Origin of the sequence: Vibrio sp. 10N.222.55.A1, from assembly GCF_041473835.1 — a bacterium.
In the GTDB taxonomy this organism is placed as follows: domain Bacteria; phylum Pseudomonadota; class Gammaproteobacteria; order Enterobacterales; family Vibrionaceae; genus Vibrio; species Vibrio crassostreae_C.
Genome location: NZ_JBFRSX010000033.1, coordinates 82,102 through 138,213, shown reverse-complemented (window position 1 = coordinate 138,213; position 56,112 = coordinate 82,102). Strand labels below are relative to the sequence as shown.

General features: G+C 44.4%; 50 protein-coding genes. 28 read left to right on the top strand and 22 right to left on the bottom strand.

The window, feature by feature from the left end:
- Positions 1-160 precede the first annotated feature (160 nt).
- From AB4493_RS10570 to AB4493_RS10550, 5 genes are all read right to left on the bottom strand, one after another.
- Complete coding sequence (locus AB4493_RS10570) at positions 161-610, bottom strand: NfeD family protein (protein ID WP_017061926.1); 450 nt, start codon at positions 608-610, stop codon at positions 161-163.
- 3 nt (positions 611-613) lie between these two features.
- Positions 614-1,543 carry an SPFH domain-containing protein gene (locus tag AB4493_RS10565; protein ID WP_017063395.1) on the bottom strand — a complete coding sequence of 310 codons (930 nt, stop codon included), beginning with the start codon at positions 1,541-1,543 and terminating at the stop codon, positions 614-616.
- A gap of 197 nt (positions 1,544-1,740) precedes the next feature.
- The gene (locus tag AB4493_RS10560) at positions 1,741-2,595 is read right to left on the bottom strand and encodes a co-chaperone YbbN (RefSeq protein WP_372154959.1); all 855 of its coding nucleotides are present in this window, start codon (positions 2,593-2,595) and stop codon (positions 1,741-1,743) included.
- A gap of 396 nt (positions 2,596-2,991) precedes the next feature.
- Positions 2,992-3,819: an SDR family oxidoreductase gene (locus AB4493_RS10555; protein WP_372154958.1), complete on the bottom strand. Its 828-nt coding sequence runs from the start codon at positions 3,817-3,819 to the stop codon at positions 2,992-2,994.
- Between the two features lie 43 nt (positions 3,820-3,862).
- Positions 3,863-4,777, bottom strand: a complete 915-nt coding sequence (locus AB4493_RS10550) for a TIGR01777 family oxidoreductase (RefSeq protein WP_372056258.1) — start codon at positions 4,775-4,777, stop codon at positions 3,863-3,865.
- A 289-nt stretch (positions 4,778-5,066) separates the two neighbouring features.
- Here AB4493_RS10550 and AB4493_RS10545 point away from each other — a divergent pair, with 289 nt between their 5' ends.
- The 5 genes from AB4493_RS10545 to yfcE are packed head-to-tail and all read left to right on the top strand — an operon-like array spanning position 5,067 to position 7,929.
- Positions 5,067-5,801 carry a DUF1538 domain-containing protein gene (locus AB4493_RS10545; protein ID WP_017072437.1) on the top strand — a complete coding sequence of 245 codons (735 nt, stop codon included), beginning with the start codon at positions 5,067-5,069 and terminating at the stop codon, positions 5,799-5,801.
- Entirely contained in the window at positions 5,798-6,592 is a 795-nt protein-coding gene (locus AB4493_RS10540; protein WP_017062208.1) for a DUF1538 domain-containing protein, read from the top strand. Before AB4493_RS10545 ends, AB4493_RS10540 begins: the two co-directional genes overlap by 4 nt.
- Complete coding sequence (locus AB4493_RS10535) at positions 6,582-6,932, top strand: P-II family nitrogen regulator (protein WP_017062207.1); 351 nt, start codon at positions 6,582-6,584, stop codon at positions 6,930-6,932. The genes AB4493_RS10540 and AB4493_RS10535 overlap by 11 nt, the downstream gene beginning before the upstream one ends.
- The gene (locus AB4493_RS10530; RefSeq protein ID WP_017062206.1) at positions 6,929-7,336 is read left to right on the top strand and encodes a CBS domain-containing protein; all 408 of its coding nucleotides are present in this window, start codon (positions 6,929-6,931) and stop codon (positions 7,334-7,336) included. Before AB4493_RS10535 ends, AB4493_RS10530 begins: the two co-directional genes overlap by 4 nt.
- Before the next feature lie 47 nt (positions 7,337-7,383).
- Positions 7,384-7,929, top strand: coding sequence for a phosphodiesterase (yfcE, locus tag AB4493_RS10525; RefSeq protein ID WP_017068995.1), 546 nt, complete (start codon positions 7,384-7,386; stop codon positions 7,927-7,929).
- Positions 7,930-7,953: 24 nt separating this feature from the next.
- Here the strand turns inward: yfcE and AB4493_RS10520 are convergent, their stop codons facing one another.
- The 3 genes from AB4493_RS10520 to AB4493_RS10510 all read right to left on the bottom strand — a co-directional run bounded on the left by AB4493_RS10520 (position 7,954) and on the right by AB4493_RS10510 (position 9,838).
- Complete coding sequence (locus AB4493_RS10520; RefSeq protein WP_017062204.1) at positions 7,954-8,274, bottom strand: SelT/SelW/SelH family protein; 321 nt, start codon at positions 8,272-8,274, stop codon at positions 7,954-7,956.
- Between the two features lie 135 nt (positions 8,275-8,409).
- Positions 8,410-8,925, bottom strand: a complete 516-nt coding sequence (locus AB4493_RS10515) for a regulatory protein ToxS (protein WP_017063402.1) — start codon at positions 8,923-8,925, stop codon at positions 8,410-8,412.
- Position 8,926: 1 nt separating this feature from the next.
- Positions 8,927-9,838: a transcriptional regulator gene (locus tag AB4493_RS10510; RefSeq protein ID WP_017063403.1), complete on the bottom strand. Its 912-nt coding sequence runs from the start codon at positions 9,836-9,838 to the stop codon at positions 8,927-8,929.
- A gap of 270 nt (positions 9,839-10,108) precedes the next feature.
- On the opposite strand from AB4493_RS10510, the gene htpG reads away from it, so the two are divergent.
- From htpG to hemH, 3 genes are all read left to right on the top strand, one after another.
- Positions 10,109-12,013, top strand: a complete 1,905-nt coding sequence (gene htpG / locus AB4493_RS10505) for a molecular chaperone HtpG (RefSeq protein ID WP_017062201.1) — start codon at positions 10,109-10,111, stop codon at positions 12,011-12,013.
- A 389-nt stretch (positions 12,014-12,402) separates the two neighbouring features.
- Positions 12,403-13,047: an adenylate kinase gene (gene adk / locus AB4493_RS10500; RefSeq protein WP_017062200.1), complete on the top strand. Its 645-nt coding sequence runs from the start codon at positions 12,403-12,405 to the stop codon at positions 13,045-13,047.
- Positions 13,048-13,324: 277 nt separating this feature from the next.
- Entirely contained in the window at positions 13,325-14,287 is a 963-nt protein-coding gene (gene hemH, locus AB4493_RS10495) for a ferrochelatase (RefSeq protein ID WP_017068992.1), read from the top strand.
- Positions 14,288-14,377: 90 nt separating this feature from the next.
- Here hemH and AB4493_RS10490 read toward each other — a convergent pair whose 3' ends face one another.
- On the bottom strand, positions 14,378-15,763 hold the full coding sequence (locus AB4493_RS10490; protein ID WP_372154957.1) for a peptide MFS transporter: 1,386 nt from the start codon (positions 15,761-15,763) through the stop codon (positions 14,378-14,380).
- Positions 15,764-16,264: 501 nt separating this feature from the next.
- Here AB4493_RS10490 and rfaH point away from each other — a divergent pair.
- Positions 16,265-16,771: a transcription/translation regulatory transformer protein RfaH gene (rfaH, locus tag AB4493_RS10485; protein ID WP_017068990.1), complete on the top strand. Its 507-nt coding sequence runs from the start codon at positions 16,265-16,267 to the stop codon at positions 16,769-16,771.
- Positions 16,772-16,849: 78 nt separating this feature from the next.
- On the opposite strand, the gene asnB is transcribed toward rfaH, so the two are convergent.
- The 4 genes from asnB to nagA form a co-directional block, all read right to left on the bottom strand.
- Positions 16,850-18,520 carry an asparagine synthase B gene (gene asnB / locus AB4493_RS10480; RefSeq protein WP_102320162.1) on the bottom strand — a complete coding sequence of 557 codons (1,671 nt, stop codon included), beginning with the start codon at positions 18,518-18,520 and terminating at the stop codon, positions 16,850-16,852.
- Positions 18,521-18,755: 235 nt separating this feature from the next.
- Positions 18,756-20,342 (bottom strand): cation:proton antiporter, encoded by a 1,587-nt coding sequence (locus tag AB4493_RS10475; RefSeq protein WP_372074675.1) that lies wholly within the window; start codon positions 20,340-20,342, stop codon positions 18,756-18,758.
- An 83-nt stretch (positions 20,343-20,425) separates the two neighbouring features.
- Positions 20,426-21,640, bottom strand: a complete 1,215-nt coding sequence (locus tag AB4493_RS10470; protein WP_017062194.1) for an ROK family protein — start codon at positions 21,638-21,640, stop codon at positions 20,426-20,428.
- Between the two features lie 2 nt (positions 21,641-21,642).
- The gene (nagA, locus tag AB4493_RS10465) at positions 21,643-22,779 is read right to left on the bottom strand and encodes an N-acetylglucosamine-6-phosphate deacetylase (RefSeq protein WP_017062193.1); all 1,137 of its coding nucleotides are present in this window, start codon (positions 22,777-22,779) and stop codon (positions 21,643-21,645) included.
- A gap of 475 nt (positions 22,780-23,254) precedes the next feature.
- Between nagA and nagE the strand changes: the two genes are divergently transcribed.
- Positions 23,255-24,805 (top strand): N-acetylglucosamine-specific PTS transporter subunit IIBC, encoded by a 1,551-nt coding sequence (gene nagE, locus AB4493_RS10460; protein ID WP_032545860.1) that lies wholly within the window; start codon positions 23,255-23,257, stop codon positions 24,803-24,805.
- A gap of 299 nt (positions 24,806-25,104) precedes the next feature.
- Positions 25,105-26,772 carry a glutamine--tRNA ligase gene (gene glnS / locus AB4493_RS10455; protein ID WP_372154956.1) on the top strand — a complete coding sequence of 556 codons (1,668 nt, stop codon included), beginning with the start codon at positions 25,105-25,107 and terminating at the stop codon, positions 26,770-26,772.
- Between the two features lie 162 nt (positions 26,773-26,934).
- Here glnS and fcrX read toward each other — a convergent pair whose 3' ends face one another.
- Positions 26,935-27,381 (bottom strand): ferric iron uptake transcriptional regulator FcrX, encoded by a 447-nt coding sequence (gene fcrX, locus AB4493_RS10450; RefSeq protein ID WP_372154954.1) that lies wholly within the window; start codon positions 27,379-27,381, stop codon positions 26,935-26,937.
- 207 nt (positions 27,382-27,588) lie between these two features.
- Between fcrX and AB4493_RS10445 the strand changes: the two genes are divergently transcribed.
- The gene (locus AB4493_RS10445) at positions 27,589-28,095 is read left to right on the top strand and encodes a DUF4442 domain-containing protein (protein ID WP_017061955.1); all 507 of its coding nucleotides are present in this window, start codon (positions 27,589-27,591) and stop codon (positions 28,093-28,095) included.
- Positions 28,096-28,191: 96 nt separating this feature from the next.
- On the opposite strand, the gene fldA is transcribed toward AB4493_RS10445, so the two are convergent.
- From fldA to AB4493_RS10430, 3 genes are all read right to left on the bottom strand, one after another.
- Positions 28,192-28,725 (bottom strand): flavodoxin FldA, encoded by a 534-nt coding sequence (gene fldA / locus AB4493_RS10440; RefSeq protein ID WP_010436745.1) that lies wholly within the window; start codon positions 28,723-28,725, stop codon positions 28,192-28,194.
- Positions 28,726-28,783: 58 nt separating this feature from the next.
- Positions 28,784-29,002 (bottom strand): DUF2788 domain-containing protein, encoded by a 219-nt coding sequence (locus AB4493_RS10435; RefSeq protein ID WP_004737900.1) that lies wholly within the window; start codon positions 29,000-29,002, stop codon positions 28,784-28,786.
- A 108-nt stretch (positions 29,003-29,110) separates the two neighbouring features.
- Positions 29,111-29,872: an alpha/beta fold hydrolase gene (locus AB4493_RS10430; RefSeq protein ID WP_017061954.1), complete on the bottom strand. Its 762-nt coding sequence runs from the start codon at positions 29,870-29,872 to the stop codon at positions 29,111-29,113.
- Between the two features lie 93 nt (positions 29,873-29,965).
- Between AB4493_RS10430 and seqA the strand changes: the two genes are divergently transcribed.
- On the top strand, positions 29,966-30,505 hold the full coding sequence (seqA, locus tag AB4493_RS10425; protein ID WP_017061953.1) for a replication initiation negative regulator SeqA: 540 nt from the start codon (positions 29,966-29,968) through the stop codon (positions 30,503-30,505).
- Positions 30,506-30,597: 92 nt separating this feature from the next.
- The gene (pgm, locus tag AB4493_RS10420) at positions 30,598-32,244 is read left to right on the top strand and encodes a phosphoglucomutase (alpha-D-glucose-1,6-bisphosphate-dependent) (RefSeq protein WP_017061952.1); all 1,647 of its coding nucleotides are present in this window, start codon (positions 30,598-30,600) and stop codon (positions 32,242-32,244) included.
- Positions 32,245-32,366: 122 nt separating this feature from the next.
- Here the strand turns inward: pgm and AB4493_RS10415 are convergent, their stop codons facing one another.
- The gene (locus tag AB4493_RS10415; RefSeq protein WP_017061951.1) at positions 32,367-33,125 is read right to left on the bottom strand and encodes a DUF1853 family protein; all 759 of its coding nucleotides are present in this window, start codon (positions 33,123-33,125) and stop codon (positions 32,367-32,369) included.
- 90 nt (positions 33,126-33,215) lie between these two features.
- On the opposite strand from AB4493_RS10415, the gene AB4493_RS10410 reads away from it, so the two are divergent.
- Positions 33,216-33,974 carry a Nif3-like dinuclear metal center hexameric protein gene (locus AB4493_RS10410; protein ID WP_371724297.1) on the top strand — a complete coding sequence of 253 codons (759 nt, stop codon included), beginning with the start codon at positions 33,216-33,218 and terminating at the stop codon, positions 33,972-33,974.
- A 248-nt stretch (positions 33,975-34,222) separates the two neighbouring features.
- Here the strand turns inward: AB4493_RS10410 and AB4493_RS10405 are convergent, their stop codons facing one another.
- Positions 34,223-35,512 (bottom strand): citrate synthase, encoded by a 1,290-nt coding sequence (locus tag AB4493_RS10405; protein WP_017061949.1) that lies wholly within the window; start codon positions 35,510-35,512, stop codon positions 34,223-34,225.
- Positions 35,513-35,929: 417 nt separating this feature from the next.
- Here AB4493_RS10405 and sdhC point away from each other — a divergent pair, with 417 nt between their 5' ends.
- The 8 genes from sdhC (at position 35,930) to sucD (ending at position 45,545) form a co-directional block, all read left to right on the top strand.
- Entirely contained in the window at positions 35,930-36,322 is a 393-nt protein-coding gene (gene sdhC, locus AB4493_RS10400; protein ID WP_017061948.1) for a succinate dehydrogenase cytochrome b556 subunit, read from the top strand.
- Positions 36,316-36,663, top strand: coding sequence for a succinate dehydrogenase, hydrophobic membrane anchor protein (gene sdhD, locus AB4493_RS10395; protein ID WP_010436768.1), 348 nt, complete (start codon positions 36,316-36,318; stop codon positions 36,661-36,663). Before sdhC ends, sdhD begins: the two co-directional genes overlap by 7 nt.
- Positions 36,664-38,430, top strand: a complete 1,767-nt coding sequence (gene sdhA, locus AB4493_RS10390; RefSeq protein WP_017061947.1) for a succinate dehydrogenase flavoprotein subunit — start codon at positions 36,664-36,666, stop codon at positions 38,428-38,430.
- A 12-nt stretch (positions 38,431-38,442) separates the two neighbouring features.
- Positions 38,443-39,156, top strand: a complete 714-nt coding sequence (locus tag AB4493_RS10385) for a succinate dehydrogenase iron-sulfur subunit (protein ID WP_010436773.1) — start codon at positions 38,443-38,445, stop codon at positions 39,154-39,156.
- Positions 39,157-39,253: 97 nt separating this feature from the next.
- Positions 39,254-42,070, top strand: coding sequence for a 2-oxoglutarate dehydrogenase E1 component (sucA, locus tag AB4493_RS10380; protein ID WP_017061946.1), 2,817 nt, complete (start codon positions 39,254-39,256; stop codon positions 42,068-42,070).
- A gap of 21 nt (positions 42,071-42,091) precedes the next feature.
- A complete protein-coding gene (gene odhB / locus AB4493_RS10375; protein WP_017056410.1) occupies positions 42,092-43,300 on the top strand; it encodes a 2-oxoglutarate dehydrogenase complex dihydrolipoyllysine-residue succinyltransferase in 1,209 nt (402 codons plus the stop codon).
- Between the two features lie 206 nt (positions 43,301-43,506).
- A complete protein-coding gene (sucC, locus tag AB4493_RS10370) occupies positions 43,507-44,673 on the top strand; it encodes an ADP-forming succinate--CoA ligase subunit beta (RefSeq protein ID WP_019820479.1) in 1,167 nt (388 codons plus the stop codon).
- Positions 44,673-45,545: a succinate--CoA ligase subunit alpha gene (gene sucD / locus AB4493_RS10365; protein WP_017061945.1), complete on the top strand. Its 873-nt coding sequence runs from the start codon at positions 44,673-44,675 to the stop codon at positions 45,543-45,545. Before sucC ends, sucD begins: the two co-directional genes overlap by 1 nt.
- 119 nt (positions 45,546-45,664) lie before the next feature.
- Here the strand turns inward: sucD and znuB are convergent, their stop codons facing one another.
- Positions 45,665-46,450 (bottom strand): zinc ABC transporter permease subunit ZnuB, encoded by a 786-nt coding sequence (znuB, locus tag AB4493_RS10360; protein WP_372134102.1) that lies wholly within the window; start codon positions 46,448-46,450, stop codon positions 45,665-45,667.
- A complete protein-coding gene (gene znuC / locus AB4493_RS10355) occupies positions 46,450-47,229 on the bottom strand; it encodes a zinc ABC transporter ATP-binding protein ZnuC (protein WP_048617861.1) in 780 nt (259 codons plus the stop codon). The genes znuB and znuC overlap by 1 nt, the downstream gene beginning before the upstream one ends.
- 83 nt (positions 47,230-47,312) lie before the next feature.
- On the opposite strand from znuC, the gene znuA reads away from it, so the two are divergent.
- The 5 genes from znuA to AB4493_RS10330 all read left to right on the top strand — a co-directional run bounded on the left by znuA (position 47,313) and on the right by AB4493_RS10330 (position 55,201).
- Positions 47,313-48,203 carry a zinc ABC transporter substrate-binding protein ZnuA gene (gene znuA / locus AB4493_RS10350; RefSeq protein ID WP_372154952.1) on the top strand — a complete coding sequence of 297 codons (891 nt, stop codon included), beginning with the start codon at positions 47,313-47,315 and terminating at the stop codon, positions 48,201-48,203.
- A gap of 269 nt (positions 48,204-48,472) precedes the next feature.
- Complete coding sequence (locus AB4493_RS10345; RefSeq protein ID WP_372154962.1) at positions 48,473-51,835, top strand: helix-turn-helix domain-containing protein; 3,363 nt, start codon at positions 48,473-48,475, stop codon at positions 51,833-51,835.
- A 643-nt stretch (positions 51,836-52,478) separates the two neighbouring features.
- Entirely contained in the window at positions 52,479-52,700 is a 222-nt protein-coding gene (locus AB4493_RS10340) for a FeoA family protein (protein WP_004734203.1), read from the top strand.
- Positions 52,701-54,974: a Fe(2+) transporter permease subunit FeoB gene (feoB, locus tag AB4493_RS10335; protein WP_372056274.1), complete on the top strand. Its 2,274-nt coding sequence runs from the start codon at positions 52,701-52,703 to the stop codon at positions 54,972-54,974.
- Positions 54,971-55,201 carry a FeoC-like transcriptional regulator gene (locus tag AB4493_RS10330; protein ID WP_017061938.1) on the top strand — a complete coding sequence of 77 codons (231 nt, stop codon included), beginning with the start codon at positions 54,971-54,973 and terminating at the stop codon, positions 55,199-55,201. The genes feoB and AB4493_RS10330 overlap by 4 nt, the downstream gene beginning before the upstream one ends.
- A 132-nt stretch (positions 55,202-55,333) precedes the next feature.
- Here the strand turns inward: AB4493_RS10330 and AB4493_RS10325 are convergent, their stop codons facing one another.
- Positions 55,334-55,762, bottom strand: a complete 429-nt coding sequence (locus tag AB4493_RS10325) for an HIT domain-containing protein (protein WP_017061937.1) — start codon at positions 55,760-55,762, stop codon at positions 55,334-55,336.
- Positions 55,763-56,112 lie beyond the last annotated feature (350 nt).

Here is a 56,112-nt window from a genome sequence, read left to right as displayed (position 1 = left end):
CTTATACCTTTTTAGCTCAATCAAACTTTTTAGCTTTACGAAATAAGAACTTATTTTTTTTTCAATTCAATCTATCGCAATGATAATTCGAATATTATTAAGGTTCAAAAATAGAAAAAGCCTGCATTTATTGAAAATGCAGGCTTCATATAGCTCTTGTTTATAAAGGTTCTATTATTAGAACGATTCCGTCTAAAGCGACAATCTTAATTTCGGTTCCAGATGGAATATCTTGACTGGCCTTTGCTGACCAAGAAGAGTCACCGAACTTAATTCGACAGCTACCTTTCTTTACGTCTTCACTTAAAATAACGGTTTGACCTACCAATTGCTTTTCTCTTTGGTTTAACTCTCGCCCTGCATCCGATTGCTTGTCATTCGAGAGTTGTCTTCTCCACCACAACCAAGTGGTAATAAGAGAGAAGCTAGCAAAGGACAGCCATTGCATCTGCCAACCAATTGGTAATGCTCCTAATAGGGCACCGACCAGCATGGCAGATATGCCTATCCATAAAAAGTAACCAGCGGTTCCAATTAGCTCAAGCGCTAACAATGCTAGACCAAACGCTAACCAATGCCAGTGGTTTACTTGTTCTAGTAATTCGACCATAAGTTAGTCCTTACTACCTTTGTCATTCTTATGTGCAAACATCTCCGCGATACCCGCAACAGAACCCATAAGGCCAGTTGCTTCGAGTGGTAGCATGATGATCTTGCCGTTTTCAGCTTGGCCTATAGATTTCAATGCGTCGGTGTAACCTTGTGCAATGAAGTAATTGACCGCTTGCATGTCACCTTGAGCAATTGCCGTTGATACCATTTCTGTCGCTTTAGCTTCTGCTTCTGCGGCACGCTCACGGGCTTCTGCTTGCAATATTGCCGCTTGCTTCTCACCTTCTGCTTTCAGGATCTCTGATTGCTTGTGGCCTTCTGCTTTCAAGATCTCAGCTTGTCGTACACCTTCTGCTTCTAAGATATCAGCACGTTTATTACGCTCGGCTTTCATCTGGGCATTCATCGCAGCAGTAAGGTCTGCTGGTGGCTGTACGTCTTTAATTTCGATACGGGTGACTTTTACGCCCCAAGGGTTTGTCGCTTCATCAACGATGTTCAGTAGCTTGGTATTGATCATGTCACGCTGACTCAGCATCTCATCCAGTTCCATCGAGCCAAGCACAGTACGGATATTGGTGAGGGTTAAGTTACGGATCGCATGTTCAAGGTCATTCACTTCATAAGCTGCCTTAGGCGCGTCGATAACTTGAACAAAACAAACCGCATCGATAACCACATTTGCATTATCTTTGGAGATGACTTCTTGTGCTGGGATGTCGAGAACACGCTCCATCATGCTGATGCGCTGTCCAACTTTATCAATAAATGGAATGATTAAGTTAAGACCCGGTTTAAGGGTGTGTGTGTATCGCCCGAAGCGTTCAACGGTCCAGTTGTTGCCTTGTGGAACGGTTTTTACGCCAGCGAAGATAAATAACAGTGCGACGGCAGTAAAGACGCCGATAGTAATCAAGGTATCAATAGGCATACAAAATCCTTTGCAAGTTTGAGTTTTTGATAGTTCAGTATTGATACTGGCTCATATTTAAATTCTGAGCAAATTTATAAACGAGAAATGGGCCATAAATCATTGATTTTATGGCCCATTTTACATTCTATTATGCGATAAACTAATTGATTGAATTGTCAATTTTCGATGTTTAATCTACGGCTTTTTAGGTTTAACTAGTAAAGCAGAGAGTACAGTTGTCGACGGTACTTACTGGCAACTGGGTTACCTTGTCCAAGCGCACTCAAGATGTCCATGAACTCTTTCTTCATGTCACCATCGAGAGCATTAAGATCTTTGGCTAGGAAAGACCATAATAGATCCATAGCTTCTTCACTGCGGTTCACTTGGTGATATTGCAATGCTAATTCAGATGCTGTTTTAGCGTCGCTCGGATTTTGCTGAAGAGCTGCTTCTAATGCTTGTATTTCAGGGCTGTCTGCTGCTTGTTTATGAAGTTCAAGCTTTGCAACTAAGCCTTTGTAGTAGTTGTCTTGGTACTCAAGAGGGATAGTTGCTAGCTGAGTTTCAGCAAGGTCAAATTGTTGCGTTTCTAACAAACACTCTGCGATCGCCAGTTTTACTTCACCTTTATTCGTCAGCTCTGCTGGAAGTTGCTGCATTGCTGCTAGTGCCTGTGTGTGCTCGCCAGCTTGCATTTGCTCAAGAGCCTGACGCAAAGTAAGTTCATCTTGGCTAGGAAGGTGTTTGCTGAGCATATCGACAATAGCTTCTATGCTTTGAGGGCCACCGAGCCCATCGACTGGCTGACCATTAACAAACAGTGCAATAGTGGGCAGTGCTTGAACACCAAACTGGCTAGCAATAGCTTGCTCTTGTTCGCAATTGAGCAGGGCTAAGGTGAAGGCACCGTTGTATTGCTGAGTTAAAGTTTGCAGTTCAGGAATGACTTGGGCGCTCTCTTGGCTCATTGGTGCCCAAAAATGGATGAGTACAGGGGTCTGCATCGAACCTTCTAATACTTGACGAAAGTTCTGCTCATTAAGTTCAACAATATGCGGAGATTGCATTTACGTTCCTTGAGGTTTGTTTTGTGGATACGTTGCAAATATGGGGGGATTAGTCGGTAACTTCAAGATCTAACTCGGTTATCTCGGATAAAAAGAACCAAAAATAGAAAAACGCTATGCTTCGATGTTGATATAATTGTTATCTCAACATGGAAGGCATAGCGTTATCATCGAGGTAGTCAGTGAGGCGTTGCGTGAGATACTCAAAACAGAATAAACAACGTAATCGCCAGACCCACACCTACCCAATTAAGGCGGTTTAAAGTCATGAGATTTCCAGAGTAGAACCATCAATTGGGAATAACTGATGGGATAGGATAATCATGACATCTTATTGTTACGGAAAAATTACATCGTTACATTAAAGTTTGCGACTCTGCATTCAAAGTTAGTAATTTATGCAGCTTTTCTCAAAATAGGGTCTAGCAAGCGACTCGGTAGAATCCTTTTCAATACCGCGAACACTTTAGTCGGGGTCGTAACTCGGTATCTTAGCTTGGGTTTGTCGGCGGTGAGAGCATGGAATACCGGCTCAATACAACTTTCTGGAGGCAGGACAAAAGCGTTATTCGATGATTCTTTTTCGAGTCGATCTTTTTGTTGTTGGTAAGCGTCTTGGTGGGCGCTGCCAGAAATGTTGATCCATTTATTGAACGCTTTCAAGGCATTGGTTCTAAATTGAGTCTCAATTGGCCCTGGTTGCAGTAATGAGATCTGTATACCGCTGCCATGCAGTTCTAATCGTAAGGTATCTGTCCAACCCTCAATCGCGAATTTAGAAGAATTATAAGCACCACGATACTTCATGGCTGCAAAACCTAATACGGAACTGTTTTGTACGATTCGACCTTCGCCACGCTCGCGCATGTGCGGAAGGATCTGACAGACGAGATGATGCCAACCAAAGAAGTTGGTTTCGAATTGTTCTCTGAGTCCTTGGGTCGGTAAGTCTTCTAGTGCCCCTGCTTGACCGTAAGCACCGTTATTGAATAATCCATACAATCCATTAGGTGCGAGATCAATAGCAAGCTTGGCGCCATGCTCAATACTTTCTTGGTTGGAAAGATCTAATTGAATACAGGTGAGGCCTTCATCTTGAAGGCGTTGAACATCTTGTGGATCACGACAAGATGCAATGACATGAAAACCACGCTTTTGAAGTGCATGAGCACATGTATAGCCAATACCTGTTGAGCAACCGGTAATCAGAATCGACTTGTTCACACTTAATCCTTTATTAGAGTCTCTATCGCTCTAGGGTAAAGAATTAGTCTTGATGTTGTAACAAGTTTTTTAGTGCTGGCTCGATTCTTGAGTAACTAAAGATGAATCCCATCTCAGTGAGTTTCTTCGGCTTGGAGCGAATGCTGTCAAATAGCAAACAAGATGATTCCCCCATGAGAATCGACATTGCCCATTTCGGCGTGAATAAGAAATGCGGTCGGCCTAATTGTTTCGCTAACGTGCTGCTGAACAGTTTGTTGGTCACAGGGTGAGGGGCACACATATTGAATTCCCCTTGAGCGTGGGGGAGTGACAACAAGTGATTGATGGCTCTCACCATATCGAGAATGTGAATCCATGGCATGTACTGCTCACCTGAACCTATTGGACCACCGACGCCGAGTTTATAAGGCAATAGCATCTTCTTGAGTGCGCCGCCATTCTCGCCAAGTACAACCCCTGTTCGCAGTAGTATCACGCGTGTGCTTTCTGATTGTGCTCTCTTGGCTATCTCTTCCCAGTGGGCACAGACTTTATGAGGAAAGCTTTCATCTTCTACTTGCAGTGACTCGTCAAACGGGTGCTGCTGTTGATCGCCATAGTAACCCACGGCTGATCCGCTAATAAAAGCGTGTGGCGGGTTGCTACTGGCATGAATTAATTCGACCAGCTTTTCAGTGATGTGCCAGCGGCTGTTACAGATCCTCTCTTTTTGTTCTGTACTCCAACGCTTATCGGCAATCGGCTCACCCGCGAGGTTGACCACCACATCAAAGTCATTGAGATCACTGAGCTCATCAAGGGATTGAATGTAATGAAGGTTGTTCTGGTTGAGGTGATTTAGGTTTTGCTTGGCATTTTCAGGACTCCGCGTCAGCAATGTCACGTCGTCAGTGTTCCAACTCTTGACCAATTCAGAGCCAATAAATCCAGTACCACCCGTTAACAATATCTTCATACCAATCTCCCTATTAAACATAATTATAGACATGGCTTGTTTTTAGTCGCCAATCAATACGAAAAAATCACTATAACGATCATAAGGTTTCAATCGTGTGATGCCCAAATTACGCCTTTTTCAATTTACAAAGGAGTGAAATTAAATTCATCAAGTCAGGATGTGTACCGTCATCACACTTATGCACTTTACTCGGATATGTTACCAACTGCGTAATATTTGTCACATAAGCAATGATAAGGATTTGCCATGATTATTATTAATTCATAATCAGCGACAAGGAATTGCGATGACGGCGGTGCTTGCTTTGTTTCGATCCATGTTAGGTAGCCTGAGGGATCTATTGCCAATCGTGGCGGTAATCGCTTTCTTCCAGCTTGCTGTCTTACAAGAGCCACTTCCTCATCTTTTATCTATTCTGACTGGCTTAGTGCTCGTCGTTTTTGGACTCACTTTCTTTATCTTTGGCCTTGAAATGGGGTTGTTTCCAATTGGCGAATCGATGGCTCAAGCATTTGCCAGAAAGGGGAGTGTGTTCTGGTTATTGATCTTCGCTTTTTGTTTGGGTTTTGGTACCACCATAGCCGAGCCAGCGTTAACCGCAGTCGCTGCCGAAGCCGCAGAAGTGGCAGCTGAGGGAGGTGTAATCCCCAATACGTTAGATGAAATGGAGCAGTATGCCAATGGCCTGCGCTTTACTGTGGCACTGTCAGTCGGTATCGCTATTTTACTCGGTGTGCTGAGAATCTTAAAAGGTTGGCCAATCCAGTACATGATCATCGGTGGATATATTGGAGTGGTCGTGCTCACTGCATTTGCTCCGGAAAACATCATTGGAATTGCGTATGACTCTGGTGGAGTAACGACATCGACGATCACCGTCCCATTAGTAACTGCGTTAGGGGTGGGTTTAGCCTCGGCAATTAAAGGGCGTAATCCGATGATAGATGGTTTTGGGTTGATCGCGTTTGCTTCGTTGCTGCCGATGATGTTTGTCATGGTGTACGGGATGGTGGTGACATGATCAGTGTTCAACAATTTATCGACACCTTTCTCGGCACTGTGATGGATGTGATCCCGATTGCGATCATCATCTTCGGTTTTCAGTTGGCGGTATTACGAAAGCCAGTCAATAACCTAGCCAAAGTGCTGATCGGTTTCTTCTACGTCATTCTTGGCTTATCACTCTTTTTGATGGGATTGGAACTCGCGTTATTCCCTCTAGGGGAGACGATGGCAATGCAACTCACCGAGCCAAGTTTTTTGACTGAGTTTAAGATCAGTTCTGGTCTTGCTTTGGCTTGGTTTGATTATTACTGGGTCTATCTTTTCGCGTTTTGTATTGGTTTCAGCACCACGATAGCCGAGCCCTCTTTGATTGCTGTAGCGATTAAGGCGAACCAAGTTTCCGGTGGCAGTATCAGCGTCAATGGGCTGAGGATCGCCGTGGCATTGGGCGTTGCTATCGGTATCTCACTGGGCAGCTACCGTATCGTTGCGGGTGACCCGATCCACTACTACATCATTTTTGGTTATGTCGTCGTGGTCATTCAAACCTTTTACGCCCCAAAACTCATTATCCCATTAGCCTACGATTCGGGTGGCGTCACTACATCAACGGTGACAGTCCCTTTAGTAACGGCGCTCGGGCTTGGACTTGCTTCAACCGTACCAGGAAGAAATCCTGTCATTGATGGCTTTGGATTGATCGCCTTTGCCAGCTTATTTCCCATCATTTCAGTGATGGGCTATGCCCAAATAACACAATGGTTAAACCGTTTACATACCTCTAAGGAGAGCAAAGATGCGCTTTAAACTTATCCTAGCGTTTGTAGAAGAGAGCAAGACCGACACTGTGCTCGATGCCGCGCGTGATGCGGGCGCGACTGGAGCAACGGTGATTAATAACGCCAGAGGGCAAGGCTTAAACCAAAAAACCACCTTCTTCGGCTTAACGTTAGAGGTGCAAAAAGATGTGTTGCTGTTTGTGGTTGAGGAACACTTAGCGAGGCATATTCTTGAAACTATTGGCGAAGTCGGTGAGTTTGACCAGGAGTCAGGACAAGGTATAGCGGTGCAGATCGATATCGAAGACGCAGTCGGGGTTGCGCATCAAGTCGAGACGTTAACAAAGGTTGTGGAGGATGAGCTATGAGTACCAGTGAAAAGATCCGAGTAGGCGATGTCATGGCCAATACGTATGTGATTATCGATGGGCTAACCACGGTGTTAGAAGCGATAGAGATGGCTAAAAAGCACAAAGTGAAGGCAATCATTGTCGATAAACGCCACGAAGATGACGAATACGGCATCGTATTGATGAATGACATTGCCAAGAAAGTACTGGCTAAGAACCGATCTCCAAAGCGAACCAATGTTTATGAGATCATGACCAAGCCAGCGCTAAGCGTGTCTGCTGAGATGAACGTAAAGTATTGCGCTCGCCTGTTTGAACGCTTTGGTATCAGTCGTGCGCCAGTAGTTCGTGATAACAAGATAGTCGGTATGGTTAGTTACAATAATATCGTGATCAATGGTATGGCGAGAGATGACGTGTAGCATTTAGATACGTACAATAGGCTCATAAATTTTATGGAGAAGTACGTGTGAAATTATTTTTTGCTTCAGACCTACACGGTTCGCTGCCAGCAACAGAAAAGGTATTAGAACTCTACCAAGCATCTGGTGCGCAATATTTAGTTCTATTGGGTGACATTCTGAATCATGGACCAAGAAATCCGATTCCAGAAGGATACAACCCGCCGGCGGTTGCAGATAAGTTGAATGCGTTTTCTCAAGAGATCATTGCCGTTCGTGGTAACTGCGATAGCGAAGTGGATCAGATGTTGTTGTCTTTTCCAATGATGATGGATTACTCGTGGGTGCTATTAGAATCAGGCCAGCGTATCTTCCTAACGCATGGCCATTTGTACAACACCAATAAACGCCCTGCGTTGAAGGCGGGCGATATCATTGCACACGGTCATACCCATATTCCTGTCGCCGAATACCAAGATGACATCTTTATCTTTAACCCTAGCTCGGTGACATTCCCACGAGAGGGACACGCGGCAAGCTATGGCATCTATGAAAACAATACCTTCAAAGTCATTAGCCTTGAAGGTGATGTTCTCGTGAGTGGTCAGCTTTAAATCATTGGATCGGCTGTGAAAGGCTTATTTTGAGTCCACGTGGCCGAGATCTCTGTCTGGAGCAATGATGTTTCGTACTCTTTGCTTCAGAACTTTCGCCTCTGGAAAACCGTCATCTGCTTTTCTTTCCCAAATCTGCACACCATTACAAAAGATTTCGAACCTGCCTCCTGTGTCTGGGTGTAAGCTCACTTGTTCAATTTCTTCGCTGAAGGTATGCAGTAGCTCTTGGCATAACCAACTAGAGCGAAGCATCCAATTGCATTGACGGCAATAGTGTATCGCGATTGTGGCTTTTGTTGCTGTCTCTTTCGCTGGCGCCAGATTAGGTTGTTCCGTTTTCATGGTTAATCCTTAAAATGCTACATCCGTAATTTGATACCAACGGCTAACAAAAAAGGGGCTTCATGCCCCTTTTTTCTATTGGTTTACCGTTTCATGGTATTCAGCTATTCATAAACAGTAAATAGCGATCCAATCTTAGTTTGAAAACAATACGGTAGAACCATGATTTAAGCTAGTCAGTAGCAGTGCCTTCGGGTTAACAATATCTATGCGGCGGCTTTGCTCTGCGTCCATCTTAATGACTTGAGTGATCAGCTCTAGCTGTTCTTCTGAAAAGTCTTGGCGCTGAGCCGAGGTCACATCTTTAAACTCCGTTGGCGAAACCAGTAAGTAGTTATCGTTAATATCCCACTGACCCGTTTCAGAGATGTTGATGACATTCGCAGGCTCAGTTTGATTACCGTAAAGTCTAACCACTGACATTCTTAAATATGTACCATTTGGTAGGTATTTCGCATTCGATGATAGTTCAACTCTACGAAGTGGGCCGATTGAGTCAGCTTGCTTGTTATCGCTAATCAGCGTCACCATTCTCGACTGCCATTCATGCTGAGTGAGCAAGCGCTCTACTTTTGCATTGCTGCTCCAATATAGCCAACCACTCAAAAATGCCGATAGAACCAGTAAGATAATCGATACTTTTAATTTCATGTTACTTACCACCGTTACAAATGTCGTTTACATCCGACTGGTTTGCGTAAATTCTTAGGGTTACATTTTCGCTCGAGTAATCTTGCGGGTGAATGTAATTGAGGGCAAGGTTATTGGTTTGTCCTCCTGTAGCGATCACTTCAGCCGGCTTTAACACACCAGTGTGACTCGTGTTGTAACTTAATACACACTTTTCTATTGCTGGCAGCCAACTGCTGAGGTCTGGGTGGTTAACCGGTGATTGAACCTTTACACCATCCACTTCAGTCAAAACCGTGAACTCGGACTCCACCGGGGTAGTAAACGTTAAAACGAGAATCGGCATGATGAAAGCGGCAAGCAGTAACCAAAATGTTAACCATTTATTGGTGCTTTTAGCCGGAGCTACAACAGGAGCGGTTGCTGGTTCTACTGCCACTTTAGTTTGTTGAACTTTTGTAATTGGCTCAGGTTCAAATGTGTCAGTGATTGCTTGTTCAGTCGCTGCAGGCGTTGCAAACGTTAGGATAGGTTCAACGTCATTTTCTGCAATTTCAGCGGCTACTGGCTGATCATTTGATGACAGTGGCGCAGAGCGCTCAACGGTCGCAATAAATTGGTAACCGCGCTTCGGTACTGTCTTTACGAATTCAGGAGATTTAGTCGAGTCTTTGAGCATCTTTCTCAGAGTCGATACGGCTTGCGTTAAGCTTGAGTCATCCACCTCAAAGCCTTGGTCTCGCCAAACATACTCATGCAATTCATTACGAGTGATAACTTCATTAGGCCTTTCTGACAGCATCAAGAGAATGCGGCTTTCATTGCTACCAAGACGTACGACTTCACCGTCGCTCATTTGATCGACAAGTGAATTGCTGTTTGGGTCGAATACGAACCGTTGTGCGAGAATAAACTTTGTGCCGATATTACTCATTGAATTCTTCTATTTTGGATTGTTTTGGGGGCGAAATAGACAAATCTCAGGTGAAGTTCCGTTAATTCTTCACCAAATCATGGCTTATTTTATGTTCTTTTATATTTATCAGGCTCAAGGATAATAAAAACAGATAAAAAAAACAGTGTTTTTATGATTTTTGACCTTGAATTTACATTTGTCATCCTCATGTTAATGAACAGAAGAGTGGCATCAAGTGTTACGCCCCTATGATTATTCAACATAAAGTATAGATGTTTTGGAGTAAAAATGAGCGAAACGGCAACGCAAAATAAAGAGACTCGTGGCTTTCAATCTGAAGTAAAACAACTACTTCATCTAATGATTCACTCACTGTATTCAAATAAAGAAATCTTTCTACGTGAGCTGATCTCTAACGCATCTGACGCGGCTGATAAGCTTCGTTTTCAAGCTCTATCGAACGGTGACCTTTACCAAGGTGATGCAGATCTAGGTGTAAAACTTTCTTTCAACGCGGAAGCAAACACGTTAACCATTTCTGATAACGGTATCGGTATGAGCCGCGACAACGTTATTGAGCATTTAGGTACGATTGCTAAGTCAGGCACTGCAGATTTTTTCTCAAAGCTGTCTGAAGACCAAAGCAAAGACTCTCAACTGATTGGTCAATTTGGTGTGGGTTTCTATTCTGCATTCATCGTCGCAGACGCGGTAACGGTTCGCACACGTGCAGCTGGCCTGCCGAACAATGAAGCTGTTCAGTGGCACTCTGCAGGTGAAGGCGATTACACAATCGAAGACATCACTAAAGAGTCTCGTGGTACTGACATCGTTCTGCACATGCGTGAAGACGGTAAAGAGTTCTTAAATGAGTGGCGTCTGCGTGAAGTGATTGGTAAATATTCTGACCACATCGGTATTCCTGTTTCTATCTTCACAGCAGTGAAAGATGACGAAGGTAAAGACACCGAAGAGAAACATTGGGAACAGATCAATAAGGCGCAAGCGCTTTGGACTCGCAACAAATCTGATATCGAGAAAGAAGAGTACCAAGAGTTTTACAAGCACGTATCTCACGACTTTGCTGATCCACTAACCTGGAGCCACAACAAGGTTGAAGGTAAGAACGATTACACAAGCCTGCTTTACATCCCAGCGAAAGCACCTTGGGACATGATGAACCGTGACCACAAGAGTGGCTTGAAACTTTACGTGCAGCGTGTATTCATCATGGATGACGCAGAGCAGTTCATGCCATCTTACATGCGTTTCGTTCGTGGCTTGATTGACTCAAACGATCTGCCATTGAACGTGTCTCGTGAAATCCTGCAAGACAACAAGGTAACTCAGTCTCTTCGTGGCGCATGTACCAAGCGTGTACTGACTATGCTTGAGCGCATGGCGAAGAATGACAATGATAAGTACCTAGAGTTTTGGAAAGAGTTCGGCCTAGTATTGAAAGAAGGCCCGGCTGAAGATATGGCGAACAAAGAGAAGATCGCTGGTCTACTTCGTTTCTCGTCAACGGAAGTGGATTCTGCTGAACAAACCATCAGCCTAGAATCTTACGTTGAGCGCATGAAAGAAGGCCAAGATAAGATTTACTACCTGACAGCAGATAGCTACGCTGCCGCTAAGAACAGCCCACACTTGGAGCAGTTCAAAGCTAAAGGTATTGAAGTGGTTCTAATGTACGATCGTATTGATGAGTACGTAATGAACTACCTGACTGACTTCGACGGTAAACAGTTCCAATCGATCACTAAAGCAGGCTTAGACCTAAGCAAGTTTGAAGGTGAAGAAGAGAAAGAGAAGCAAAAAGAGACAGAAGAAGAGTTCAAATCTGTTGTTGAGCGTACTCAATCTTACCTAGGTGGTCGTGTTAAAGAAGTTCGTACGACCTTCAAGCTAGCAACGACACCTGCGGTTGTTGTGACTGACGACTTCGAAATGGGCACGCAAATGGCGAAGCTTCTTGAAGCTGCGGGTCAAGCGGCACCGGAAGTGAAGTACATCTTCGAGATTAACCCTGAGCACGCACTGGTTAAACAGATGGCTGACGAAGCAGACGAGCAAGCGTTTGGTCGTTGGGTTGAGTTGCTACTTGGTCAAGCGATGCTGGCTGAAAAGGGCTCAATGGAAGATCCGTCACAATTCTTGGGTGCAATCAACGAGCTACTAACAAAGCGTTAGTCTTTCGACTTTAGGTTAAGCCAACAATTACAATAAAAAGCTCGCAAATGCGGGCTTTTTTTTATGAACGTCGTTGAAAATTGACCTAACGTGGTCAACGTCACCGTTATCGTCACAACAAATGTTGTCGATGCATTCTTTAGTCGTAAATTCAGCCAAATTGAATATTAATGTGATAGAATGCTCGACCTAATCAGCTGGGGCTAAGAAGCGACTATCTCCAGTTGTATGATTTTTAAACGTTATACCGAAACTTACCGTTTTGCTTCTGTTCACAGTTTTGCTTAGCCTCAATGGTTACTTAACGCTTTCTGTTCATCCTAAAAATGAGCAAGAATGGAGGGATAGTGAGCTTCGGTATAAATCATAATTTTATAAGAGGATTAAACATGCGCATCATTCTTCTAGGTGCTCCTGGCGCGGGTAAAGGTACTCAAGCTAACTTCATCATGAACAAATTTGGTATCCCTCAAATTTCAACTGGTGACATGCTACGTGCTGCTATCAAAGCGGGTACTGAGCTTGGTAAGCAAGCAAAATCAGTAATCGACGCTGGTCAGCTAGTTTCTGATGAAATTATCCTTGGTCTTATCAAAGAGCGTATCGCTCAAGATGACTGTGAGAAAGGTTTCCTACTAGACGGTTTCCCACGCACAATCCCACAAGCTGATGGCCTAAAAGAAATGGGCATCGCTGTTGATTACGTTGTTGAATTTGACGTAGCTGACGATGTGATTGTTGAGCGTATGGCTGGTCGTCGTGCTCACCTTCCTTCTGGTCGTACATACCACACTGTGTACAATCCGCCTAAAGAAGAAGGTAAAGATGACGTAACGGGTGAAGACCTAGTGGTACGTGATGACGACAAAGAAGAAACAGTTCGTGCACGTCTAGGTGTATACCACGATCAAACAGCTCCGCTAATCTCTTACTACGGTAAAGAAGCTGAAGCAGGTAACACTCAGTACCTTAAGTTTGACGGTACTAAGCAAGTTGCTGAAGTTAGTGCAGAACTTGAGAAAGCACTAGCATAATTGGCTAACAGCCAGTTTTAGAATTTGATATATTGGAAGCGACCTTAAGGGTCGCTTTTTTTGTTTCAATTTTTAGTACGATACCAATCTATATAACTTGATTGCACATGATTCAGAACGGTTCAGACCCGACGGCAGTGGCTAGCAATTGAGAGTGGATTTTGTGTATCTCATATGAAGAATGATTATTCAGACTTTCATTGAGGCGCAATGATCTTAAACTTATGCAGATTAGTATATTACTTTCCAGAAAATCACATATTGGTCTCAGGTATCTATGGAAAATAATAAAAAGCAGGGCGTTTTACTGGTGAACTTAGGAACGCCAGATGCGGCGACCCCCGCTGGCGTTCGTCGATTTTTGAGTGAATTCTTACACGACAAGCGAGTTGTAAACCTAACGCGTTGGCTTTGGTGTCCTATATTACATGGCGTGATTTTACCGATTCGCTCGCCTAAAGTTGCTAAGCTGTATCAGTCTGTCTGGATGGATGAGGGCTCACCACTGCTTGTGTACTCTCAAAGACAAGCTGAAAAGCTCCAGAAAAAACTAGAGATGCCTGTTGCACTGGGTATGACCTATGGCAACCCAAGCCTAAAGACTGGTGTTGAGCAACTGATGGAGCAGGGCGTTGAGGACATCATCGTACTGCCTTTATATCCGCAGTACTCTGGCACAACCACAGCGGCGGTTTCTGATGGTTTAACCAAAGCCTTTAAGCAGATGCCAGTTATCCCGAGCTATCGCTTTATTCGCGACTACTACGCGCACCCAAGCTATGCAAAAGCATTGGCTGAAAGCGTCCGCAGTCATTGGGATAAAAATGGCAGAGCCGATCATTTAGTGTGTTCTTTCCACGGTATTCCGAAGCGACTGGCTGATGAAGGCGATATCTACCCTCAGCATTGTGAAGCGACAACAAAGCTGCTTGCGGCAGAGTTAGGTTTGTTAGCGGACGATATCACCATGACATACCAATCGCGATTTGGTCGAGAAGAGTGGTTGAAGCCATACACTGACGAGACACTTGAGTCACTGCCGAGTAAAGGCATCAAGAAGATCGACATCATGGCACCTGCCTTTTCGGTTGACTGTTTGGAAACGTTGGAAGAGATTTCAGACCAGTGTAAAGAGACGTTCATTGACGCTGGTGGTTCGGACTTTAGCTACATTATGTGTCTGAACGACAGAGACTCACACATCGACATGATGGCTGAACTAGTGGCGCTTCATCGCTAACTGATATGGCGATTGAATAGATAACAAAAGGGCTGCTCATTGAGCAGCCCTTTTTGATCTTGATGTTTCTTCTTGAAATCGATCTAGCTATTAAGCGACCGAAGTTTCTGCTTTTGGTTCTGCTTCAAGCGTCATGTTGGTTTCTACACCATGCATCCATGATACAAGCTTACCAGCACAAAGCAGCAGTAATATGGCACTCACCGTTGCTGTGATAGCAATACCACTGAAGATTGACATAGCACCAAGCTCACCAACGTGAGAACCGACCAGGCCTGCCACGTAGTTTGCCACCGCATTGAAGCCAAACCATGCACCCATCATCAATGATGCTAGGCGAAGCGGAGCTAACTTAGTGACCAACGACAGGCCAATAGGCGATAGACAAAGCTCACCAAGGGTATGGAAGAAGAAAGCACCGACTAGCCATAGCATTGATGTTTTCACGGTTAGGTCACCGCCTTGCTCCATTACCGCGCCCATCATGCACACAAAGCCCAGTGCTAAGAAGAACAATGCCATTGCAAACTTAACAGGAGAGTTGGGTTCACGCTTACCCAGTTTCACCCAGAACGCAGCAATGATTGGAGCAAGTGTAATGATGAAGAATGGGTTCAAAGATTGGAACCACGCAGCAGGAACTTCAAAGCCACCAATCATACGGTCAGTATATTGTTGAGTGTAGATGTTCATTAGGCCGCCAGCTTGTTCAAAGCCCGCCCAGAAAACAATCACGAACAGACCCATGATAAGAATCACTTTTAGTCTGTCGAACTCTTCTTTGGTCAGTGGCGCTTTTTCTTTAGATTTGTTTAGTGCTTTCGCTCTTGCAGCAGCAGGTACAGAACCGATGTTGCCCAACCAAGACTGAGCCATTGTCACTTGCATGATCAAGCTAATAACCATACCAATACCAGCGGCTAGGAAACCTGCTTTCCAACCGAATGAATCGACAGCAGCACCTGAAATTAAGCCACCAAGCAGCGCACCTAAGTTGATGCCCATGTAGAAAATGGTGAAAGCACCGTCACGGCGGTTATCGCCTTCTTGGTACAGATCGCCAACCATGGTTGAGATGTTCGGCTTAAACATACCGTTACCACTGATTAGCAGAGCTAAACCAAGGTACAGCGCGTTCACTTGGTCTAAACCGATGAAGCCGTTAGGTAGAGCCAGTGTAAATTGGCCAAGTGCCATCAATACACCGCCAATCATAATTGATTTACGCTGACCTAGGTAGTTATCGGCAATCCAGCCACCAATTAATGGTGTGATGTAGACTAAGCCGGTGTAAATACCGTAGAGATCGATTGCGTCTTTCGTTGACCAACCCAGTCCACCGTTGAGGGTAGTGTCAGTCAAAAATAAGACAAGGATGGCACGCATCGCATAGTAAGAGAAACGTTCCCATAGCTCTGTGCTAAAAAGTAGAAATAGGCCTCTAGGGTGGCCAAAGATGTTGTGGTTGCTTGGCATAAGTTTTACTAATTTTAGGTATTAAAAGATTTTATAGTCATTCATGTATACACAGTGGGATAAAAGTCTGCAATAGACTTATTTTATGGTCACGACAACTTGGTTTAACTAAGATGTTGATATTAAATATCTTTATTTTTAATGTTGCCCATTTTAGATGTGCTGCAAACTAATTTTCCAGATTTGAGTTGGTTGGTTAATAACCTTCATTAAAGTTGTGTTGAATTAAAATCTTTAGATATATTGCTCTGGTGTATCATTTTGAGTTTGAAGGGAGTGGCATGCGCATTAGGTGGGGTATACATATGCTTACAACAATGAGTCTTTTGATCTCTAAATGATCTCTGTACAATGCTTAACCACTCCGACACCTATAACTTTTTGTTGATAAATTGGTCTGCTACGCATTATTTTTCGTTAGCAACGATTCATTTTATTAATGGTGATTTAACCGTTTTAGGCATGTGGTAAAATATCTAAAAATATAAAATGGCTAGTCAAATGAAACGTTGGTATTTGCTTTACTGTAAGCGTGGTGATCAAAAACGCGCTCAGCAGCACTTAGAGAATCAGGGGGTAGAGTGCTTTTACCCTCAAATAGAAGTCGAAAAGGTGGTGAGAGGGAAAGAAAAGCAGGTCAAAGAACCGCTGTTTCCGTCTTACATCTTTGTTCGCTTCGACTATGAGCAAGGTCCTAGCTTCACGACCGTTCGTTCAACACGTGGCGTTGTGGACTTTATTAAGTTCGGTTCACTGCCGCACGAGGTCCAAGGAGACTTGGTGTTTGAACTTAAAGAGTTTGAGAAGTGCTGCAGTAACGAAGTGGAAGATTGTTGTGTTGAGTTTGAATCTGGACAGGTAGTTAAGATTCAGAGTGGCCAATTTGCTGGGGTTGAAGCTATTTTCGATCAGAAAGACGGTGAGGCTCGATCGATTATGCTGGTGAAAATGATCAGCCAAGTCGTTCCAATCAGTATTGAGAACGAAGCACTACAAGCTCGCGCATAACTGCAGTAATAAAAATAGGCTTAAAACAAAAGGCGCATAATGCGCCTTTTTTAGTCTTTAGGATTTGTTCAAAACGCTCTAAGCGTTGTAAGCATCGTTGTGAACGGCTTGTACTGCACGGCCTGATGGGTCGACACAGTTTTTGAATGACTCATCCCACTCAATCGCTTTCGCTGATGAACAAGCAACTGAAGGACCACCAGGTACACACTCTGCCGCAGATTCTAGAGGGAATAGCTCCTCAAAGATTTCACGGTAAGCATAACCTTCTTTGGTTGTTGGCGTGTTGTAAGGGAAACGGAACTTAGCAGCTTCCATTTGTTGATCCGTTACTTTTGCTTCAGCCGTTGCTTTCAATGTATCAATCCAATCGTAGCCAACACCATCAGAGAACTGCTCTTTTTGACGCCATGCGATTGAATCTGGTAGGTAGTCTTCAAAACACTCACGCAGGATGTGTTTCTCCATCTTACCGTTACCGCACATCTTATCTTCAGGGTTCAGACGCATTGCGACATCGATGAACTCTTTATCCAAGAATGGTACACGGCCTTCAACACCCCATGCCGCTAGCGATTTGTTTGCACGAGCACAGTCGAACATGCTTAGAGCAAGCAGTTTACGTACTGTCTCTTCGTGGAACTCTTTCGCGTTTGGCGCTTTATGGAAGTACAGGTAACCACCAAAGATTTCATCAGCACCTTCACCTGAAAGTACCATCTTGATGCCCATCGCTTTGATCTTACGAGCCAGCAAGTACATTGGCGTTGATGCACGAATCGTCGTTACATCGTAAGTTTCGATATGGTAGATAACGTCACGGATTGCGTCTAGGCCTTCCTGAATAGTGTAAGTCATCTCATGGTGCACAGTTCCGATCTTGTCCGCAACTTCACGAGCAGCGATAAGGTCTGGTGCGCCTTCAAGACCAACAGCGAACGAGTGCAGTTGTGGCCACCAAGCTTCAGATTGCTCATCATCTTCGATACGCATTGCCGCAAAGCGTTTTGCAACTGCTGAAGTAATTGATGAATCCAGGCCACCAGATAGAAGTACACCGTAAGGAACGTCAGTCATTAGTTGACGTTTAACGGCTGCTTCTAGCGCTTCAGTCAGTTCTTCTTTGCTTGTGCTGTTGCCTTGTACCGCAGCGTACTCGTTCCAATCGCGGATGTAGTAGCGTTGAGGTTCAGCATCTTTCGAAGAGTAGAAGCTACCTGGAGGGAATTCACTGATCGTCTTACATACTTCAACCAATGCTTTCATCTCTGAAGCCACGTAGTAGTTGCCGTGCTCATCGTAACCTTGGTAAAGCGGGATGATACCAATATGGTCGCGGCCCACTAGGTACTCGTCTTTCTCTTCGTCGTATAAAACGAATGCGAAAATACCGTTAAGCTCTTCTAGAAGGTCTGCACCCATCTCTTGGTATAGCGCTAGGATAACTTCACAGTCAGAATCAGTCTGGAACTGGTACTTATCTTCATAGCGTGCACGAAGTTCTTTGTGGTTATAAATTTCACCGTTTACTGCAAGAATGTGCTTTTTGTCTTGACTGTATAGTGGTTGAGCACCACTGTTCAAGCCAACAATAGCAAGACGTTCATGAGCAAGGATTGCTTTTTCACCAGCATAGATACCAGACCAGTCTGGACCACGGTGACGAAGCTTCTTAGACATTTCTAAAGCAATAGGGCGAAGTGTTGCGGCATCACTTTTAATGTCGAGAATGCCAAATACTGAACACATAGAACTTCCTTTTAAATAATTTCCAAATCAACTGCATTCAATTTGCCATTCTGGCTAAAAAAAGCAACCGGATGTGAGCAAAAAAATAATATAAAGGGTGTTCTGTTAGAAATTATCTAATTTTTATGTGCTTTTGGTGTGTGATGTTTAATTGCGGTTGGTTTTTTAAACAAAAACCTCTCAAAAGTGCGAAAAATAGGCAGTTTTGAGAGGTTTAGTTGAACACTGTCTAATACTAGATTTTATTGATATTTGGATTTAACTGTTCGCAAACGTGGCGAGCAAAACCACTACCAGCCTCGCTGTAAATGTTAAATGCCGCATCAACGCCATTCTCTTTCAGTGTTTCGAGTTGATCGGGATATTCAGCAATAGCCGCAATTTGGCCTTTAAAGTTACGTGACTTTAATTGTTCTAAAGCGGTTTGATTACCTTGGTGGTGAGGCATTGCCAAAATCACCAGCTTTACGTTTGCTGTATCTAGAATTCGCTCCCAGAAATCTGGGTCAGTCGCGTCGCCAGAAATCACGTTTCTGCCTTGGCTTCTGTGGTTGTGCGCGGCTTCTTCACGCACTTCTACACCTAGGCTGACCTTGCCATAGCGAGTACGTAATTCGTCATAAGCACCGGTACCAATTCGGCCCATACCTAGAATAAGCACTTGGGCACGACCAGGGTCAATTCGCTTATCACGTCGGTGAAGCTTTTCTGACGCATGCTCTTTTAGCCATTTACCTGACTGCTGATAAAGCTTATGACCAGCTCGGTTTAAAGGAGCAGCGATTAGAAAAGACAGTGAAACTGCAATGGCAACGGCAACTAAGATATCACCCGACATCCAACCCATCTTGAAGGCGAGACCACCAACGATGAGGCCAAACTCGCTATAGTTAAACAGTGATAGCGAGGCAAGTAGAGACGTTCGAACACGGAACTTGAAGCGGTTGAGTACCAAGAAGTAGAGAACACCTTTCACTGGCAGCATCAGCAAGAACAAGATTGCGAGCATAAAGCCTTGAATGGTTGGTTGCTCTGACAGACCAATATTCAAGAAGAAACAGACAAGGAAAAGTTCTTTAAGGTTAAACAGCGACTTTGATAATTCTGAGGCTTTTGGGTGACCAGCAAGTAACATACCTAGAACAAGAGCCCCCAAATCTGGTTTCACACCAACCAAATGGAATAAACCAGCACCGACGACTAATGCGAAGAAGATGCCGGAAAGAACCAGCATCTCACCGTGACCAACCCAATTGAGCACTTTGTAGAACAGTGGGCGTAATAAGGGTAGGGCAAACAGAGCAATTGCATACCACTCAGGTATTTTGCCCGTAGAAGCCGTTAAGAATACTACGGCGAAGATATCCTGCATGACCAAGATACCAATCGCTAACGTTCCGTAGGTCGCATTCATTTCGCCTTTCTCTTGCAGAGTCTTAACCGCAAATACAGTACTAGAGAATGAAAGAGCAAAACCGAGCAGAACGATCTGTTCTACCGACATGGCAGCTAGCGATGAAATACCTAAGAACTTAAAGCCAAACAGGGCGACGGCGAAAAACAGAGTGGACAAAAGGTTGTGGATTGTCGCGCCAGCCCAGATCTCTTTAGAGAGTAGGGTTTTGATATCGAGCTTTAAGCCGATAGTAAATAGAAGCAGCGTGACACCAAGGTCAGCTAAAGTAATGATGGTGTCATTGGTTTCAAAGCCAAAGGCAAAAAGCCCAAAGCCTGCAACCAAAAAACCAACTAATGGGGGAAGGTGACACTTTAAAGCAATAAATCCTGCGATAAACGCAGTGGATATTAATATAAGTTCCATAACTTGTTGTTGTAGTTCCCTAGCTTAAAAAAACGGGCCGTGTTTATACAAACACGGCCCGCGGAAAATCAGAATTGTTTTCTCTAGTCTTCGAGAAGCTTCTGCAGTAACACGCCGTTAAGCATGGCGCGCTTAATCATAGCAAAAGCTCCCATCGTAGGATGTTTATCGATCTGTGATGCTACAATAGGCAGGCCGCTATGGAAAGTCGTTAACGACTGATTCTCTACATTGCGCTTAATTGCAGGAAAAACAATCTCTTGTGCCTTGGTAATATCACCAGCAATGATAACTTTTTGAGGGTTAAATAAGTTAATCGTCATCGCGATAGCCTTACCTAACTGGTTTCCTACTCGAACTAAGCTTTGCTTGGCTAGCTCATCACCATTAATCGCGTGGTCACAAACGTCTTGAATCGTAATATGCTCAAGCTCTGTTAAAGAAGACTCATAGCCTTGTTTAATCAGCTTCTGCACGCGTTCAACGATAGCTGGGTTTGCCGCTACTGTTTCAAGACAGCCGAAGTTACCACATTGGCATTGCTCGCCTAGCGGATCAATTTGGATATGACCAATTTCACCCACATTACGGTTATGACCTAGGAAAACCTGACCATTAACGATAATACCTGCACCTGTACCACGGTGAACACTGACCAAAATAGAATCTTGGCTATCTTTACTTGCACCGAAGTAGTGCTCAGCAAGCGCCATTCCACGAACATCGTTACCAACAAAACAAGCAACATGGAATGTATCGCGAATAATGTCGCTTAATGCGAGGTTATCGATGTCGGTATTCGGCATGTACTCAACAACACCGGTCGTTGGGTTAACCAAGCCTGGAAGCGTGACACCAATAGCAATCAGTTGATCGATCTTTGGTTGATGCTCAGCAATGAAAGCTTTGAGGTTATTGACCAAGCCTTGGGTAAGGTCTGATTGGTCTGAATAATTCAGGTCTTGCTGTTGGAAAGCCAATTCACGACCACCAAGGTCATGCAGGCTTATTTGAATGTAGTCTCGACCCAAACGCACAGCAACAGAATGAAAAGGCTCTACTTCTGTGGTTAGGGAGATAGCGCGTCTACCGCCAGTAGACGCTTGCTGCGCAACCTCTTTAATTAGGCCGCGCTCTAAAAGTTGGCGGGTAATTTTTGTAACACTTGCCGGTGCGAGTTGGCTTACATCAGCCACTTGTATACGACTGATAGGCCCCTGTTGGTCTATAAGTCGGTATACCGCCGCACTGTTTAGTTGTTTAACTAAGTCTACGTTACCTATTTGTCCGCCATTCATACTTAATTGTGCTCGTATTGTCCGTTAACAACAGTCGCTTTAACGTTAAAGTCTCGGTCAAATACAGCTAGGTTTGCAACCATGCCTTTTTTGATTCGACCTAGCTTGCTTTCTACACCGATAGCCGTAGCTGGGTATAGCGTAGCCATGCGAAGAGCTTCGTCTAAAGCGATACCAGCGTGCTCAACTGTATTCTGAACTGCTTCAATCATAGTCAGAGCTGAGCCGCCCAGTGTGCCGTTTTCATCAACACACTTACCATCACGGTAATATACTTTCTTACCGACAAAAATAAAGTATTCCATGTCAGCACCTGCAGGAGCTGTGGCATCCGTCACTAATACCAACTTTTCTCCCTTGATTTTATGCGCAATTCTGATGTTTGCGTAATCAACGTGGAAGCCGTCGGCAATAATGCCAGCGTAAACCTCAGGAGTATCGTAAATCGCGCCAACAACGCCAGGCTCACGACCAACCATCGGCGTCATTGCATTGAACAGGTGAGTGGCGAACGTGATACCAGATTCGAAACCTTGACGCGCTTCTGCGTAAGTTGCGTTGGTGTGGCCGATAGAAACGACAACGCCAGCTTTGTGCAGGCGTTCGATGTGTTCAGGGTCGTTAAGCTCTGGAGCCAATGTTACTTTTGCAACAAGGTCACGGTTCTCACAGATAAGCTCAATCATTTCGTTGTCAGATTTACGAATGTGATCGACGCTATGGATGCCTTTTTTCGCAACGTTTAGGTAAGGGCCTTCAAGGTGCAGACCTAAAGATTGGTTTTGGTACTGGTTATGGTATTCACGAGCTGCCGTAATAACCGCACGCATATCTTCGTCTGAAGAGGTGATAAGCGTTGGTAGGAAGCTAGTACAGCCAGATTTCAGGTTTGCTTTGTGCATGATCTGCATGGTTTCTGCAGTGATCTCATCGTTAAGCATTACACCGCCACAACCATTCAGTTGTAGGTCAATGAAACCTGGGCTTAGGTTTGCACCGTCTAGGTCGCGAAGCTCGATTCCTTCTGGCAATTCAGAGATAGGACAGACTTTTTTGATCAGTTCGTTTTCGATTACAACAGCATGATCGGTTAGAACATCACTACCAGTGTAAATTTTACAGTTACTTAGCGCGTACATAGTCAGCTAATCCTTATTTCGTGAGATCTTTTAAATTCGTTCGTTACCTAAATGCGGACTTAGTTTGCGAGCATCATTTACGTAACGATTTATCTTTTATGGGCAAACGGCTTCAAAATGAGAAGCGATTTAAGTTGTTGAAAAACATATGAACAATTGATTTTTATTATACATTAAGGTCCATCAATAATGATTATTCACGGTGCTCTATAAGCCCGGAGTAACCATCTTTTTGCCTAATGATTAGATTTGGATTTTATCCATAAATGTTCATTTTTTTGAATGATAAAATAAGTTTTATGATCTCGCTAGCAAAAACCTCTGGATTTGGTAAAAACTGGTGATTAGGATCACAAATGGTAAGGTTTTAATTTGCGGAGCAAAATTAATTGAATACACTGAATAGGACTAAATTGAGCGACTAAAATAAGTTTCTCAAACGAATTCTAAAAAATCCTATAGGGGGAAACAACTGGTGAATATTCTAGGATATGCGCAGAAGCTTGGTAAGGCGTTAATGCTACCAATCGCAACGCTTCCGATTGCGGCATTGCTGCTACGTCTGGGTCAACCAGACTTACTCGATATCGCATTCATGGCATCTGCTGGTAACGCAATCTTCAGTCAACTACCATTATTGTTTGGTTTGGGTATAGCTATTGGTCTTTCTAAAGACGGTAACGGCGCAGCAGGTCTTGCTGGTGCAGTTGCTTACTTTGTTCTGACAGCAACCGCAACAAACATCGATGCTAGTGTAAATATGTCATTCTTCGGCGGTATCTTTGCAGGTATCATCGCAGGTCACTCTTACAATGCATTCCACGCGACTCGTCTTCCAGAGTGGCTAGCATTCTTCTCTGGCAAACGTCTAGTTCCTATTATGGCTGGTCTATTTGCTCTAGTTGCTGGCGCAATCTTTGGTGTTGTATGGCCTGCTGTTCAATCTGGTCTAGATGCACTTGCTCACGCAGTTTCAACGTCTGGCGCTATCGGTCAATTTGTTTACGGTACTCTTAACCGTGCACTTATCCCAGTAGGTCTACACCATGTACTGAACTCGTACTTCTGGTTCGGTATGGGCTCTTGTCAAGAGATCGTAGTTGCTGCAGAAGGCTTCTCTCAACTTTGTGTTGACCCTGCACTAGCTAAAACTTTAGTTGTTGGTCAAGAGTACACATTTGAATTTGCTAACTCAGTTAACCCAGAAATTGTTGCAACTGTTAAAGAAGTAACTGAAACAGTTAAATCTGGCGACCTACACCGTTTCTTCGGCGGCGATAAAGGCGCTGGCGTATTCATGAACGGTTTCTTCCCAGTAATGATGTTCGGTCTACCAGGTGCTGCACTTGCAATGTACCTAGCTGCTCCTGCTGAAAAACGTAGCCAAGTTGGTGGCGCACTATTCTCAGTTGCATTCTGTTCATTCCTAACAGGTATCACAGAGCCGCTAGAATTCATGTTCGTATTCCTAGCTCCTGCTCTATACGCAATGCACGCTGTATTTACAGGTTTGTCTCTAGTAGTTGCTAACATGTTTGGTACTCTGCACGGTTTCGGTTTCTCTGCTGGTCTTATCGACTTCGTATTGAACTGGGGTCTAGCAACTAAACCATTCGTACTACTACTAATCGGTCTTGGCTTCGGTGCTCTATACTTCTTCACTTTCTCTTTCGCAATCCGCGCTTTCAACTTGAAATCGCCAGGTCGTGAAGATGATGACGAAGCTGTTGCAGCTCCTGCTGGCGAAGCACCAAAGGGCGACCTTGCACGTCAATACCTGAAAGCTCTAGGTGGTCACGACAACCTAACTTCAATCGACGCTTGTATCACTCGTCTACGTCTAACTCTTAAAGACCGCTCTGTTGCAGATGAAGTTGTTCTTAAGAAACTTGGTGCTAAAGGTGTGGTTAAACTAGGTGAAAACAACCTACAGGTTATCCTAGGCCCACTAGCTGAAATCGTAGCTGGCGAAATGAAAGCTATTGGTGCAGGCGAAGACCTATCTGATGTAAAACTTCCACAGTAAGGGAAGTACTTAATTAAGACGTAAAGTTACTCTTAAGTAAGTGTCAAATTGAAAGCCTCCCACACGGGAGGCTTTTTTGTGCCTGCAGTTTAAGACCAGCGAACACGGTTCGTTCTATTCTTCATCGAATAGCAGAAATAATCGCAATTAACGGACGGTTCTTATTGTGCAAAGGCTAAGAATTGTGGATGATTAGCAACAATGATCTTTCTATCTTTGACTGGCGCTATAAGCGACCGTTTTCTTGGGGACGAAAGATAACTTTCTCTGACAATACTAAATACATAGAGGTGCTATAGATGAGTGAAGCTGAGGCTCGTCCATCGAATTTCATTCGCCAAATTATTGATAAAGATTTAGCGGATGGTACACACAGTAGCGTGCATACTCGTTTCCCGCCGGAGCCAAATGGCTACCTGCACATTGGTCACGCTAAATCTATTTGCTTGAACTTTGGTATTGCTCAGGACTACCAGGGACAATGTAATCTTCGTTTCGATGATACAAACCCTGAAAAAGAAGACGTTGAATACGTTGAGTCAATTAAGAATGATGTAAGCTGGTTAGGCTTCGAATGGTCTGGTGATATTTGTTACTCATCAAACTACTTCGATACGCTTTACGCTTATGCTGTGGAATTAATTAATAAAGGCTTAGCGTATGTTGACGAGCTAAGTCCTGATCAAATCCGTGAGTACCGTGGCACGCTAAAAGAGCCTGGTAAAGCGAGCCCACACCGTGACCGCAGCCCTGAAGAGAACCTAGCGTTGTTTGAAAAAATGCGTGACGGTGGCTTTGAAGAAGGTAAAGCGTGTCTACGTGCTAAGATCGACATGAGCTCTTCGTTCATGGTTATGCGCGATCCTGTTATCTACCGTGTTCGTTTTGCTCACCACCATCAAACGGCTGACAAGTGGTGCATTTACCCAATGTACGACTTTACTCACTGTATCTCTGATGCGCTGGAAGGTATTACGCACTCTATCTGTACGCTTGAATTCCAAGATAACCGTCGTTTGTACGATTGGGTTCTAGATAACATCACGATTGACTGCCAACCTCGTCAGTACGAGTTTAGCCGCCTGAATCTTGAATATACAGTGATGTCTAAGCGTAAGCTGAACCAACTTGTGGTTGAAAACCTAGTTCAAGGTTGGGATGACCCACGCATGCCTACTATTTCTGGCCTACGTCGTCGTGGTTTTACTTCAAGCTCGATTCGTGAATTCTGTAAGCGTATTGGTGTAACTAAGCAAGAGAACATGATTGAGTTCGGTTCACTTGAATCTTGCATCCGTGATGATCTGAACGAAAATGCACCTCGTGCAATGGCTGTTCTGGATCCAGTTAAGATCGTTATCGAAAACTACGAAGCAGATACAGTAGAAACGTTAACGGTTGCAAATCACCCAAACAAGCCAGAAATGGGCACTCGTGAAGTACCATTTACACGTGAAGTTTGGATTGAGCGTGATGACTTCCGTGAAGAAGCAAACAAAAAGTACAAGCGTTTGGTTCTAGGTAAAGAAGTTCGCCTGCGTGGTGCTTACGTGATCAAAGCTGAACGTATCGAAAAAGATGCAGAAGGCAACATTACGACTATCTTCTGTTCTTACGACAATGAAACATTGGGTAAGAACCCTGCAGATGGCCGCAAAGTGAAAGGCGTTATCCACTGGGTATCTGCTGATAAAGCACTGCCTGCTGAGATTCGTTTGTACGATCGTCTATTCACAGTGCCAAACCCAGCCGCTGCTGATGACTTCGCTGCAACGCTAAACCCTGAATCACTTGTTACGCTAAATGGTTTTGTTGAACCTAGCTTAGCAGAAGGTGTGGCAGAGCAAGCGTACCAGTTTGAACGTACAGGTTACTTCTGTGTGGATTCGAAAGACTCTAAAGCAGATGCACTAGTCTTCAACCGCACGGTTGGTCTACGTGACACATGGGGTAAAACTGAAGCTTAATCGCTAAAGTGATTCGCTTTCGATAAGCACCCTAATAAAAAACCGGCTTAGAGCCGGTTTTTTGTATCTGAATAAAGTCGTCAATTATAGAATAAGTTGCGATTAATCGTCTTATGTAGTGACCATATAAAAAACGCCGGCCTAAGCCAGCGTTCTGTATTACTACTTCGCTTTATGCGCGTCTGGATTGCCTTTGCAATCTCCGTTAATGCTTTTGCCGTACAAGTACAAACTGTGGTTTGTTAGTTGCACGTTGTAACGCTGAGCAATCTCTTTCTGTCTTTCTTCGATCATGTCATCAGAGAATTCGATCACTTCGCCACAATCTAAACATACAAGGTGGTCGTGGTGGTGCTGTGTAGAAAGTTCAAATACAGACTTGCCGCCTTCGAAGTGGTGACGAGTTACAATGCCAGCGTCATCGAATTGGTTAAGTACTCGATAAACGGTTGCAAGACCGATTTCTTCACCTAGGTCGATCAGCTTCTTATATAAATCTTCAGCACTAATATGTTGGCAGTCTGGCTGTTGTAATACTTCTAAAATTTTGAGCCGTGGAAGGGTCACTTTAAGACCTGCATCTTTTAGCGCTTGATTATTGTCTGACATATACTTTCCTGTTGATGATCTGCAGCAATTAACAGAATTCAATATTAATACCATTATAGTTTAGTCAGGCATAACAATAAACCACGAACTTCAAAGGGTTACTTACTGACATCACAATCTGTTTTGTAAATTGGAAGTATCTCACTTATAGTGGAGGTACGACCAGTCAAGGTGACGGTGTTTCTGATATGAACATGGAATGTTGTTATGAATAAGCAACTCGCAAAAATATATAAACCCAACATTGTAAAATTTGCTCTTAATATTTGGCCTCCCTTTTGGGGAGCGGGTATTCGAATAGCCCACATTAGCACTGACTTTAGGGTTGTTAAGACAGTACTTAAGCTACGCTGGTGGAATAAGAACGCCAATCGTACTCAATATGGCGGCAGTATCTTTTCTCTTACCGATCCCGTTTACTCATTGATGTTAATGGGAATTTTAGGTGAACGATATTATGTTTGGGATAAAGAAGCGAGCATTAACTTCATCAAGCCGGGGCAATCGGACTTGTATGCAGATTTTGAGATAAGGCAAGGGCAGCTTGACGATATCTATCGTCAGACGCAACTCGGTGAAAAGTGCTTCCCCGAATTTATTATTCACGTGAAAGATAAGCAGGGTAATGTGGTTTCAGAAATTCAACGCACCCTCTATGTAAGAAAGAAGCCGCAATTTAGAGATGATGATGAAGCATTAGAGGCTGAGTGCTAATTAATAGATTTTAAATAGCAAAAAACCTCCTATAAGGAGGTTTTTTCATATCTACATAATGGTTATTAACTGTAACAATTAACAACCACTAGAGAATTAGTCTTCTAGCTCTGCTAGGCACATCTCTTCGTGGATTTGTTTAACCCAGTTAGATACGCGCTCATCAGTTAGCTCAGGTTGACGGTCTTCATCGATACATAGACCAACGAATTGGCTGTCATCGCCTTCAACTAAACCTTTCGATGCTTCGAATTCGTAGCCTTCAGTTGATGTGTGACCTAGGATAGTACCGCCTTTCGCTTCAACGATGTCACGGATAGTACCCATAGCATCACAGAAGTATTCTGCGTAATCTTCTTGGTCGCCACAACCAAAGATAGCAACAAGCTTAGTTGAGAAATCAATAGCTTCTAGCTCTGGGAAAAAGTCATCCCAATCACATTGTGCTTCGCCGTAGTACCACGTAGGGATACCAAGCAGCAGTAGATCGAAGTTATCGATATCTTCTTTGCTGCTTTTTGCAATGTCTTGAACGTGAACGAGCTGTTTGCTCAATTGCTTTTGAATCATCTTAGCAACAGCTTCAGTGTTACCTGTATCGCTACCAAAGAAGAGACCTACACTTGCCATAGAATCATTACCTTTCATTTTGTCTGTTGTCGGTGTAATAAAGTTCGGAAGAGAATCGTTAGATCCCAGTTCCTTCCCAGCTTAGTTGGATTATCCCTTTGGCGATAAAACCCGCACAGCCAAGGAAAAGTACTAACCATACGATGCGACGACCAAATGGAGGAACATTTCCCTGCTTGAGAACGTCCTTAATTGCCATACCGATTAAAAAGAAAATCGCGGCAAACAGGAGATCTAAACCAACAGATTCGATGATGTTCATGTAGTCGTAAAGCATGGGAACCTTATATACCAATTTTGCTTGGGCGCACTATATCACTGTTGTGAGATAAAGTTAATCTGCAGTAATTACACAGCTCTCATTTATCTGCACGAAAAAGCGCAGTTAAGCGATGAATTTTCTAATTGCTCTAAGTACTTCTGCTGGTTTTTCAGCATGCAGCCAGTGACCTGTGTTGGCAATGACATGCGCTTTTGCGTTAGAAAATTGCTGCTGAACGGCTGCTTGATGTTCTGCGGTGAGGTAATCTGAATCCCCACCTTTAATGAGCAAGGTTTTGACCGAGGTTTTCTCGATCGGTTCCCAACCAATAATATGTGGGTAGTTGCTCAATAACGAAGCAACATTGAAGCGCCATTCCATGATGCCTTGCTCTGTTTTGAACAAAGATTTGGTTAAAAACTGGCGAACGCCATCGATCTCGATATGTTTTGCGAGAACCTTGAGTGCATCTGAGCGTGAAGTCGGCTCTTCTTCTATCACGGCTTGCAGGCCTGCGAATACGTTGTCGTGGCGACTCTGAGTGTACGCGACCGGAGCCATATCCAAGACAATCAATTTATGCAGCGCAAGATGTTGTGTCAGTGCCATCGCTACTTTGCCACCCATCGAGTGACCAATCACAGTGACGTCTTCTGACTTAAGATCATGCAGCAGTTGAGCCACGTCTTGTGCCATCGCTTGATAGTTATGAGTGTCACTATGGAAGGATTGACCGTGGTTGCGGAGATCGATACTAAGTACCTGATGATCGGCTTTTAGATCCCTAGCGAGCAAGCCAAGGTTGTCCAGATTACCGAATAATCCATGGATCAAAACAATGGTGTGACCCTCACCTTCAATTTTATAGTTGAGCTGTACTGACATTTTTATCTTATTCATGGTGGGTTTGACGTAGAGTATCCGCGCGGATCTCGCTATAATCCCCCAGAGTTTAAACATTGAGATTGTGAAAAGCGAATGAAAACAATTGAGGTTGATGAGGACCTATACCGTTTTATTGCGGGTCAGACAGAACGTATTGGCGAAAGCGCTTCAGATATTCTGCGCCGCTTGTTACAGGTTGATAGCCAAGGCATGGCTCCGATCGAAGAGATCGTTGAGCCAAAAGGTATCGTTGTTAGCAAAGAGGTAGGCTTTACTCCAGAGAAGTTCGATGGCGTTAAAGAAATGCGCTCACTACTAATATCAGATGAGTTTGCATCACTAAAGAAAGCCATTGATCGTTTCATGCTTGTGTTATCAACACTGCATAAAATCGACCCTTTAAGCTTTTCAGAAGCAACTCAAGTAAAAGGCCGTAAGCGCGTTTACTTTGCAGATAACGAAGCGACGTTGCTAGCAAACGGCAACACGACTAAGCCTAAAGCTATTCCACAAAGTCCTTTTTGGGTTATTACTAATAACAATACAAGCCGAAAAAGACAGATGGTTGAGCAGCTTATGAGCCGCATGAATTTCCAAGCAGAATTGATAGAAAAAGTAACAGGTTCAATTTAACGAAATCTGATTTAAACCTCATAATATCCATGGATAAGAAGATATTATGAGGTTTTTTTGTTTTAAAATTTTATATATAAGGATGTCGAAAAATGGCTATGCACCCTCGTGCTGGGCAGAAAGCTCAGCAGGAAGATCTTCATAATATCCCGGCTTTAGTTGCTAACTATTTCTTACAGCAACCGGATGCTACGAACCCAGATCATAAAGTACTTTTCGGTACTTCAGGTCACCGCGGTACAGCAGACAAATCAACATTTAACGAAAACCACATTCTAGCAATTGCACAAGCGGTTGCTGAAGTTCGTGCCGAGCAAGGTACAACTGGCCCTCTTTTCTTAGGTAAAGATACTCACGCTCTATCTGAGCCTGCGTTCTCTACGGTTATCGAAGTGCTTGTAGCGAACGGTGTTGAAGTTATTATTCAAGAAAACAACGGCTTTACTCCAACACCTGGTATCTCGCACGCGATTCTTACGCACAACCTAGTGAATGACAAAAAAGCCGACGGCATTGTTATCACGCCTTCACATAACCCACCTCAAGACGGCGGTATTAAATACAACCCGACACACGGTGGCCCAGCTGAAGCTGAACTGACTCAAGCGATTGAAGACCGTGCGAACGTGATCATTGCTGAGCAAATGCAAGGTGTTAAGCGTACGCCTATCGCACAGGCTAAACAGTCTGAGCTAGTAAAAGAAGTTGACCTAGTCGCGCCATACGTCGCTGATTTGGTTAACGTCGTGGATATGGAAGCGATCCAGAAAGCAAACATCAAGATTGGTGTTGATCCACTGGGTGGCAGCGGTATTGATTACTGGCGTCAAATTGGTAAAGCGTACAATCTAGATCTTACTCTGGTAAGTGAAGCGGTTGACCCTTCATTCCAATTCATGTCTCTAGATAAAGATGGCGTAGTTCGTATGGACTGTTCTTCTCCATACGCAATGGCAGGCTTACTGGCGCTTAAAGACGAGTACGCTCTAGCATTTGGTAACGACCCAGATTACGATCGCCACGGTATCGTGACACCTAAAGGTTTGATGAATCCAAACCACTTCTTAGCGGTTTGTATTGATTACCTATACCGTAACCGTGAAGGTTGGGGTAAAGACGTTGCTGTTGGTAAGACACTAGTATCAAGTGCATTAATCGATCGCGTAGTTTCTGACTTAGGTCGCGAACTTTGTGAAGTGCCAGTTGGTTTCAAATGGTTCGTTGATGGCTTATACAACGGCCAGTTTGGTTTTGGTGGCGAAGAGAGCGCAGGTGCTTCTTTCCTACGTAAAGACGGTACGCCTTGGTCAACAGATAAAGACGGCCTGATTCTTTGCTTGCTTGCGGCTGAGATCACAGCAGTGACAGGTAAGAACCCACAAGAATACTACGAAGAACTTGCCGCTAAACACGGTGAATCTAAGTACAACCGTATTCAAGCGGTAGCAAATGGTGCACAGAAAGACGTGCTGAAGAAACTATCTCCAGAGATGGTTTCTGCTGAGACGTTGGCTGGTGATGCAATTACTGCACGCTTAACACACGCTCCAGGTAACGGTGCTGCGATTGGTGGCTTGAAAGTGACAACTGAGAACGGCTGGTTTGCTGCGCGTCCATCAGGCACTGAAGACATCTACAAGATCTACTGTGAAAGCTTTAAGGGTGAAGAGCACCTGAAAGCAATCGAAGCAGAAGCTCAAGAGATTGTTAACCAAGTATTTGCAGCCGCTGGCCTATAATCGAATCTCGATTACTAGAGTTGCTAAGTAAATAGAAGAAGGGTTGATGTGAAAGCATCAACCCTTTTTGTTTGTGTTAGTTACGTATAAGCGGGAAAAGGTAACTGAGTTAGCTCAGACGACTAACCGTGTGGCCAACTTTGTGGCATCACAAACCAGAATTGCCCCGACTTTGTTTGCCCATGGACGAAGCGATCACCGAACTCGGTGATCGGCTGACTGCTGAAATCATCCGTCCCTGCTGCCCATTGCTCTTTGGTGAGTGGATACAGTGGTTCACTGATTAAATGAGCCTGATCTTGATAGCACCAAAAGCCGTTTACTTGGCTTGGGTTAATGTCATAGCCCAAGCATTTTGTCGGTATGTTTTGCTCTAAGAAAGGGTTGGTATATAGACGACCTTGCATCAGTAAGTGTTTTGAGTCGACATCGATTTCTGGATATTGCTCAACAAAGGCGGCAGAAGAGGACATTTCGAGTTGGTGGCTGAGCATCCTGTCGAGTTTCTTATCCAATTGGTCGTGAGAGTTGGGTCCAAACCATGTTTGTTCGTGGAGCAGATAAAACTTAATCGCCACTTCCCAATGTTCCAGCTTTTGGCTGCTCTCTTCTTTAAGAATAAAGTCGATTGCACCGAGAGTTCTGCCTTCCACATTGATCTGAATCTCGTCGTGCTTTATCGAGTAATTCGGTGAGGCAGCGATCACTTGCTCGCATAGATATTGGTAGAGGAAACCTAATCTAGGATTACCCTCATAAGTATGTGATGAGTCGATGGCATGGTTGCTAGAGAATGCACTGAGATCCGAAACCGGTGGCTTGATTTCTAGTAATGGCGGTGAGTCGATGACCCATTGGTAAAAACGTTGCAGTGCTGTCATCTCTTCCTCATAAACTCATCGTGGGGCTTTCGACATTCTACCCGTAAATTGATATAACGACGTTATTATAAAGGTAAGCTGGAAAGAAAAATGATTAACTTACAATTAGAAAAGCTACTTAACGAAAAACTGCAGCCACAGCAGATTAAAGATTACTGTCCTAATGGTCTTCAAGTTGAAGGCGCGACAGAAGTGAAGCGAATCGTTACTGGTGTAACAGCTTCGCAAGCTTTGATTAATAAAGCGGTTGAGCTAGAGGCTGACGCTTTGTTGGTTCATCACGGTTTCTTTTGGAAAGGTGAGTCAGAGGCAATTCGTGGCATGAAGGGCAAACGCATTCGCACTCTGATAAAGAATGACATTAACCTTTTGGGTTATCACTTACCTCTCGATATCCACCCTGAACTTGGTAACAACGCCAAACTCGCTGAACTGCTTGATATTGAAGTAGAAGGTGGCTTGGAAGGGCACCCACAATCGGTTGCTATGTTTGGTAGATTAAAAACACCAATGACAGGTACTGAATTCGCAGAAAAAATCGATCAAGCTCTAAATCGTAAACCACTGCATATCGCTCCAGAAAACCAAGACAAAATGATAACGACCGTCGGTTGGTGTACTGGTGGTGGTCAAGACTACATTGAGCTAGCGGCTTCTCAAGGCATTGATGCTTTTATTTCTGGTGAAATTTCTGAGCGCACTACTTACTCAGCACGCGAGCAAGACATTCATTATTTTGCTGCTGGCCACCACGCGACTGAGCGATACGGTGTAAAAGCGTTAGGTGAATGGTTAGCGGAAGAACATGGCTTGGATGTTGAGTTTATTGATATCGATAACCCAGTTTAAGAGCAGATGCGAGATAAGGGGTACGAGTCGAGTGTATGCGTCGTTCTCTAGAATTGAGCAGGTAACCTGTATAGTTTATCTGCTCGCTTAAGGAGATCCCCAACTCATTCGTCCCTCGTTCTTGGGGATGACGATATTATTTTATTCGTTCACTTCGCATTCTTGAGGATGACGGGGTTGAGAGCGTACAAAAGAAAAGGGGTTGATGTTCTCACATCAACCCCTTTTAACATTATGATTTATAGCAACTATTCACGTTCGTGAAGTGCTTTAAAGTCACGTTGTTCTTCACCAGTATATAGCTGACGAGGACGACCGATACGGTTCGTCGGATCGCTGTGCATTTCGTTCCAGTGAGCAATCCAACCGATGGTACGAGACATCGCGAAGATTACTGTAAACATAGATACTGGAATACCGATTGCTTTCAGAATGATACCTGAGTAGAAATCTACGTTCGGGTATAGCTTCTTAGAAACAAAGTACTCATCAGAAAGAGCGATACGCTCAAGTTCCATCGCTACGTCTAGTAGTGGATCTTGGATGTTTAGCTCTTTAAGCACTTCGTGACACGCTTCGCGCATTACTGTTGCACGTGGGTCGTAGTTCTTGTAAACACGGTGACCGAAGCCCATCAAACGGAATGGGTCATCTTTGTCTTTTGCTTTCGCAACGTATTCTTCAATGTTATCTACGCTACCGATCTCTTCAAGCATGCGCAGACAAGCTTCGTTTGCACCGCCGTGAGCTGGGCCCCAAAGTGATGCGATACCTGCTGCGATACACGCAAACGGGTTAGCACCAGATGAACCAGCAAGACGCACTGTAGACGTAGAAGCGTTCTGTTCGTGGTCAGCATGTAGAGTGAAAATCTTATCCATTGCACGAGCAACGATAGGGTTCACTTCATACTCTTCACATGGGTTTGCAAACATCATGTGTAAGAAGTTTTCTGCGTAGCCTAGGTCGTTACGTGGGTAGATAAACGGCTGACCGATTGAATATTTGTAACACATTGCAGCCAGTGTTGGCATTTTTGAAATCAGGCGGTATGCCGCAATTTCACGGTGTGTATCGTTGTTGACATCAAGTGAGTCGTGGTAGAACGCCGCTAGAGCGCCTACAACACCACACATTACAGCCATAGGGTGAGCGTCACGACGGAAGCCGTGGAAGAAACTAGCGATTTGCTCGTGCACCATAGTGTGACGTGTCACGGTAGTCTTGAACTTTTCGTACTCAGCTCGAGATGGGGCTTCACCGTAAAGAAGTATGTAACATACTTCTAAGTAATCAGCGTTATTGGCAAGTTGGTCGATTGGATAACCACGATGTAAAAGAATGCCTTTTCCACCGTCAATAAAAGTGATTTGAGACTCACAGGATGCAGTGGCAAGAAAACCAGGGTCAAAAGTGAAAAAACCATTAGAACCTAGTGTACGAACATCGATCACTGGAGTACCAAGTACACCTTCTGTAATCGGCAGCTCGATTGGCGCTTGACCTTCAATGTGAAGGGTAGCTTTCTTATCCGCCATAACAATCTCCTTTGTTTATTATTTAATCCGTCCAGGATGTTTATGTGCCATTTTTTTACTGGTCTTACGTGGGAAAGTCAATTTTTCTGAAGCTTTGTGTGCACTTGTTAGTGTTTTTTACATTAAATTCGTTAAAAATCTGGTCTGTGTAGCATTATTTGTTACATCAATTGTATTAGAATGTTGCCAGTCGTATAGTGACGCTGAAAAGTTTGGTTAAAACCTTATAAATGCAAGGCTAAGAAGAAATGTGAGGTGTCTTTCTTAATCGAGCAGTTAACAATTATTTTACAATTATCTAAGGCTCAACTTCAGTTATTTGTTAAGTTAATGTTAAATTTTGAAGGTTTACAATCAAATTTTGTCCATAACAATATCATAAGGTTATTTAATGACCATAATGCTCAATGGAGCTGAGTGAGCAAGCCCGTGAAAGAAAGAAAGACAAGACCTGTTAATTTAGATTTACAGACCATCCACTTTCCAATCACAGCAATAGCTTCCATCCTACACCGTGTGTCTGGGGTGATAACTTTTGTCGCGATTGGAATTCTGCTTTGGTTACTATCCATTTCCCTCTCATCCCCAGTAGGCTTTGCCGAAGCTAGCGACATTGTCGATGGTTTCTTCGTGAAGTTTATTCTGTGGGGCATTTTAACCGCTTTGGCTTACCACATTGCTGGTGGTATTCGTCACCTTCTTATGGACCTTGGTCACTTTGAAGAGCTGGAATCTGGCGCTAAGAGCGCTAAGGTTGCATTCGCAGCAACAGCGGTATTGTCTCTACTAGCGGGGATCTTAGTATGGTAAACAACGTTTCTACTTTTGGTCGTAATGGTGTCCACGATTATCTATTGATTCGTGCAACTGCCATCATTATGACGCTTTACACTATCTACCTAGTTAGCTTCTGTGCTTTCTCTGGTGATATCTCTTACGCATCTTGGACGCAATTCTTTGGTGGAACCTTCACTAAAGTCTTCACCATGTTAGCGCTTACTTCTGTTTTGGTTCACGCGTGGATCGGCCTATGGCAAGTACTAACTGACTACATCAAATGCGCAAAACTGCGTGTTGGTCTTCAAGTCGGTGTTGTTGCAGTTCTTCTTGGATATTTCTTCTCTGGTCTGTTTATTTTGTGGGGTGCGTAAGTGACTATTCCTGTTCGTGAGTTTGATGCCGTAGTGATCGGCGCTGGTGGTGCAGGTATGCGTGCCGCACTGCAAATTTCTGAGCAAGGCCTTTCTTGTGCATTGCTTTCTAAAGTTTTCCCTACTCGTTCTCATACGGTTTCAGCGCAAGGCGGCATCACTGTTGCTCTTGGTAACGCGCATGAAGACCATTGGGAACAACATATGTATGACACAGTAAAAGGTTCTGATTACATCGGTGACCAAGACGCTATCGAATACATGTGTAAAAACGGTCCTGAGTCGGTAATCGAACTCGAAAAAATGGGCCTGCCTTTCTCTCGTTTTGAGAACGGTACTATTTACCAGCGTCCTTTCGGTGGTCAATCTAAAAACTTTGGTGGTGAGCAAGCGGCTCGTACCGCAGCTGCAGCCGACCGTACTGGTCACGCACTGCTTCATACGCTTTACCAACAAAACATTAAACACAAAACGACGGTTTTCTCTGAGTGGTATGCACTGGATCTTGTTAAAAACGAAGATGGTGCAATTTTAGGTACTACCGCGCTTTGTATGGAAACGGGCGAGGTTTGCTACTTCAAAGCGAAGGCAACAATCCTTGCGACTGGTGGTGCTGGTCGTATCTACGCATCAACAACCAATGCACACATTAACACTGGTGACGGTGTTGGTATGGCGATTCGTGCTGGCGTTCCTATGCAAGACATCGAAATGTGGCAGTTCCACCCGACGGGTATCGCTGGTGCAGGTGTATTGGTAACGGAAGGTTGTCGTGGTGAAGGTGGTTACCTTCTCAATAAAGACGGCGAACGCTTCATGGAACGTTACGCACCAAACGCTAAAGACTTAGCGGGTCGTGATGTTGTTGCTCGTTCAATGATGGTTGAAATTCGTGAAGGTCGCGGTTGCGATGGCCCTTGGGGTCCACACATCAAGCTTAAGCTTGATCATCTAGGTAAAGAGACACTTGAATCTCGTCTTCCTGGTGTATGTGAACTTTCTCGTACCTTTGCTCACGTTGATCCAGTGAAAGAGCCAATCCCAGTAATCCCTACATGTCACTACATGATGGGTGGTGTTCCAACACAAGTTTCTGGTCAAGCTATTAAGCAAACCGAAGACGGCAACGATGTTGAAATCCAAGGTCTCTTTGCTTGTGGTGAAATCGCATCAGTATCAGTACATGGTGCCAACCGTCTAGGTGGTAACTCACTGCTTGATTTAGTGGTATTTGGTCGTGCGACAGGTCTACACCTAGGTGAGACACTGAAGAAGCAAGACGAAGCGAAACCTGCAACTGAAGCTGACATTGAGCGTTCACTAGAGCGTTACAACCGTTGGGAAAACAGCACAGACGGCGAAGATCCAGCGCAAATCCGTAAAGATCTTCAGCAATGTATGCAGAACAACTTCTCAGTATTCCGTGAAGGCAAAGCAATGGCTGAAGGCCTAGAAGAGCTAAAAGCGATTCGCGAGCGTCTGAAAAATGCACACCTATCTGATAAGTCTACAGAGTTCAACACTCAACGTATCGAGTGTCTAGAGCTTGAAAACTTGATGGAAACGGCATTCGCAACGGCTGTTGCTGCAAATTTCCGTACAGAGAGCCGTGGCGCACACGCTCGATTCGATTTCCCTGACCGTGATGATGAGCAATGGCTATGCCACTCACTTTACAACCCAGAGTCAGAGAGCATGACTAAGCGTGGTGTAAACATGGAACCTATCCATCGTGAAGCGTTCCCACCAAAAGCACGTACGTACTAAGGAGATATGACCATGAAACTGAATTTCTCTTTATATCGTTACAATCCAGATGTCGACCAGAAACCTTATATGAAGGAATACACTCTAGAAGTGGATGAAGGTTCAGACATGATGCTTTTGGATGCGCTTATTCTGTTGAAAGAGCAAGATCCAACAATCTCATTCCGTCGCTCATGCCGTGAAGGTGTATGTGGCTCGGATGGTTTGAACATGAACGGTAAAAATGGCCTAGCGTGTATCACGCCATTGTCTGCGCTTTCGGGCCAAGACAAGATTGTGATTCGCCCACTGCCTGGCTTACCCGTTGTTCGTGACCTGATTGTAGACATGACACAGTTCTACGATAACTACGAAAAAGTGAAGCCATTCTTAGTGTCTGATGGCAATGTGCCACCGGCTCGTGAAAACTTACAAAGCCCTGATGAGCGTGCTCATTTAGATGGATTGTACGAATGTATCATGTGTGCATGTTGTACAACGTCATGCCCATCATTCTGGTGGAACCCTGACAAATTCATCGGACCAGCAGGCCTGCTTGCAGCGTACCGTTGGCTAATTGATAGCCGAGATACAGCGACAGACGAACGTTTGTCCGATCTTGATGATGCATTTAGCGTTTTTCGTTGCCATGGCATCATGAATTGTGTAAGTGTTTGTCCTAAGGGATTAAATCCGACGAAAGCGATTGGTCACATCAAGACCATGCTAGTGAATCGTTCGGTTTAAGTTATATAAAAATTGCCGCCCTAGAAGTTTTGGGGCGGCCTTTTAATAGCTCGGCATAGACCGCAGCAAACGTGAAAACTACTGGTTAAGGGAAAATATGCACAACGGCGTGATGAAGGCATGGCTCGAGTCTTCACACTTGGCTGGCGCCAATGCAACGTACGTAGAAGAACTCTATGAACTGTATCTAAGTGACCCAGATTCGGTAAGTGACGAATGGAGAAGTGTTTTTGAAGAACTGCCTGTGCAAGCTTCAGAGACAGTGGAACAACCACACTCTCGTGTTCGTGAATACTTCCGTCGACTCGCTCAAGAAACAAAGCATTACAGTGTCCAAGTTAGTGATCCAGATGTCGATGCGAAACAAGTAAAGGTTCTGCAACTTATTAATGCCTATCGATTCCGAGGGCATCAAGCAGCAAATCTAGACCCCCTAGGTTTATGGAAAAGAGCGACAGTTGATGAACTGGACCCTTCTTTCCACACTCTTACCGAAGATGACCTCAATGAGACGTTCAACGTCGGCTCTTACGCCATTGGCCAAGAGACGATGGTGCTTAAAGATCTCTACAAATCTCTAAAGCAAACGTATTGTGGCTCTATTGGTGCTGAATACATGCACATGACAAATACAGAGCAAAAGCGTTGGATCCAACAACGTTTAGAGTCTGTATCTGGTCAACCCTCTTTCAACAAAGAAGAAAAGCAAGCTTTCCTAGAAGAGCTAACTGCTGCTGAAGGTCTTGAGCGCTATCTTGGTGCGAAATTCCCAGGCGCAAAACGCTTCTCGTTGGAAGGTGGTGATGCTCTTATCCCAATGACGAAAGAAATTATTCGTCATGCTGGCGGACAAGGCATGCGTGAAGTTGTTGTTGGTATGGCTCACCGTGGTCGTCTAAACATGTTGGTCAACGTGCTTGGTAAAAAGCCACAAGACCTGTTTGACGAGTTTGCGGGCAAGCACGATGACACGTGGGGTACTGGTGATGTGAAATACCACCAAGGCTTCTCTGCGGACTTCGCAACGCCAGGCGGCAACGTTCACTTAGCACTAGCATTTAACCCATCTCACTTAGAAATCGTAAACCCGGTAGTTATCGGTTCAGTACGTGCACGTCAAGATCGCCTTGGTGATAATGATGGTAGCCGTGTACTTCCAATTACTATCCACGGTGACTCAGCTATCGCTGGTCAGGGTGTAGTACAAGAGACGTTTAACATGTCTCAAGCTCGTGGTTTCTGTGTAGGTGGTACGGTTCGTATCGTTGTAAACAACCAAGTTGGTTTTACAACGTCTAACCCTCGCGATACACGCTCTACGATGTACTGTACCGATATCGCGAAGATGGTTCAGGCTCCGATTTTCCACGTTAACTCTGATGATCCAGAAGCGGTTGCGTTTGTTGCGCGTCTTGCATTGGATTACCGTAATACGTTTAAGCGTGATGTTGTTATTGATTTGGTTTGTTACCGTCGCCACGGTCACAATGAAGCCGATGAGCCGAATGCAACACAGCCTTTGATGTACCAAAAAATCAAGAAGCACCCAACACCACGTAAGCTTTACGCTGACGTGCTAATGGAGCGCGGTGAGTTTGGTATTGATACAGCAACTCAGCTAGTTAACGAATATCGTGATGCACTTGATCACGGTGAAGTTGTGGTTAAAGAGTGGCGTCCAATGGCACTTCACTCAGTAGACTGGTCTCCTTACCTAGGTCACGACTGGAACATCGAGTGGGATAACAAGATTGATATCGAGCGCCTGAAAGAGCTTGGTACCAAACTTTGTCAATACCCGGACAGCCACAAGCTGCAAAGCCGAGTAAATAAACTGTACAACGATCGTACTGCCATGGTGAATGGTGAGAAACAAGTCGATTGGGGTATGGCTGAAACTCTGGCATACGCAACACTTGTTGACGACGGTAAGCGTATTCGTATCTCAGGCCAAGATTCAGGTCGTGGTACGTTCTTCCACCGTCACTCAGTACTGCACAATCAATCAGATGCAAGCACGTATGTTCCTCTTGCGAACATTCATGATAAACAAGGGCCATTCCAAGTGTTTGACTCTGTGTTATCTGAAGAAGCGGTACTCGCATTTGAGTATGGTTACGCGACAGCAGAGCCAAGCGGTCTAACCCTTTGGGAAGCTCAATTTGGTGACTTCGCAAACGGTGCACAAGTTGTTATCGACCAATTCATTTCATCAGGTGAGCAAAAGTGGGCACGTCTATGTGGTCTAACTATGCTGCTTCCTCACGGTTATGAAGGCCAAGGCCCAGAGCACTCTTCTGCACGTCTTGAGCGTTACCTTCAGTTATGTGCTGAACAAAACATGCAGGTTGTTGTTCCTTCAACACCAGCTCAGGTTTACCACATGATTCGCCGTCAGGTTGTTCGACCAATGCGTCGTCCACTGATTGTAATGTCACCTAAGTCATTGCTTCGTCACCCTCTGTGTACTTCTTCTCTTGAAGATTTGGCAGAAGGCACGTTCCAACCAGCTATCGCAGAAATTGATGATCTGGCTCCTGAGAACGTAAAACGCGTCGTGTTCTGTTCAGGTAAGGTTTACTTTGACCTGCTTGACCAAAGACGTAAGAACGAGCAAGACGATGTCGCTATTGTACGTATTGAGCAACTTTACCCGTTCCCTTATGAGGACGTGAGAGCTGCCATCGCACAGTACACAAATGTAGTCGATTACGTTTGGTGTCAAGAAGAGCCACAAAACCAAGGTGCTTGGTACAGTAGCCAACATAATTTCCGAGCTGCTATCCCAGTAGGTGCTGATATTCAATACGCAGGTCGTCCTGCATCAGCATCACCAGCTGTTGGCTATATGTCAGTACACTTGAAACAACAAAAAGCGTTAGTTGACGACGCTTTGACCCTACTTAAGAACTAGAAGTAAAAGGAAAATACGCACATGACAATTGAAATTCTGGTTCCAGATTTACCTGAATCTGTGGCTGATGCAACAGTTGCTACTTGGCACAAAAAACCGGGCGAAGCGGTTGCACGTGATGAAGTCATTGTAGATATCGAAACAGATAAAGTAGTTCTAGAAGTACCGGCTCCTGAAGCGGGTGTTCTGGAAGCTATCATCGAAGAAGAGGGTGCTACGGTACTTTCTAAGCAGCTTTTGGCTAAAATCAAGCCGGGTGCTGTCGCTGGTGAACCAACGAAAGACACCACTGAAGATACAGAAGCATCTCCTGATAAGCGCCATAAAGCTGCGCTAACAGAAGAGAACAACGACGCACTAAGCCCAGCTGTTCGTCGCCTGCTTGCTGAGCACAACCTACAACCAGCTGACGTTAAAGGCACTGGTGTTGGTGGTCGTATTACTCGTGAAGACATCGACGCACACCTAGCAGCAGCGAAAGCGGCTCCGGCAGCAGCATCTGCACCAGCAGTTGAAGCGCCAGCAGCGGCTCGCAGCCAAAAACGCGTGCCTATGACTCGCCTGCGTAAGACAGTTGCAAACCGTCTTCTAGAAGCGAAAAACAGCACAGCAATGCTGACTACTTTCAACGAAGTGAACATGAAGCCAATCATGGACCTTCGTAAGCAGTACAAAGACCAATTCGAGAAACGTCACGATACGCGTCTTGGCTTCATGTCTTTCTACGTGAAAGCAGTAACAGAAGCACTGAAGCGTTTCCCAGAAGTGAACGCTTCTATTGATGGTACAGATATCGTTTACCACAACTACTTCGACATCAGCATGGCGGTATCTACGCCACGTGGTCTAGTGACTCCAGTACTCAAAGACTGTGACACACTAGGTTTCGCTGATATCGAAAAAGGCATCAAAGAGCTAGCAATCAAAGGTCGTGACGGCAAGCTAACGGTTGATGAACTGATGGGCGGCAACTTCACTATCACAAACGGTGGTGTATTTGGTTCTCTAATGTCTACGCCAATCATCAACCCGCCTCAAGCGGCAATTTTGGGTATGCACAAAATCCAAGACCGTCCAATGGCTGTTGATGGCAAGGTAGAGATTCTACCAATGATGTACCTAGCGCTTTCTTACGACCACCGTCTAATCGATGGCCGTGAATCAGTTGGCTTCCTAGTGACCATCAAAGAGCTTCTAGAAGATCCTGCACGTCTGCTATTAGACGTTTAGTATCGCTAAAACGTCTAGTTAACCCCGTTAGCTAGACGTAAAAAGTTTCAAAGGCTAGGCTGCTCAACGTCTGGCCTTCAATTGAACTGTAAAGCCATTAGAAAATGGACAGCAGTTGTTTTGAGAAGACCCTACAGACGTAACACAGGAAACTGTGTCGTTATGGAAATAATAATCCCTTAAGGGAAAATAAACGGAATATCAAAATGAATTTGCATGAATACCAAGCCAAACAGCTGTTTGCAGAATTCGGTTTGCCTGTACCAGAAGGTTTCGCATGTGATACTGCACAAGAAGCTTTCGAAGCTGCAGGTCGTATCAGTACAGCCAAGAAAGTCGTTAAGTGTCAAGTACACGCTGGTGGCCGCGGTAAAGCGGGCGGCGTAGAGCTACATGACACCAAAGAAGGCGTTAAAGAGTTTGCACAAAAGTGGCTAGGTAAAAACCTAGTGACTTACCAAACAGACGCTAATGGTCAGCCTGTAACTAAGATCCTAGTTGAAGAAGCATCAAACATTGCTAACGAACTTTACCTAGGTGCTGTTGTTGACCGCGCAACGCGTAAAATTGTATTCATGGCGTCAACTGAAGGCGGTGTGGACATTGAGAAAATCGCTGAAGAAACTCCAGAGTTGATTCACCAATCAGCGATCGATCCTCTAGTAGGCCCTCAAGCTTACCAAGGCCGTGAACTGGCGTTCAAACTTGGTCTAGTTGGCGATCAAATCAAACAGTTCGTTAAGATCTTCATGGGTCTTGGCAAAATGTTCTCTCAGTACGACCTAGCTCTACTAGAAATCAACCCGCTTGTAATTACTGGCGAAGGCAACCTGCTTTGTCTAGACGGCAAGATCAACATCGACTCAAACGCGATGTACCGTCAGCCTAAACTACGTGAAATGCACGATCCATCTCAAGAAGATGAGCGCGAAGCACACGCAGCACAGTGGGAACTGAACTACGTAGCACTAGATGGTAACGTTGGCTGTATGGTTAACGGTGCAGGCCTTGCGATGGGTACGATGGATATCGTAAACCTACACGGCGGCAAGCCAGCAAACTTCCTTGATGTAGGCGGCGGCGCGACAAAAGAACGTGTAGCTGAAGCATTCAAGATCATCCTTTCTGATGACAATGTTAAAGCAGTACTCGTAAACATTTTCGGTGGCATCGTTCGTTGTGACATGATCGCTGAAGGTATTATCGGTGCAGTTAAAGAAGTCGGCGTAACAGTTCCTGTAGTTGTTCGTCTAGAAGGTACAAACGCAGACCTAGGTCGCGAAGTACTTGCTAATTCTGATGTTGATATCATTGCAGCTGAATCTCTAACAGATGCTGCTCAGAAAGTTGTTGCTGCTGCGGAGGCTAAATAATGTCTGTATTAATTAACAAAGACACTAAAGTAATCTGTCAGGGTTTCACTGGCGGTCAAGGTACATTCCACTCAGACCAAGCTATCGCATACGGTACGCAAATGGTTGGTGGTGTTTCACCTGGTAAAGGTGGTCAAACTCACCTAGGCCTTCCAGTATTCAACACAGTACGTGAAGCGGTAGAAGTAACTGGCGCAACAGCAACAGTTATCTACGTACCAGCTCCTTTCTGTAAAGATGCAATCCTAGAAGCGATTGATGCAGGTATCGAACTGATCGTAACGATCACTGAAGGTATCCCTACAACAGATATGATCGACGTTAAAGTGAAGCTAGAAGAAACTGGCGTTCGCATGATCGGTCCTAACTGTCCAGGTCTTATCACTCCAGACGAGTGTAAGATTGGTATCATGCCTGGTCACATCCACAAGAAGGGTAAAGTAGGTATCGTATCTCGTTCAGGTACTCTGACATACGAAGCAGTTAAGCAAACAACAGATGAAGGCTTTGGTCAGTCTACATGTGTTGGTATCGGTGGTGACCCTATCCCAGGTTCAAACTTCATTGATATCTTGAAACTTTTCCAAGAAGACCCAGAAACTGAAGCAATCGTAATGATTGGTGAAATCGGTGGTACTGCGGAAGAAGAAGCGGCTGATTTCATCAAAGCAAACGTAACTAAGCCAGTTGTATCTTACATCGCTGGTGTTACTGCTCCTCCGGGCAAACGTATGGGCCACGCAGGCGCAATCATCTCTGGCGGTAAAGGTACTGCTGAAGATAAATTCGCAGCACTAGAAGCAGCAGGCGTTAAGACTGTTAAGTCTCTTGCTGACATCGGTAAAGGCCTACGTGAAATCACGGGTTGGTAATCAGCTGGCTTTTATCGATTGAGATAGAAGTTAACTGAACGATATAAAAAAGGCTTGGTCACTGACCAAGCCTTTTTTATGTTCTCGGGATACGAGATTAGAAATCGTCCTGCTAAGTGCTAAGCTCGGCTTCTAACCATTTGAGATAGCATAAACATTGCTGCAGCACTGATAACCACAGACGGGCCAGCGGGCGTATCATAGAACCAAGACAAGCTTAATCCACCGAATACAGCGATAGAGCCAATAATTGATGCAAGGAAGGCCATCTGCTCAGGTGTGCTCGAGAACCTCCTTGCCGTTGCTGCAGGAATAATCAGTAGCGATGTCATGATTAACGCACCAACAAACTTCATACCTACAGCAATCACGATACCAACCAATAGCATCAGAATCAGACGCATTAAATCAATATTGATACCATCAACCGCCGCGAGATCTTCGTTAACCGTCGTTGATAGTAGTGGTCGCCAAAAGATAGCAAGCACCAATCCAATCACAGCTGCACCCGCATAGATGAACACTAAATCCGTTGGAGATACTGCCAGCAAGTCACCAAATAGGTAGCTCATTAGGTCAACACGAACGTTATCTAAGAAACTGACAGCAACCAAACCAAGTGATAGCGCACTGTGCGCCAAAATACCGAGTAGAGTATCGGTTGCGACCAGCTTTTGTTTTTGCAATGTCACTAGCAATACAGCCAGCATCAAACAACAGATTAGCAGCGCGAAGTACAAGTTTATGTTGAACAGGAAGCCAAGTGCTAATCCCATCAAAGAAGCGTGAGCAAGCGTGTCACCAAAGTAAGCCATCTTACGCCACACCACGAATGAACCTAGTGGGCCTGCAATTAGTGCAATACCCAAACCCGCCAAAATAGAGGGAAGAAGAAACTCAAGCATTAGTGGTGTCCGTGTTTATGGTTTGAACATTCATGTGCGCCGCCCGTTACTGGTTGACCTGCGAGATCATGATGGTGATGTTCGTGTTGGTGATGATAAAACGCTAGCGTCTCTTGGGTCGCGGTGCCAAAGAGCGCAATATACGAAGGATGGTGTTTGATGTCTGCAGGTGCGCCTGAACAGCAGATGTGGTGGTGTAAACAGATAACATCGTCTGTTTTTGCCATCACTAAATGCAGATCGTGTGAAACCATAAATACGGCACAACCAAAGCGGTGGCGAATGGTGTCAATTAAGTCATACAGGTCTATTTGCCCTTGAACATCAACGCCTTGAGCCGGTTCATCGAGAACCAGTAGATCTGGTCTTCTTAGCAATGAACGAGCAATGAGCACACGTTGGTTTTCTCCGCCAGATAGCTGGTGCATGTTACTCTTCTGCAGATGTTCAGCACCAACGAGCTTCAATGCTTCAAGGATTTCTTGCTGACTGAACTTGCCAGTGAGCTTTAGAAAACGCTCTACGTTGAGCGGTAGTGAGTCATTGAGCTTTAATTTTTGTGGTACATAGCCAATTTTCAGTTTTTTAGCTTTTGTTATTGTGCCTGAAAATTTGGTCTGTAGACCCAGTACCACTTTTACTAATGTCGACTTTCCTGCACCGTTTGGCCCAATCAGGGTGGTGATTCTGCCGCGCTCTAAATTTAGAGATATGTTGTCTAGAACTTTTCGACCGTCAAATTCGACGCTCACAGAATCTAGTTGGATTAAGTTATCCATGAATAGAACTCATTTGCAATTCGCTAATGTTATAATGTAACATTTACCTCAAGCCTAAGCTACTTTTCTATTATCGAGGGATTATGTCACGTTCATCTTTTATACTTGCTACTTTGCTTCTAGCGCCAAGTGTCGCAAGTGCCAATACTATTCTAACAAGCTTTAAACCAATTCAAATGATTGTGACAGAATTAACGCAAGGCGTTAGTGAGCCGGATGTGTTGATGAACAGCAATGCTTCGCCGCATGATTATGCGCTTAAGCCATCGGATGTCAAAAAAGTTCATAGTGCCGATATGGTCATCTGGTTCGGCCCTGACCTAGAAGCCTTTCTGACTAAGGTGATTGTTTCAAAAGAAAATGTTATCAAGATCAGTGATATTCCCGGAATCAACTTGCGAGAGTTCGGACACGAAGAGCATGACCACGATGCACATGAAGGGCACCACCACGGTAGCCATGACCCGCATTTTTGGTTAGGTATCGAGCAAGTTGAAGTAGCTGCAAAATACATCTCAGCTAAGTTGATTGAATCTGATCCAGACAACGCAATGGCGTACCAAGAGAATCTCGATTCATTCCTGATTGCATTGAAAGAGAAGCAACAGTCTATTCGAGAGCAACTTGCACCCGTGAAAGACAAAGGTTACTACGTTTTTCATGACGCGTATGGTTACTTTGAGCAAGAGTTTGAGCTAAATAACTTAGGTCACTTTACGGTGAGCCCAGAGCGTAAGCCGGGTGCAAAAAGCCTGATCGCTATTAAGAAAACGATAGTACGTGAAAACGTTCAATGTGTGTTTTCTGAGCCTCAATTCACTCCTGCTGTGATTGAATCAGTGACGCGCGGAAGTAACGCAAAACAAGGTCAGCTTGACCCTATCGGTTCAACAGTTGAAGTGAAGAGTGGAAGCTATTTCGATTTTCTTCAGCAACTTACAGATAGCTATACAAGTTGCTTAGACGAGAAGTAAGTCATAAACGAGTATTCTTTACTCTACTTTGCTCTCGTTAATTTATGAATCATGCCGCTTTTTGCGGCATTTTCGTGACCGCTAAGATAAAACCTCCTAACAAATAACAAACCTCCTTTCTCCTTTTCTAATTTCCGCTAAAATGGAAAGATAATAATAAGCACAAAAAAACTCAGTTTTTGGTTTAGCAACGATAAGACGTTGTGGTACCCAAAATTTCATGTGTTGTTGCTGTTCAGGATTAAGAGTTGTATCGAATTATCTTCAAAATGTTCATGTTAATGAGCATTTCATTTAGCGTTCTAGCGGTAAATACCTCGCCCTCCGTTTTCTATCCTTTGCCCGCTCAAGCGCAAGGGAATTTCCTTGCGGCTAAAAACTTGTATTTAGGTGCCGGAGGTGGGCTCTGGGTTCATGATGTGCATGGAAAAGTACTCTTTTACGATGGTCGAACTCTATTCCCTCGCAAGGGAAGCTTACTGCAATTTTCTTCGGAAAGAGTCGCCTTTCTGAACGATGAGTTTTGGACATTTTTCGACAATGAGGTCTATCGACATAACCCTGGAATTGGCAACGAATTGGCGTTTAGCCTAAGTCCCGGCGCTGAAATAGCGAATATCGGTGCATCAGGCGATTATATTTGGGTTACTGACGGCAGTAATTTCTATACCTACAACACTCAATCTTTAGAATTCAACACCTACTCTCTACTTAAACTGTACCGATACAATAACAGCAGTGACATTGCGATTAACGACGCTGAGTGGGTACTATCAAAGTGGGTGCTAGCGACCAGTTCTGGCGTTTACCTTTCAGAGAATCAAGAGTTTACCCATGTCACCGCATCAGACAAAAACCATATTGAGACGGTTTATTTTTCGAATGCTCGACGTGAGTTAGTGATCGGTACTTTAAATGGTGCTGTGATTGTTGATCTCGCGAACCCAGACAAAGAGACCATCGTTAAAGGGTCGCATGTTCTCTCGTTGGCCGAAACTTCGGACCAGTATTGGATTGGTACAGAGCACGGCCTTATTAGCTACAACTTTATTACGGGACAAATTACTCGATTCGAACAAGCCGCTAGTCAAGACTTCTCGTTACCGGGTGAGAAAATATATTCGTTGATAAACGATCATGCTGGTGGTATGTGGGTTGCGACAAACAACGGTATCCGATACTTCTCACTGTTCAGCAAAACCTTCTCGAGAACACCCCTAACTGGAATGGGCATGCATTCGAGTAGTGTGGTGATCAATAAAGTACTGCCTGTCAGTGACCAGTTATCTTGGGTCGCGTCTTCAATGGGGCTCTACTTGGTTGATTCTGAAAGTGAAGAGAACCCAATTCGTGTTTACTCTAACCCTGTTAATGATTTTGAGATCTTTGGCTCTTCCATTTGGTTGGCGACCGAACAAGGTATCATCAGTCTAAATACGGAAACACTACAACCCGAAGCCCTTGATTTACCAAGGTCAATTGAGGGAGTGCGTGTTGAAAACCTTGCGCTTCAAGCCGATAACGTTCTTTGGATGACCTCTGGGCAAAACCTCTATTCGTTATCTATCGAAACCATGAAACTGACGAGTTATGGCACTGACTGGTTAGTCGACAAGTTCTTGCCTGCGAAGATCACCGCTCTCAATGTAGGCTTGCTAGGTCGCATCTATATAGGAACGGATCATGGCTTCTACTCGTTCATTGATAAACGAATTAGCTTTAGTCGTTCCAGCGAACGGTTTGGCAAAGTCGTCGATATTGAAAAAGCGAAGGATGGAGCGCAGTGGTTTGCGAGCAGTTATGGCGTGTATCGAATCCCGGATGACAGCTCTATTATTCAAGAAATCACTCTTGTTGAAGACAATATTAGCCCCAACTGCCTGATAAGCGATGACAATGGTGTTTGGTTAGGCTCTTCGAAAGGCATCAGTTATTACGGATTGGATGGGCAACTGCATAAACACATAGGTTCGCCATTTGGTTTGATCACCAATGAACTGGCGGCAGGAGCGTGTGCTCTTTTTTACAGTCAAGATAGCCAACCTTCGAGGCTTGTTTTCGGCTCAAAGTATGGTGTAGTCAGCGCGTTATCTAACGAGTTACTGGTATCAACTACACCTCATAGCCGTGCCTTGTTGAGTAAGATAAGTGTCGACCAACAAACGGTATCACTTGGCGGGAAAACGGCAGAGCTGGATGAGATTCCTTATGGTTCATCGATGGGGTTTAAGCTAGGTATCTTACCAGCAACGTTCGCACCTGCGATGGAATACCGACTGAGCGACGATGAACCTTGGAGTGAGTTTGAAGGGGGCTTGTTAACGCTCGATCATCTTCTTCCAGGGGATTACACACTTGAAGTGAAGCCGGTTAAAGGCTCCCATTATCGCTTTGTGTCAACCAATCAAAGCTTCTCGATTGCGGAGCCTTGGTATCTGACCAATTGGGCTGCAGCAAGCTCTCTGATATTACTGATTGGCGTTGTGACTATCTTAGTCTTTTGGCGTTCGCGTTATGTCACTTTTGCCAACCGGCACTTAAAAGCGCAAGTTGCACTGAAGACAGACCAATTGAGGCACCAAAGCCGGATATTACTCGCCACTAATCAACAGCTTAAAAAGCAGCTATCCGTGAAGAATGCGCTTGTGTCTCACACTGCCAATGAACTCTCTTCTGAAGTGAATCATATTGCTGCGATGCTCCCGAATTGGAATGACGAGCTCGGGAAGTCGCCGATTCTAACCTTGAAAAATGGCTTAGCTCAATTGAGTAATACGCCTCAAGGAGAAGGGCAAGTTTGTTACGATATAATTTTAATCTTAGAGGTGGTACTCAAAGCTTGGCAGGATGACTTAACCAAAGCCGGTATTGAACTGGATATTAAAGTCGAAACAAAACAACGATATGTCTCGTTGCTGTATTTTAATCTCGATATTATCTTCAATAGCTTGGTTGCGAGCATCATCAAGAGAAACTTTAAGTCGCAGAGTATGGTGGTTCTGGTTGAAGAGGTTAAGGAGCATCTTGTTGTGACCATTCGAGATCATGGGATGCCTTTCCCTAAACTGGCATCAAGCATGGGTGACAATACCGGAAAGTCGACCGACCTTAACATCGAAAAGCTGCCGCTATTGATGAATCAGAGCGGTGGTGAGCTTAATGCCTTTGTTTCGGAGTCTCAAAATAAGGTTCAGCTTTCGTGGCCAATTGAGTATCAAGTACTCGACAATCTTGAAGCCAGCACAATTGAACAGATTGAAACCATTAAGCTTGCCGCCTCAACACCAGAGCAACAAAAACTGACAGCGGAACAAGAGTGGAAGAACAGAGTGTCGCAGCTTGTGAGTGAAAACTACGCTGATGCCGAGTTCAGTACTGCAACTGCCGCTAAGTATTTGTTTATGTCTGAGAGAAGCTTACAGAGACGCTTTAAATCGGCTTACAACAAGACCTTCAAAGAGCACTTGAATGAAGTACGTCTAGAGCATGCGTGTGAGCGCTTACTCGCTGGAGAGAAGATCTCTGATGTGGCGTTTGATTCGGGGTTCAATGACCCTTCCTATTTCAGTCAAAGGTTTAAGCACCACTTTGGCATGTCACCATCTAAGTTTGCTGAAAACAACGAAGAGTAGCACGCAGCGGATACTCAGCTAGAACATAAATAAAGATACTTTAGCCTCGACATTCGTGTTGGGGCTTTTTTATGCTTCTACGAGATACGAGATACGAGATACGAGATACGAGATACGAGATACGAGATACGAGATACGAGATACGAGATACGAGATACGAGATAAATGGGGAGTTTAAAAAGGTTGTTGGGATAAAACAAAGGGAAGAAAAAAAATATCGTGGCATAGCCGGGGGGACTATACCACGGGTGCCAACGACACCTTCGCTTGCTGCCGGAGTGATATAGCAAAGCCATATCACCTCTGGAATAAAATTAAAGAGAAGTAGTTTCTCTTCGATGGAGTAACTATACGTCCAGCTACTTATTTTACTTATAAAATTAACGACAGATACCTATGAGAAAACCGACATTGTCTCAAGTGATTGATAATTAATGATTTGTTTTTGTTTGGGAGGGTTTGTACTAGTGAGGTAGTTCTCGCTAGTTGTTGAAAGTAACGTTTTTGACGTAAACGTTTTTAACGAAACTTACGAGTATGTATTTTCGAAAACATTGATTTCACACAATAGAATTGTGGGCATGTATGTGTATCATGGCGTTAATAACAATCTTTCTCATTATCAGTCACGAATTGGGTACTTATGAAACTCTCACAATTAGAGCAAGGAAAGGCGGCTTCTATTGTTGCACTAACAGGTTTAACACCAGACGTAAGGAAGAAACTTATGGTCATGGGTATGTTGCCAAAAACCGAGGTGACGCTTATCCGCCGTGCACCTATGGGTGATCCGCTTCAAGTTGAAGTGAGAGGTGTTTCTATCGCCATTCGTGAAAGCATTGCAGAACAAATCGAGGTTATCTAAATGGATTATCAAGTTCTTACCGTTGGTAACCCGAATAGTGGTAAAACAACACTGTTCAACGCACTGACTGGTGCTAAGCAGCACGTTGGTAACTGGGTTGGTGTCACTGTTGAAAAGAAGACGGGTTTATACTCGCACGCTGGTGATCAGTTTCAACTAACGGATTTACCGGGTATCTACGCACTAGACAGTGGTAATGATGCGAACAGCATCGATGAGTCTATCGCGTCTCGCGCTGTTTTAACTCACCCAGCAGATGTGATCATCAATGTTGTCGACGCTAGCTGTCTAGAACGAAGCTTATATATGACATTACAGCTGCGTGAGTTGGGTCGCCCAATGATCGTTGTGTTGAACAAAATGGATGTATTAAAGCGCGAACGTCAGGTGATTAACCTTAAAGCACTAGAGAAAGAGCTAGGTTGCCCAGTTCTAAGCTTGTCTGCAAACGATAAAGGTCAAGTGGTTCGCTTTAAAGAGCGCCTGCATAAACTGCTTGTTCAAGGTGTGAGCCTTGACCCTATCTCTATTGATTACGATGCCGCGTTAGAAGCTCTTATCCCTTCTGTTGAGTCACAATTTGATGATGCTGACGTATCTCACCGAGCGCTAGCGATTCGTGCTTTAGAAAATGATTACTTGGTATTGAATGGTTTAGCCCCACAAACTCGCACTCAAATTGATAGCGTGCGTCTTGGTGCCGATTTCGATATTGACCTTGCTGTTGCTGACGCTAAATACACTTTCTTACATGACCTTTGTAAACGTGTTCGTCGCAGCGAAGGCAAACTAAGCCGTAACTTTACAGAGAAAGCAGACCAATTCATTTTGAACAAATGGGTCGGTATTCCTTTCTTCTTCGTTATCATGTACCTAATGTTCATGTTCTCTATCAATATCGGTAGTGCGTTTATCGACTTCTTCGATATTGGTGTTGGAGCAATATTAGTTGATGGTGGACACCACTTATTAGATGGCCATTTACCAGTTTGGTTAGTCACTGTACTTGCTGATGGTATTGGCGGCGGTATCCAAACGGTTGCGACCTTTATTCCTGTTATCGCAGCGCTTTACCTATTCTTAGCGGTACTAGAAAGCTCAGGCTACATGGCTCGTGCTGCATTTGTACTTGATAAAGTGATGCAGAAGATTGGTTTACCGGGTAAAGCATTTGTCCCACTTGTACTGGGCTTTGGTTGTAACGTGCCTTCAATCATGGCAACTCGTACTCTTGACCAAGAGCGCGAACGTAAACTAGCAGCATCAATGGCGCCGTTTATGTCATGTGGTGCTCGTTTACCGGTATACGTACTGTTCGCGGCGGCGTTCTTCCCAGGTGCAGGACAAAACGTAGTATTCGCTCTGTACATCATGGGTATCGTTGCTTCTGTATTTACGGGTTTGTTCCTGAAAAACACGATCTACCCAGGTAGCAGTGATAGCTTAGTGATGGAAATGCCAGATTACGAATTGCCGACAGTGCAAAACGTAATGTTGAAAACTTGGCAGAAGCTGAAGCGTTTCGTACTTGGTGCAGGTAAAACAATCGTGATGGTTGTGGCTATTCTTAGCTTCCTAAACTCTCTAGGTATGGACGGCAGCTTTGGTAACGAAGATAGCGAAAACTCAGTACTGTCTAGAGCAGCTCAAGTTGTAACACCTGTATTCCAACCAATTGGTATTACTGAAGAGAACTGGCCTGCAACGGTTGGTATCATCACAGGTATTTTCGCTAAAGAAGCCGTTGTTGGTACATTAAATAGCCTATATACAACGCCTTCTGATGAAGAAGCAGCTGAGTTTGACTTAGCAGCAAGCCTGCAAGAAGCGGTAATGACGATCCCTGAAAACCTAGCCGGATTGAGCTACTCAGATCCATTAGGTATTGAAGTTGGCGACTTGTCTGACTCTAATTCTGTAGCAGCTGACCAAGAAGTCGATACCTCTATCTTTGGTAACTTGAAAGACAAGTTTGTATCTGGTCATGCGGCATTCGCTTACTTGATTCTTATCCTGCTTTACACGCCTTGTGTGGCCGCGATGGGTGCTTATGTTCGTGAATTTGGTCAGACGTTTGCACGCTTCATCGCGGTTTGGACGATGGCTCTTGGTTACTTTGGTGCGACTTTCTACTACCAAGCGGCAAACTTTGCTGCGCATCCTGTGACAAGTGCAGTATGGATGGTGGCGATTGCTGGTGGTTTTGTGGTGACGTATCGCGTCTTCAAGAAAGTGGGCAGTAAGCAGAAAGCACTAGAGGTGCAAGTAGTATGATTTTAACTGAACTTCATCAATACATTGATAGCCACGGCGTTGCGGCTCGTAAAGAGCTCGCTGCAAAGTTTGGCATGAGTGAAGATGGCGTCGATGCGATGCTGAGTGTTTGGGTCAAGAAAGGGAAAGTTTCTCGCTTGGTCGATACGAATAAGCATGGTCATACAACGCGTATTCGCTACACCATCAGCAAACAAGATGGTTTGTCGCTTAACGTGATGATGTAGTTCGGTCTTCAGACTCTCGTTGAAAAAGGCGAGATTAGAAAATGACAAAGCCGCTTATCTAAGATGAGTGGCTTTTTGTTATGTGTCTTTTCTGAAGTGTTTTGCTTTAAAGCTCAATGAGATGAACTCGAATTATGCTTTCTTGAAGATAGAGCTCAGTGACAGAACGTTTTGGATACGAGTCAGGATAGCGGCTTGATCTTCTTCACTGCGCTGTTCGCCTTTTGTATTACCCCATACTGGGCCGGGCCAAGCAATGTCGTCTTTGAAGCGTGCAATATGGTGGATGTGCAGTTGTGGCACCATATTACCCAGCGCACCAAGGTTCAATTTGTCTGGTTGGAACGTTGCTTCTAATGCTTGGCTTACCGCCTGAGATTCATGTAGGAACTGCTGTTGCTCTTTCATTGGTAAGTGGTGCAACTCTTTTAGGTTGGCACGTTTTGGTACCAAGATAACCCAAGGCACTGCGTTATCTTTGTGTAGCAGGGCTAAGCTCAGTGGAAATTCGCCGATAAGTGTGGTGTCTTTCGCAAGTTGCGGGTGAAGTTCGAAGCTCATGATCTTTCCAATTAATTGTTTTACATGAGTATAAGGTCGGAGTTTGAATGTGGCTAGGGCTTACGTTCTCAATAAGCAGATTCCCTATCACGTTCGTCCCTCACTGTAGGGAATGATGGTGAGAAGAGGGATAACGATTTGGTGTGGTTTGATGGCGCATCATTGATGTTGTCTTGGATTCACTACACCTATTCTCGTCATCTCCTAGAGCGACGAATGAGCGTAATAGGAGATCTCTTGCTGTGTAGGTTAGCTAATCGCTTAAATAATCGAGTAAACAAACCTCCAGACAAAAAAAAGGTTGACGCTTTCACGTCAACCTTTCTAATTTTCTCGAATCTCGAATCTCG

Bases quoted from the DNA above. Each gene is read 5' to 3' on its own strand.
- AB4493_RS10570 (WP_017061926.1), bottom strand. From the start codon at position 610: ATGGTCGAATTACTAGAACAAGTAAACCACTGGCATTGGTTAGCGTTT.
- AB4493_RS10565 (WP_017063395.1), bottom strand. From the start codon at position 1,543: ATGCCTATTGATACCTTGATTACTATCGGCGTCTTTACTGCCGTCGCA.
- AB4493_RS10560 (WP_372154959.1), bottom strand. From the start codon at position 2,595: ATGCAATCTCCGCATATTGTTGAACTTAATGAGCAGAACTTTCGTCAA.
- AB4493_RS10550 (WP_372056258.1), bottom strand. From the start codon at position 4,777: ATGAAGATATTGTTAACGGGTGGTACTGGATTTATTGGCTCTGAATTG.
- AB4493_RS10545 (WP_017072437.1), top strand. From the start codon at position 5,067: ATGACGGCGGTGCTTGCTTTGTTTCGATCCATGTTAGGTAGCCTGAGG.
- AB4493_RS10540 (WP_017062208.1), top strand. From the start codon at position 5,798: ATGATCAGTGTTCAACAATTTATCGACACCTTTCTCGGCACTGTGATG.
- AB4493_RS10535 (WP_017062207.1), top strand. From the start codon at position 6,582: ATGCGCTTTAAACTTATCCTAGCGTTTGTAGAAGAGAGCAAGACCGAC.
- AB4493_RS10530 (WP_017062206.1), top strand. From the start codon at position 6,929: ATGAGTACCAGTGAAAAGATCCGAGTAGGCGATGTCATGGCCAATACG.
- AB4493_RS10520 (WP_017062204.1), bottom strand. From the start codon at position 8,274: ATGAAAACGGAACAACCTAATCTGGCGCCAGCGAAAGAGACAGCAACA.
- AB4493_RS10515 (WP_017063402.1), bottom strand. From the start codon at position 8,925: ATGAAATTAAAAGTATCGATTATCTTACTGGTTCTATCGGCATTTTTG.
- AB4493_RS10510 (WP_017063403.1), bottom strand. From the start codon at position 9,838: ATGAGTAATATCGGCACAAAGTTTATTCTCGCACAACGGTTCGTATTC.
- htpG (WP_017062201.1), top strand. From the start codon at position 10,109: ATGAGCGAAACGGCAACGCAAAATAAAGAGACTCGTGGCTTTCAATCT.
- adk (WP_017062200.1), top strand. From the start codon at position 12,403: ATGCGCATCATTCTTCTAGGTGCTCCTGGCGCGGGTAAAGGTACTCAA.
- hemH (WP_017068992.1), top strand. From the start codon at position 13,325: ATGGAAAATAATAAAAAGCAGGGCGTTTTACTGGTGAACTTAGGAACG.
- AB4493_RS10490 (WP_372154957.1), bottom strand. From the start codon at position 15,763: ATGCCAAGCAACCACAACATCTTTGGCCACCCTAGAGGCCTATTTCTA.
- rfaH (WP_017068990.1), top strand. From the start codon at position 16,265: ATGAAACGTTGGTATTTGCTTTACTGTAAGCGTGGTGATCAAAAACGC.
- asnB (WP_102320162.1), bottom strand. From the start codon at position 18,520: ATGTGTTCAGTATTTGGCATTCTCGACATTAAAAGTGATGCCGCAACA.
- AB4493_RS10475 (WP_372074675.1), bottom strand. From the start codon at position 20,342: ATGGAACTTATATTAATATCCACTGCGTTTATCGCAGGATTTATTGCT.
- AB4493_RS10470 (WP_017062194.1), bottom strand. From the start codon at position 21,640: ATGAATGGCGGACAAATAGGTAACGTAGACTTAGTTAAACAACTAAAC.
- nagA (WP_017062193.1), bottom strand. From the start codon at position 22,779: ATGTACGCGCTAAGTAACTGTAAAATTTACACTGGTAGTGATGTTCTA.
- glnS (WP_372154956.1), top strand. From the start codon at position 25,105: ATGAGTGAAGCTGAGGCTCGTCCATCGAATTTCATTCGCCAAATTATT.
- fcrX (WP_372154954.1), bottom strand. From the start codon at position 27,381: ATGTCAGACAATAATCAAGCGCTAAAAGATGCAGGTCTTAAAGTGACC.
- AB4493_RS10445 (WP_017061955.1), top strand. From the start codon at position 27,589: ATGAATAAGCAACTCGCAAAAATATATAAACCCAACATTGTAAAATTT.
- fldA (WP_010436745.1), bottom strand. From the start codon at position 28,725: ATGGCAAGTGTAGGTCTCTTCTTTGGTAGCGATACAGGTAACACTGAA.
- AB4493_RS10435 (WP_004737900.1), bottom strand. From the start codon at position 29,002: ATGCTTTACGACTACATGAACATCATCGAATCTGTTGGTTTAGATCTC.
- AB4493_RS10430 (WP_017061954.1), bottom strand. From the start codon at position 29,872: ATGTCAGTACAGCTCAACTATAAAATTGAAGGTGAGGGTCACACCATT.
- seqA (WP_017061953.1), top strand. From the start codon at position 29,966: ATGAAAACAATTGAGGTTGATGAGGACCTATACCGTTTTATTGCGGGT.
- pgm (WP_017061952.1), top strand. From the start codon at position 30,598: ATGGCTATGCACCCTCGTGCTGGGCAGAAAGCTCAGCAGGAAGATCTT.
- AB4493_RS10415 (WP_017061951.1), bottom strand. From the start codon at position 33,125: ATGACAGCACTGCAACGTTTTTACCAATGGGTCATCGACTCACCGCCA.
- AB4493_RS10410 (WP_371724297.1), top strand. From the start codon at position 33,216: ATGATTAACTTACAATTAGAAAAGCTACTTAACGAAAAACTGCAGCCA.
- AB4493_RS10405 (WP_017061949.1), bottom strand. From the start codon at position 35,512: ATGGCGGATAAGAAAGCTACCCTTCACATTGAAGGTCAAGCGCCAATC.
- sdhD (WP_010436768.1), top strand. From the start codon at position 36,316: ATGGTAAACAACGTTTCTACTTTTGGTCGTAATGGTGTCCACGATTAT.
- AB4493_RS10385 (WP_010436773.1), top strand. From the start codon at position 38,443: ATGAAACTGAATTTCTCTTTATATCGTTACAATCCAGATGTCGACCAG.
- sucA (WP_017061946.1), top strand. From the start codon at position 39,254: ATGCACAACGGCGTGATGAAGGCATGGCTCGAGTCTTCACACTTGGCT.
- odhB (WP_017056410.1), top strand. From the start codon at position 42,092: ATGACAATTGAAATTCTGGTTCCAGATTTACCTGAATCTGTGGCTGAT.
- sucC (WP_019820479.1), top strand. From the start codon at position 43,507: ATGAATTTGCATGAATACCAAGCCAAACAGCTGTTTGCAGAATTCGGT.
- sucD (WP_017061945.1), top strand. From the start codon at position 44,673: ATGTCTGTATTAATTAACAAAGACACTAAAGTAATCTGTCAGGGTTTC.
- znuB (WP_372134102.1), bottom strand. From the start codon at position 46,450: ATGCTTGAGTTTCTTCTTCCCTCTATTTTGGCGGGTTTGGGTATTGCA.
- znuC (WP_048617861.1), bottom strand. From the start codon at position 47,229: ATGGATAACTTAATCCAACTAGATTCTGTGAGCGTCGAATTTGACGGT.
- znuA (WP_372154952.1), top strand. From the start codon at position 47,313: ATGTCACGTTCATCTTTTATACTTGCTACTTTGCTTCTAGCGCCAAGT.
- AB4493_RS10345 (WP_372154962.1), top strand. From the start codon at position 48,473: ATGTTCATGTTAATGAGCATTTCATTTAGCGTTCTAGCGGTAAATACC.
- AB4493_RS10340 (WP_004734203.1), top strand. From the start codon at position 52,479: ATGAAACTCTCACAATTAGAGCAAGGAAAGGCGGCTTCTATTGTTGCA.
- feoB (WP_372056274.1), top strand. From the start codon at position 52,701: ATGGATTATCAAGTTCTTACCGTTGGTAACCCGAATAGTGGTAAAACA.
- AB4493_RS10330 (WP_017061938.1), top strand. From the start codon at position 54,971: ATGATTTTAACTGAACTTCATCAATACATTGATAGCCACGGCGTTGCG.
- AB4493_RS10325 (WP_017061937.1), bottom strand. From the start codon at position 55,762: ATGAGCTTCGAACTTCACCCGCAACTTGCGAAAGACACCACACTTATC.